Raw genomic sequence first — 57,671 nt, forward strand, 5'->3', positions numbered from 1 at the left:
AGGAGTCTCGTGTTCTCGGATATGTTTATAAGATACAGATATGATAGTTTTAAAAATTATAATTAACAAAATAACTTTCAGAGTTTGCGGAAATCTTTATGAATATACGATTATGTTATGCCAGCAAACGCAATGAAAATAGCGATGATTTGCTACAAGATTTACGCGATATCCTCACCGAAGCTCGAGATTTCAATACTCAACATTGTATCTATGGCGTCCTCTACTATGCAGATAATGCCTTTTTTCAATGCTTGGAAGGAGAGCAACAGATTGTTGAAAGCTTATTTGAAAAAATAAAAAACGATTCACGACATCTCGATGTCAAGCATCTCAATACACACTCCATTGACCAATCGAGCTTTAACCGCTGGTCAATGAAATATGTACAACGAAATACCAATATTGAATCTTTCTTTCTGACTTTGGGAGAAAATAGCTTTAATCCGAGCTGTCTCGACCAGACAAGTTTAGATGCTTTTCTCAGTGAATTGCTACTTGCAGAACAGACAACGCTTCCCATTGGCAAAAAAGTTGGCATGGTCAATCGTGGCGTTAATCCATTCTAAACTGTTTGGTTCGCAACTTGATATTCACGGTTTTGAGTTTCGGTAACACTTTAGCCATGAGTAAATAGACAGCAATGGAAGTCATAAACATCAAGATTACTTCCATACTCTGGCTAATAATCAGCATGGCACAGTAGAAGAAACTAAATAAGGCCAGACATAATTCTGTGCCTTTGAAATACCAAGTAATAAACATACCAAAGAGAGTCGCGGAGAGTATTAGATTAACTGTTTCGTTAAAGCCTAAATAATTAAAGAAGATGATGAGTAGGCACAACGCTAACATTGATAGTAAAAAGACAAAGATATTTTTTGCAATAAACATATTCTATTTCCTATCCTGAAGTTAATTTAAAAATCTTTCCTCTGGAACCAGAGGAAAGATGGTACATATTCAGACATTATTTGAGATTCTTTTCTATTATTCAGATTTGTTATATTAATAAAGATGCCTTTTTTATTTTACGGGATCTCTTCATTAATATTCAGCTTTCTATTGAATAGTAAAGAGCGCTTAAATGTACCGAATTAATTATTAAAGAAATCAAACAGTTGAAGAATAGGTTTTTGGCTTACACGCTCGTAAGAGATTGCCTACAAATGAGTGTTTTTTGATCAAATTTTACATTTTAATTTAAAATAAATTAATTTAAAAACAATTACTTATTTGCAAATCACAATTTCTCTAAATTTACATTTTTAACAAAACGCAACATGATATTTCATTAGAGAAAAAATAATGATGAGCAATATTTAAATGAAGTAAGAACATTGATTATCTAGAATTGGTATGCGCTGTTATCGATGCGATTTTCTATAAAAAGAAAAATGAGAAAAGAATTAAGTTTTACGATAAGAAATTCATTCATGGATAGAAATGATCAACTTGGGATTTCGGTGCAGCAGTAAAATCATCTGGAGAAAATTCAAGGATCATTTCGGCTGCCTGTACATGGTCTGCATTGAGCCAGTCCAGACGGTGTCCTTCAGAGATGATAGCGACTGATCTTTTTTCATGTTCAGGCGCATGAAACTGATTCATTAAAGGGTGGGAATCTGCATTGATGGTCAGCATACTCATGGAGAGAATTTCCTGACCTGCAACACTTGCATATTCATATATAGCAGCGACTGTAAACGGCTTTTTGTCCTGACGATAGATGCCATACCACTGTGCTTGCCCATCAATATACTTAGGTTCAAAAATTACTTCGACAGGCACCAAAGCAAATTGATTTTTATTCCAAGCATGTTTGAAACTGTTTTTTTCAGCCACCGTTTCAGTACGTGCGTTATAAGTATTCTGAACTGCCTTTAACTCCTTGGCCCAAAAAGGCACCAGACCAAAACGGGCAGCACGCCATTCTACTTTTTGATCGGGAGAGATCAGGATCGGGCTAAGATCTTCAGGATAAATATCCGTTTTGTAGTCAAATGTCGGTTCAAACAAATCTAATAAATGAGCCCGACTTTTCTGAATAGGTCGATAGTTTGCACACATACACCATCCTCGTATCGTTCAATAAACACTCTCTTAGTGTTGATCAAAATCACGTTATTGATGAGCGCATTTTTGTATTTGGATTGCATCAATACTTACTGATCTGAGGATTCTTATAGAGAGAATGAAATCTAATGATACGATCTGAAGGAGCAGATGATTTAAGATATTTTAGAGGATAGAGGAGATAAAAAATATCTCATCATGATAATCAAATAGAAGAAATTATCCCAAACTCATAAATTTTATACTTCAATTTAAAAGATTCTGACCAAAGGAAATTGAGCCGACATTAACCGATTGTATTTATATCAGTTTTTACATGTTTAGACCTGCAAAAAATTACTAAGCTTAACAAACAAATCCTTCTAATTGCTTTACTATCGCCCGCTTTATCTTCAAAAGAAGGTCTCCCTTAACCAACGACTTTCGTCAGTGTTTTTTGATTTGGTAAACAATGAATTTTGATATCGACATTTTTGGTACGATTGTAGTTGCAGTCTTTGTACTTTTTATTGGTTATTTTCTGGTTAATAAAGTTAGTTTATTAAAACGCTACAATATGCCTGAACCTGTAATTGGTGGACTTGTCGCTGCGATTGTCACTTATTTTCTATTCACTAAGTTTGATATTACGGTGAATTTTAATGCAGACATTCAACGCAGTTTCATGCTGGTCTTTTTTACTTCGGTCGGCTTGAGTGCCAGCCTGTCAAAGTTAAAAGAGGGCGGAAAAACACTGATTGTTTTCATGTTCTGTGTAATAGTCTTTGTACTACTACAAAATGCTTTAGGCATAAGTCTGGCAACCGCTTTAGGTCTTGATCCATTGATTGGCCTGATTACCGGATCAGTCACCTTAACAGGGGGGCACGGTACTGCAAGTGCATGGGGAAGTATATTCGAAGAAGAATATGGCATTCAAAGTGCAGTGGTGTTAGGCATGGCCAGCGCAACCTTCGGTCTGGTTGTCGGCGGCATGATGGGTGGCCCAGTAGCAAAGTTTTTGATTCGTCGTTATCAATTGGCTGAAGAAATTGCACCGACACAGCAACGTACTGAAGCACCACCTGCAAATGAAACAGCGCCATTTGAATATCCAGAAAAAACCCGACTGATTACGGCGGACGATGCTGTAAAGACACTGGGGATGTTTGCACTGTGTATTTTCTTTGCCAATTTTATGACTGACTTTGCCAAAGGCCACTGGTTTGAGTTACCTACCTTTGTGTGGGCGTTAGGCTGTGGTGTGTTCTTACGTAATACGCTGGAATATGTCTTTAATATCAAGCTATTTGACCGCTGTATTGACGTCTTTGGTAACGCATCTTTGGCTTTGTTCCTTTCGATGGCATTGATGTCTTTACAGCTCTGGCAGCTTGCTGGGCTGGCAGGGCCACTTGTCATTATTCTTATTGCACAGACCTTATTTCTGGCGCTTTACCTGTTTTTCGTCACCTTTAAAATTATGGGCAAAAACTACGATGCAGCGGTACTTTGTGCAGGACAATGTGGCGTCAACTTAGGTGCAACGCCAACAGCAATTGCCAATATTCAAGCGGTTACCAACACTTATGGACCTTCGCATAAAGCCTTTTTGATTATTCCACTGACTGGGGCATTTTTTGTCGATATTATTAATGCGCTTGTGATCCAAACCATTATTAATTTCTTTTAGCATGCAGAGCTTTGTTCCACTAAAGAACTGAGATGCTTTATCTTTTTGAAAATGCCAGTTTTTATCAACTGGCATTTTTATTGCTATTCACTGCAATTTCTTAAACATATTCTTTTTCAGCTTTTTCTTAATTTTTTCATGATTGGTTACAAAGCGTTAGTTCCTTTTGCATATTCACAATATGACTTACCTGAGCGCAAACAAACGTTGCAAACGGTAAAGAAACACCGCCCATAATCAAATCAACCATTAAAAATTAAAGGAATAACCATGCGTGCGCTTACTTACCACGGTGCTGAAGATGTTCGTGTTGAAACGGTAGCTGATCCTGTTATTCAAGAAGCTGACGATATCATTTTACGGGTCACTGCAACTGCAATTTGCGGTTCAGATCTGCATCTGTATCGAGGAAAAATTCCTCAGACCGAGCAGGGTGATATTTTTGGACATGAATTTATGGGGATTGTTGAAGATGTCGGTTCTGCCGTCACACAGGTTAAAAAAGGTGATCGGGTCATTGTGCCTTTTGTCATCGCTTGTGGACAGTGTTTCTTTTGCCAGTTAAATCTGACCGCTGCATGTGAAACCACCAATACAGGCCGAGGATCGATTATTAATAAAAAACAAATTCCTTCAGGCGCTGCCTTGTTTGGATATAGTCATCTCTATGGTGGCATTCCGGGTGGGCAGGCAGAATATGTACGTGTACCCAAGGCCAATAAAGGGCCGTTTAAAGTGCCTACGTCACTGTCAGATGAAAAAGTGCTTTTTCTCACCGATATTTTGCCCACCGCATGGCAGGCCGTAAGCAATGCAAAAGTTACTAAAGGTTCGACTTTGGCGATCTATGGTGCAGGTCCTGTTGGCTTGCTAAGTGCAGCGTGCGCCAAAATGCTCGGTGCAGAAAAGATATTTATTGTCGATCATAATCAATACCGATTGAGATATGCAGCGGAAGCGTATGGTGCGATTCCTGTTGATTTTGAAGCAGTAGATGCTGCCGAATACATTATCCAGAACACAGGCAATTATCGTGGTGTGGATGCGGTCATTGATGCCATTGGCTTTGAGGCAAAAGGCAGTGTTATAGAAACATTGCTGACGAATCTAAAACTTGAAGGCTCAAGTGGTGTAGTTTTACGTCAATGTATCGCGGCGGTACGTCGAGGTGGAGTGGTCAGTGTACCCGGTGTATATGCAGGGCCTATTCATGGTTTCCTATTTGGCGATGCTTTTGATAAAGGGCTTACTTTTAAAATGGGACAAACCCATGTGCATCAGTTTTTACCTCAATTATTAGAATTGATTGAGGACGGTAAGTTGTCGCCTGAAGCCATCATTACCCATCGAATGAAATTAGAAGATGCTGCCGAAGGTTATCGTATTTTTGATAATAGGGAAGAAGAATGTCGTAAGGTCATTCTTACCCCTTAAAAACCGATTAAGCGTAGAAAACCTCTAAGTCATATTAGAGGTTTTTTTATTCTCCAACCAACTTTTAAATAAAAAAATAGAGAATTCGAAATCGCCGAAACATGGCTAAAAAGCGTACAATAAATGAAAAATAAAAATACAGGTTCGGGCATATCTCATGTTAGTTAAAAATAAAATTGCCGTAATTTTTGGTGGAAGTGGTGCAGTAGGTCATGCAATTGCAGATGTTTTGGCCCGAGAAGGCGCACACCTCTATTTAGGTGCCCGTCATCAGGACAAACTGGAGCAGGTTGTAGCAAATATTCACAACGTAGAAGGTCGAGTAAAAACCTTTATTGTAGACGTCCTAGATGAACAAGCCACCCAAACAGCGATAAAACAGTTGGTTGAGCAAACGGATGTAATCGATGTGGTCATCAATGCCACCAGTTTTATGCATAACCAAGGCAAAGAACTTTCAGAACTCACCCAACATGAATTTATGCAAGGCATCAAACCTTTTCTTACTGCACAATTTAATATTTCAAAAGCAGTGGCACCTTATATGGGAGCAAAGTCTACAGGTGTAATGATTAGTGTAATTGCACCTTCAGGAGGAATGGCGATAGCGGGTCATTTGGGACATATCGTCGGTTGTGCAGGAACTGAAGCATTTATCAAAGCGCTCGCCTGTGAACTTGGACCGAAAAATATTTGGGTGCTTGGTATACGCTCCCATGCAATTGCGGATGCCGCCCAAGCAGGGTCTTATACTCGTGAGTTATTTAGCTTAAAAGCACAAGCCATTGGTCTGAGCTTGGATGAATGGTTAAATGGAGCTGCGCAAAGTACCATGTTAAAAAGATTACCGACATTGGCTCAAATTGCCGAAACGGTGACATTTCTGGCATCTGATCATGCCAGTGCAATAACCGCCACCATCGTTAATATCACTGCTGGTTCAACAATAAACTCATAGCAATATACCGATAGAATTTTTAAATAATTCAATATGATTCCTGTGCAAAGCAGACGAGTCATGGTAAAAAGTAGATCCTTATAAACTCTAATATTCAAGTGAAGAATCAATCGTTCATTCTTCATGATCAGAATATGAAACTTGATAAGTGATTAAGTGGATGATAACCAAAAGAAATGCAACCTTAGTAGGACTCATTGCTGTGCTCTTATGGAGCTCAATTGTCGGGTTGATTCGAAGCGTCAGTGAAAATCTTGGGGCGACGGGCGGAGCTGCCATGATCTACAGTGTCGCGTCATTGTTCTTATTGATGAGCATTGGATTTCCCAAGCTAAGTGAATTCCCCCGACAATATCTGATTTGGGGAAGCTTACTTTTTGTTTCTTACGAGCTTTGCCTTGCATTATCGATTGGCTATGCCAATACCAGTCAGCAAGCGATTGAAGTAGGTATGGTGAACTATCTATGGCCAGCGCTGACCATGGTATGTGCAATTCTGTTTAATCATCAAAAATCAAGTTGGCTCGTAATTCCCGGTTTTATAATTTCTATTTTAGGAATTTGCTGGGTACTTGGAGGGGATCAAGGGCTTGACCTCGCTAGCATGTGGGCGAATGTTCAAAATAATCCTCTAAGTTATGGACTAGCCTTCATCGGTGCATTGATTTGGGCGGCTTATTGCACAGTAACGGCTAGAATTGCCAATGGTAAAAATGGTGTCACGTTATTCTTTATCCTGACGGCGGTGGCGTTATGGCTTAAATATCTATTCATGGGTGCTGAACCGATGCATTTTGATTTGCATGCACTGGTTTATCTTACACTTGCTGCCGCCGCTATGGGCTTTGGCTATGCCGCATGGAATGTCGGGATCTTGCATGGCAATGTTACACTGTTAGCGGGAGCTTCTTACTTTATCCCTATTTTTTCGGCAGCGCTGGCAGCTATCGTTTTACAAACAACTCTTTCGATTGCCTTTTGGCAAGGCGCAGCAATGGTTTGTATTGGTTCAGTTCTTTGCTGGGTGGCTACGCGACAGAAATAATATTTCTGTAAAAATCACATTTTTTAAAAATCAGTTTGGCAAATAATAATCATTCTCTTAATTATGTATAATGTTCAGGCAATAATACCTGTAACACTTGATGAATTATTTTTTAGAAATTCCACCAACGCTAGCATCAGCTTGCCTGCAACATGCAACACTGATATCACTTACAGCAAACACTATTTGTTATCGTGCAGACATTTCGATAATCAACCAGATTCGACAGTCTTATAGACTTGAACGACCGAATTACGTGGAAAATGCCAGCACAAAACGCCTCAATGAGTTTTTTGCGGGACGTATTCTGGCACAAGCCATATTGCAACAACATTTTAATTGCTCAATGTGCATTAGTTCGACGCAGCTAAAATTACCACAATGGCCTAAAGGCTTTATTGGCAGTATCAGTCATTCAAATGAGCAGGTGATTGTCGCGATTTCATCGCAATCTGAATATTTAGGTATAGATATAGAACGAATCGTTGAGACCAGTTTTGCCGAGGAAAGCGCAGTACTGATTTTGACTCCATGCGAACAAAAATTATGGCAAGCCGAAATCTCGCACTATTTAAATTTTCGTGAATACATGACACTTATTTTTTCTTTAAAGGAAAGTCTCTATAAAGCTGTTTATCCAATTGCTCAAAACTATATTGATTTCTTGGAAGCCACAACGGTTGAAATGAACATAGAAAATCAATCAGCTATTTTGAAATTTGATCAAAACACTAGACAGCGTTATGGATTAAAGCCTGAATATGAGGGGTATTGGCAATTTAATAATGATGATGTCATTACATACATAGTACAAGGCAATTAATTTCTTAGATATGGATAAAACAGATAGATGGCAAAGTCGCCATCTATCTGCATGAGAAAATTCTAACTTTGTTGCAGGTCAGGATCATTAAAACTTGCGTCTCTGATCTTTTCAGCACTCATCAGAAAACCCAGCCCAAGTGCAAAGCTCAAGCCACTGAAGATAAAAATACTGCTTGAGATTGGCAGAAAGCGTGTCAGTGCGCCCAGAATTGTAGTAGCAATCGAGTCAGAAGATGCATCCTGAGCCAACCAGATGGCATTGATACGACCTAAATATTCATCAGGCGTATGACCTTGCACGATGCTGTATTGCAACAGGTTGGCGATTGCTGAAAGATAGCCGAACACACTTAGGATCACCAAGGTCAACAGCAACCACGGCGACAAGCCAATCAAAAACATACAGGCAAAAACAGCAAGACTGGCATAAATCATGACTGTACCCGGTCGAGTTAAACTTGCAGTCCAGCCACTTAACAGTGCACCCAAAGTTGCGCCTAGTGGCACTGCGGAGTACATCAAGCCCAATTCAAATGCGCCTCCCGCAAATTGTTGGTCAACGATCTGTGGGAAAAGGATACGAATGGCGCTGGTGAAGCCCAGAATCGTACCAATCAGAATGGTGCTACCCACCACCTTATTCTGAAATACGAATTTGAAGCCTTGTAATAATTGCTGAACTGGATGCTCATCTTCACTTTCAGTTTGTGGTTTTAATACAGGTAGGCCAAGTAATAGCAACACCGTAAACAAGGTACCAATCGTCGCAATCCAGTAAGCCCAAGCAACACTGCTCGCGGCAATCACAATTCCACCAATCGCAGGTGAAATTACTGTCGCCAGGCGTACCGAAACCATACTGATGGCACGCGCTTGCACAATGTTTTCACGCCCAACAATGATCGGCATAATCGCCATCATTGCCGTGACACCTAAAGCGCCGAAAAAGCCATCCCACGCACTTAAAAAATAAAGTGCATAAAGCGAAGGTGTATCGAGCATGGCATTCACCGCCAAGCCCATAAATCCTAAACCACAAACCAAACGGGCAAATAGAATCAGTTTTTTACGATCATAGCGATCCGAAAGTACGCCACCCAGCAACAAACCAATAAACATGGCAATGCCTTCAAAAGCAGTCACAATTGCAACCTGAAAAACATCCTGCGTCATTTGATAGACTTGTTGTGGAATCGCAACAATTAACATCCCAATCGTCAGCAGCGAAACGGTTCGGGCAATAAAAACATTTCGGAAATGTGTATTGACTTTAAGCAGACTAAAGTCAGTCAAGATATTTTTAAGCTTCATGCTTTGAATCCTTTAATTGATAGACTTGACTGAGATAGTCATTTAACAATGGCCCTAAGGTGGTCAATTGTTCAGGCGATAATAAAGTTTCGTGACTGGCTTCTGGCAAATGGATAATCTCCAGCTCATTCACAAGAGGTTGCCAGTTTTGTTGGGGCTGGATATAGGCAGGGCATGATTGTTCCGCCACAAAAACATGGATCTTGCCCGCGTAAGCAGTCGTTGTATGTTGGCTTAACAGACGCACAGCATCTCGATAATTCGCAAAAATGTATTCCTGCAAACTGTCTTTTTCTTCATTCAGCGCTTCATCAGCACCATCCAAGACCTGATTAAAGAACTGGATTTGTTCCTGTTCTGCTTCTTCGGTTACCACAGCGGCATTTTGCATGTCCCATTCATGAATTTCCGCAGGATAGGTATCTAACAAGCCCACAAAAGCAACCTCATGACCTAAACGTTGCAAACGATCTGCAAGGCCATAGGCAATCGTTCCGCCCAGAGAATATCCCAAGAAGGTAAATGGACCTTCTGACTGTATGTCCAGTACCTGTTTTAATTGATGATCAATCAGCTCATCCATGCTCTGGCTATAAACCAGCGCGCCATTTGGACGAGGGGATTGCAAACCTATCAGGCTAATATCGGGATGTATATAACGGTTGAGCACGCTATATTGCCAAGCCAGACCAGAACCAGGATAAATACAGAATACAGGTTTGGTTTTTGCCTCACGGATCATGAAAGTCGTGTCAAAACCAGCTTCATCATTGGCCTGATTCATTAGATTTTGTAGTTGCACTTGCTCAGCCAGTTTTTCAATATTGGCACCCGTCATGATTTGATTCACCGCCAGACTTCGATCAAAAGTCTTTTTAATTTCAATCGCCAGTTTCATGGCAAGAATCGAATGACCTCCAAGCGCAAAGAAATCTTCTTCGACATGGATACGACGCGTTAATCCCAAAATATTCTGGAAAATCTGTTCCAGTTTTAATTCGGTTTCACTCGAAGCAAATCGCTGCTGTGAAGAGTGATTCAATTGCGGACGTGGCAATGCTTTACGGTCTAATTTACCGTTATGGCTTAAAGGCAAAGTCTCAAGCGCAAGGAAATGGCTTGGAATCATATAAGTCGGCAAGTGTTTCGCTAAACGTTTCTTCAAACTGCCAGCATCAAAGCTTTGTGTGGTTTTTAGATAAGCAACCAGTTGCAGATCAGTCGCATTTTTATCTGCTGAAACAGAGATTGGCTGAACCACAACTTCATCAATTTGACTGACCAGACGTAATTGTTGTTCGATTTCACCTAATTCAATACGTTGTCCACGGATTTTAAGCTGATCATCTGCACGGCCTACATATTGAATACTGCCATCTATATTCCAGCGGGCAATATCACCTGTACGGTACATCCGTTGTCCAGTCTGAAATGGATTCGCCACAAAACGTGTTGCCGTCAGATCCGCACGTTGCAAGTATCCCAGCGCCAGCTGATCACCAGCCAAATACAGTTCACCTTCAGCACCAATCGGGAGCGGGCGTAAATATTGATCGAGAATATAGAGTTGGGTATTCCAGACTGGATAGCCAATTGCAATACTATTTTCAGATGTGAACTGGGCCTGTTGCGCATCCATATAAGTCACATCAACGGCTGCTTCTGTTGGGCCATATAAATTATGTAATTCAGCACTGAAATGTTGATTAAAGGCCTGCGCCATTGCAGTCGGCAATGCTTCACCACTACAGAACACACGTTTTAATGGGAGTGCCTTACGTTGCTCATCCGTTAAAAATGCAGTGACCGCTTCATCAAATACAGACAGCATGGAAGGGACAAAATGCAAAGTCGTGATATTGTTCTGCTGAATAATATCCAGCAAAGCCATTGGATCACGATGCGCATCTACAGGCGCCATCACTAGACGTGCACCCACCAGATAAGACCAGAAAAACTCCCACACGGAAACATCAAAACTGCATGGTGTTTTTTGGAGGATGCTGTCATTGATATCCAGTGGATACTGGTGTTGCATCCATAAAATACGATTCACAATCGCCTGATGAGACACCATCACACCTTTGGGCTGACCTGTGGTACCCGAGGTATAAATAATATAGGCAGGCTGCTGTGGACTCACCAATGTAATTCTATAATTGGTCAGTGCGGTATCAGCTACATCAAATAAGCTTTCAAAATTCAGTTTCGGTGTATCGATATCTGTTAACAGGTCTGCTGCGGTAATGGTTAGTCGCGGCTTGGCATCTTGCAACATATACTTGATACGTTCTGTCGGATGCTGAATATCGATCGGCAAATAGGCTGCACCCGCTTCAATCACAGCCAGAATCGCAATACTCAGCTTGACTGAACGAGGTAAAGCGATTGCGACAATATCACCAGCCTGAACACCGGATTGCTGTAATCGTTTCGCCAGTGTACAAACTTGCAGACGTACTTGCGCAAAGCTGAGCTGATGTTCTTCATCCACCAGTGCAATGGCATCTAGATGGCGCAATGCCTGTGTACGCAACAATTGCTGCAAGGTTGTGTACGGAATATCATGTGCAGTTTGATTAATCTGCTCAATCAATTGCTGTTCAACAGGTAATTGCAATGGATAATGCTGCAATGCCGTTTCAGGTTGCTCCAACGCGGTCTGAATCAATTGTTCAATACGTTGCAAGAATTGCGCTGGCTGGGCAATCACACCACGTTGTTCCAGTAATAATTCAATTTCCTGATCAGGAATCACCAACAAGGCCAGAGGATAATGGCTATAGCCACGATTGGTCAGCTTTTCAATTTTTGCTGAACCTAAGTGTTGTTGCGAATATTGATGGTCAGGATAATTCTCTACCACTAAAAGACTGTCAAATAGACTGCCTTGACCCAACTGCTGCTGTATTTCATTGAGTCCTAAACCATCATGTTCCAAATGACGAATATGCAAGTGTTGCAGATGATGCAATTGCTGCCATAAATTCTGTTGCATCTGTAGTTGGACACGTACAGGAATAGTATTCAGAAATAGACCAATTTGCTGCTCGATACCGTTCACGGGTGCAGAACGTCCTGCAACAGGTGTACCAAACAGGATATCTTCACGATGCGCATAGCTCTGTAAGCACATTGCCCAGATCATTTGCATAAACACGTTTAAGGTAATGCCCGTTTGACGCAGCTTATGTTGAAGCGCTGCACTCAATTTTGCATTTAAACGATGTTGGGTTTCCTGTACGTTTTGTTTCTTGGCATGTTCAAATAAAACTAAAGCTTGAGCATCGGCCAAATCCTGCTTCCAGATCTGTTTAGAAGGAGTATGGTCTTGCTGTACCAGTTGCAGAATGACATCAGCATAGGCATGTTTGGCAACTGTCAGACTTTGCTCTGGGTTTTGATAGGCTTGAATGAAATCTTGCATAAACAGCGGGGTAGACCAACCGTCTGTCAACAAATGATGCACCATCAAAATCAATTCAGATTGTTGAGATGAAGTCTGGATCAGCACAGCACGAATCAGTCCATACGCCTGATGCAACTGCATCGGTTGCTTAAGCACATCTGCAATGCATTTTTCCAGGGTCTCAGGGGTACTGCTATATACATCTACAGGCCAGATTCGGGTTGGATTCGGCATATAGACAAAGATTGGTTCATCATACAATGTACTATCAAAACAGCCTGCCAGTTGCGGGTGTTTTCTTAATACATTGGTTAATGCCTGTTGTAACTGGATCAGATCAATTTCACCAGTGAGACTCAGGCGAGTAAAGGCATTATAGCTAGCCTGTTGCTGTTCAAGTTGCGCATGGAACAACATGCCTTTATGTAACGGCAATAGCGGTAAAACAATCGAATCCTGTCCATATTCTGCTTGCACCTTGTCAATGATTTGATCATCAAAAACCGACTGCATGGTGTAATCAATATCTCTAGGATCCAGTACCTCCAGCTGAGTAGCCATAGTTGCAATGGTTTTGAGCTGGAAGACATCACTCGGTTTTAAACCATAGCCATGTTGACGCAATTGGGTACATAACATGATGGCAGAAATACTGTCGCCACCCGTCATAAAGAAATCATCGTCAATGCCGATCTGCTCAAGTTTTAAAACAGTAGCCGCAATCTGACACAGCAAATGTTGTTCTGGTGTTTGGGCGGCACGACTTTTAGTACGGATTTGCGGTCTTGGCAGCGCCTTTTTATCGACTTTACCACTGACATTACGTGGAAACTCCTGCATTACAGTCAAGGCCGAGGGCACCATATAATCAGGCAGGTTTTGACGTAATAAACTGAGGTAATGCTGGCTGAGCTTCTCGCTTTTTGCTTCATCGAGTTGAATCTCTTTCACCACACAATAGCCCAAAAGACGGTGGCTATTATTAATCGGTTCTGCAATCACCACCACGCTTTCAATATTTGGCAGTACTGAAAGGGCATTTTCGACTTCACCAATTTCAACACGATAACCACGAATCTTGATCTGATCGTCGCAACGTCCCATAAATTCTAGTTTTCCTGCCATATTCCAGCGCACCAGATCACCCGTACGATACATACGCTGTCCGTGTTCAAATGGATTGGCAATAAAACGGGTTGAACTTAAATCCGCTCGTCCCAGATAACCATTGGCAATACCAAAACCTGAAATATATAACTCACCAATAACGCCAATTGGGCAGCGTTGCAGATTCTGATCCAGCACATAAGCTTGGGTATTGCCAATCGGATTGGCTATCACAGGGCGTTCCGTCAATTTTAACTCTGCACGGAAAGTATCAACCGTATATTCAGTTGGCCCATACAAGTTATGCGCAAATAAATCAGGCTGTGCATTCAATTGTTGCCATAAGGCCAATGGCGCAGCTTCACCACCAATCAAAATCAGGCTTGGATGATGCTGGCCTTGCTCAAATAATCCATTGCTGATCATCTGGGCACAAAAGGATGGCGGTAAATCAAGCGTATCAATTTGACGTTGCTGAATTTCCTGTACCAGTCCATACGCATCACGGCGCATATTCTCATCAAAAATATGTAGCTCTTGGCCCCAAATTAACCAGAATACCTGTAACCATGAAGAGTCAAATGAGAACGAATGCGTATGAGCCGCTCTAAGTGGTCGATCAGGGAAACGTTGTTGTACCGCTTCCAGCACAGGGAAATAAATCGTATGTTGATGTACAAGAATCAGATTGAGCAAAGAACCGTGGGTGTTCATTACACCTTTAGGTCGTCCTGTGCTTCCTGACGTAAAAATGACATAGGCCACATCCTGAAAATCAAAACGTCGCTGCTCTGCCGGAATATCTGCTGCATCCTGCGCACGAATTTGCGCTCGAACAGCTTCATCATCCAGATGAATTTGCTGCAAAGCTTGTGGCAACTGATTTGAGAGTGCCTGTGTGGTTAAAACGAAGAGGGGATTCGCATCTTCACACATCATTTGCATACGATCAACGGGATAGTCCAGATCCAGTGGTAAGAAACTTGCACCCGAATTCAGTACGGATAACATCATCACCACAGATTCTGCTGAGCGCGGAATCGCACCCGCAATCACGGTATTTTTCTTGGCGCCGTGAGCTTGTAAGAAACGGGTAAACTGGTTGATCTGTGCTTTTAATTCAGCAAAAGTGAGCTGATACAATGATTCGCGTTCACCGCTCAGAATCGCAATTCGGTCTGGATATTTGCTGGCCTGTTCATAAAAAATATCCAGTACATTGTTATAACTTTCAGGATGCGCAACCCGTGGCCCTGTACCGGCTTGAGCAAGAAGATGCTGTTCTGGAGTGGTCGTGATTCTAAATGGCGCACAGCTTTGCTCAGGTTGTACAAGACATTGTTCAAGCAATAAAGTCAAACGCTGACTATGCATTAACAATTCATCTTGCGTATAGCGGGCTGCATCGGCTCGTAGCTCAATCATCAATTCCTGATTTTGAACGATAAACGAAAATTCAAAATCATCGATTGGCCCCGTGGAAATATGATGGGTTTTCACGGCCTGATTATCAATCACCAGATCCTGATCGAACGCTTTATAATTCAGGATAGGGCCATAAATACGTTCATGGACATCAATCGAATTTAAATCACGTAAAATCTGTTCTGCATCATATTTTTGATGCGGGCGAATTTGTGCCAACTGCGCCTGAACATGCTGTGCCAGACTGATCCAGCTATGCTGCGGATTTACCTGAAATTGAACAGGCAGAACATTCACTGTAGGTAGTAAGGCACGAATGGCTTTGGAACCCAGACGGCGCATGAATGGAACGCCCATAACCAATTCAGACTTGTCTGTCATTTTATAAAGATAATGTAACGACAGCGCCATCATCATGTCAGGCAAAGCCAGTTTGGCAGCTGAAGCCAAAGCCTGAATTTGTGCAAGAATTCCTTGAGAGAAATGCAACTGATGTTTAATAAATCGGGCGGTTGTTTTTGCCGCAAGATGATGAGTACTTAAGGTGACTGGTGAAGCAAGGTCTTGGCAATAATTTTTCCAGAAAGCCTGATCTTCCTGAAACTTTGGACTGGCCTCATAGGCTTGTCTTTCTGCAATCACATCTTTCACAGTAATAAAAGGTGAGGCCTTCAATTCATCCTTTTGAAGCTGCTGGTAAATCTCAACAATGCGCTTGGTCAGATTAATGATACTAAAACCATCTAGCATGATGTGATGATAGCGTTGATACCAATAGACTTTATCGTGGCAAACAAACAGCACCTGACGATAAAGATTGCTGTCGTTGTTTTTTAATGACTTGGCATATTGACGATCGGTCGGCATCCAGTCCCACAAGCGTTTTTGTGCCTGCTCTGGTGGAAGATGACAAAAATCAAACTCTTCAATTGGAATTTCGACCTGATTTTTGAGCTGTAAAAATGGTTCCGCAGGATTGCAGGAATACTGCGCCGTGACCGTATCTGCTTCACTCAAACCCAGCTGGATGGCTTGCTTGAACGTTGCCAGATCCAGTGTTTTTGGTAATTCCAGACAATGCGCAATGGTATATAAGTCTTCAATCGCACTTAAATGATCTGCAAGGAAAATCCCTTGTTGAGTTGAAAGCAGATTTAAGCGTACAGGCTGTGTCGGTTCCTGAATAAATTCATTATGTAATGCTTGGTTCATATCGATAACTCCATTAAGCCACTTGGAATGGATTAATTGCTTTCCAATGCTGCTCGACATAGCCAATACACTCAGAACGCGTGGTTGGTCCTAATTGCACCTCCCAACCAGCAGGTAAGCTATGAAACTCAGGCCATAAGCTGAATTCACCTTTTATATTTTTAAGCACGAAGAAGGATAGGTTTTCGTTATCAAATGGATTGATATAATTTTCTTGTAAAGTACTCATCATGTTTTTCCTTTGAAAATTCAAGGTTTTTTTAAGAAATTAGGGTTTGCAGCGTGTCGACCAGATCATATTTCCAATTGATTGCGTCATGGCCACCTGCAAAGGTGTGAATCTGGGTAGGTCGTACTGAACTTAAGGTCGCGTAAAGCAATTGGCTGTCTTCACGCATATCTGTTTCATAAGCGCCAGTACGGATGAAGATTTGAGTCTCGTTGGGAATCGGTTGCAGATAGTGTTCGATCACCTCTAAAAAGCGTTGTGTATGACCATTTAAAAAATCACTGTTTGAATAATCGGACCACCAGTACGAGCCTGAATGCAAAATCAGACCCTGAAAAGCGGTGGGATAAAGTAAAAGTGAATGCAGAGCGCATAAACCACCTAGACTTTGACCGCATAAAAATACGGGGCAGGATGGAGATAAAGAGAAGTTTTGCTGAATATACGGAATCAGCTCTTCAACAATGGCCTGTGAAAACAGGTCACGACAGCCATAGTCGAGACAACGTTGTTCACTATTGATACTGTGTAAAAATACATAACTTGCCGCACGCATCTGGCCCTGATCGGTACGAGACTGGATGTCTTGTAAAATCGGTAGATGCTGACTCCAGACTTGTCCATCCAGAAGAATTACCAATGGGCTGTTCTCTGTCAGCGGCGCGGTCTGGGAGAAGTCAACGGGATAGGTTGTTGCCAGATGCTGGCTGTGCCATTCAATCGACTCATAAACGGGAGACACGTTTGCTTGCCGACAATCTTGTGGCTGCCCCAGATGCAATTGATTGACCCAACGCGAGACTTGCGCTGGATAGGGTGGGTAAGGATTGAAGCGATCCACCTGTGCATAATGCTGGAGCTGGTTGATCCACCATTGGCGACGAAGCTGTGTCTCTGGCGTTTCAGGTGCACTATCAGGGGTCGTCACCAATACATAACTACCAGACCAATTTAGAGGCAGCGTTATTTCAAAAAAGGAAATATCTGTATTTTCAATCTGCTGGAATGCATTCCATTGTTGATAAATGGAAGGGCTTTGTGAATACACATCAATATAGGTCGATTCAGTTTCTGACTGACGACGCCATAAAAAAGTACAGTGCAACTGCTGGTTATCTTCAATAACAAGAGGGGTACCGATGTGTTCGACTGAATTCCACCAGATGTCAGAACCTAAGTTTTTTTGTTGGAATATTGGATGAATTGGAAAGTAATTTGGCTTCATCTTAAGTCCATATATCGACTAGAAAGCGGCCCAACAATAATAGAATGATTCTCATTTGTAAATGCAAATAATTATCATTATATTCAATAAAAAAACACACTAATTTCGCTTAATGATAAAAAACAACAGTTTAAGAAAGGAAATAGCTTTAAAAACAACCATTTTTTTCTTATTTGATAAAAAAGTGAAAATTGCCAGCTTGATTGTAATGATAATTATTTGCAATTATGTTCGGCGATCAAAAAATTGGTCGCAAATTTGGAGTATTCATATGAGCTCTACCGTCATTGTAACGGGAGCAGCCAGAGGCATTGGTGCAGCAATTTCATCTCGATTGTTGCAGCAAGGGTTTACCGTCATTGGCCTTGATCAGCAAGCACAGCCCGAACACTGGGAAATTACCCAAAACCTAACAACCGAACTCGCTTCACGATGGAAAGGTATTCAACTGGATATCACCGACGAAGCCGAGACAAAAAAAGTGATTGAAGAAATTCTGGTGCAGTACAACGTTGTTGGACTGGTAAATGCCGCAGGAATTTTAATCATGACCTCGTTGCTCGATGCAAAAAATGAGGACTGGCAACGCACATTCGCCGTGAATCTGCTCGCACCGATTGCGATCAGTCAGCAAGTGGCCCAATATTTATGTGCCAAAAAACAGGGGAGTATTGTTACGGTCAGTTCCAATAGTGCCCGTATGCCACGTATACAACTGGGGATGTATGCCACGAGCAAAGCGGCTTTAAGTCATTATTGTCGTAATCTGGCATTAGAAACAGCACAACATCATGTCCGCGTGAATATCGTGTCACCTGGTTCAACCTTGACCCACATGCAAAAACAATTATGGACAACGGATCAGCCTCCCGCGGCGGTGGTCAATGGTGATCTGTCCCAATACCGGACGGGGATTCCACTTCAGAAACTTGCAGAACCTGAAGATATTGCCAATGTGGTGGTCTTTCTACTTTCAGATCAAGCTGCGCAAATTACCATGCAGGAAATTGTCGTTGACGGCGGCGCCACGCTAGGCGTGTAAAAACATAAATTCTTAACACTTTAAAACTTAAAAATAAGATGTCGTAAAAGGAGTATAGTCAATGTCTATACAACATCCCTATTTTATTCAAAAAGAAAACTATACCGAAAGTCGGGTGGCATTCGCCCATGAAATCTTGCAATGTGATCGCGATGCGGGTTTCTACTTTACAACGCCAGACTATGTCCTAAAAAGCCAGCATAAATTGCAGGATATCCATATTGCGCCAGATAGTCATTTATCTGACTGGTTAAAACAGGCACGATCTCAACTGAATCAGGTGATTCAACAAGGCCATCCACAGGCGAAGATTCTCGGTGGCATTCCATTTTCCAACGCGCAAGATGTCAATCTCATGCTGATGGATGAGGTGAAGTTTTATCAAAAGCTTCTTTACACCTCATCTCATCGAGAAATAACAGGAAGTACGATAAAACAAGCCCGCTTTATTCCTTCTGATGAGCAATATCAAACTCAAGTCGCTGAACTGGTGCATAAAATGCAGCAAGGGGAATTGAATAAAGCCGTACTTGCCAGAATTTTAGAATTAGAACTGTCTGATGAAATTGATATCTCCCAGCTCTTTTATCATTTAAGTCAAGATAATCCCGAAGGCTATAACTATGCAGTTGCCCGCGATGCGGCACATGAAGGCTGGTTTGTTGGCGCAAGTCCTGAACTTTTGGTCGCTAAACAGGGAACTCAGGTCTGGAGTAAACCCGTCGCTGGCACTTTGGCACGAGATACAGATCCAATTCAGGATCAGCACAATGCACAACAATTATTGGCTTCCGCAAAAGATCAGCATGAACATGCGGTTGTGATCGAAATGATCGCGGATCAATTAAGTCCTTTCTGTAAAAAACTACATATTCCAAAACAGCCTTCACTCATTAGAACCCAACGTTTATGGCATCTGGCCAGCCGTATTGAAGGTGAATTGAAAAACAAAGACATTCACGTTTTCGATTTGGTTGAAAAACTGCATCCAACACCGGCGATCTGTGGTCAGCCTACAACAGTAGCGAAAAGTTTGATTGAGCAACTTGAACCCTTTAATCGCGAACTTTTTGCTGGAACGATGGGTTGGGCAGATGCCCAAGGTAATGGCGAATGGTCTGTCACTGTTCGTTGTGCGCGCGTCCAGCACAATATCGCCCGCCTATTTGCAGGAGCAGGCATTGTTGCTGCATCTGATCCAAGTGCAGAGCATGCAGAAACTGCGGCCAAATTTAGGACTGTATTAGATGGTTTTGGGTTTTCATCTGAACACATCATGGGGAAGGTAAAATAATATGCAAAATTATCTAGAAGGCGCAGTGCCTTATCCTGAGGCATTTGCGACACGCTATCGCGAAAAGGGCTACTGGATCGGACAGAATCTCAGTGATTTTTTACAGCAATCTGCACAACAATTCCCTGAGAATATTGCCATCTTCGATGCAGATACAGCGCTTAATTACCAACAATTCAACCAGCTTGTCAGTTTTTGTGCCAATAACCTCTATCAACAGGGTTTACGTGCAGGTGATAAAGCTGTGGTACAAATGCCTAACTGTTACCAGTTCTATGTGGTGTTTTTTGCCCTGATCCGTTTAGGTGCATTACCTATCATGTCATTACCTGCACATAGACATGCTGAGCTGAATAGCTTTTTCCAGCAAACTCAGGCAAGCGCTTATTTCTGTGCTGATTTCGGGGCACAAAAGTTCGACTACCGTGAATTGGCACGTAAATGCCAGCAAGCCAATCCAGCGTTACAGCATATCTTTGTTTTAGGAGATGCAGCCGAGTTTTCAGATCTTGCAGCACTATTACACAAAACTGATATTTTGGAACAGGCAATACGCCCAAGCAGTGCAGATCAAGTGGCCTTTTTGCAACTCTCAGGCGGCAGTACAGGCATTCCTAAATTGATTCCCCGCACGCATGATGACTATTTATATAGTGTGCGAGAAAGTGCCAAAATCTGTCGCCTTGAGCAAAGCTCCCGTCTGTTAATGGTGTTACCCGCAGCTCATAACTTTTCTATGAGTTCAGCAGGTGCATTAGGTATTTTCTATGCAGGAGGTGCAGTCGTTCTTGGTAGCGATCCAAGCCCTGAAACCGCTTTTGCCTTGATACGTAAACATGGCGTAACTGATGCCTGTCTGGTGCCTGCTTTAGTTCGTCCGTGGATGGATAAAGCTGACAAAGATCAGGATGATATCCTATCCACCTTACGCTGTTTACAAGTTGGTGGTGCGCGCTTACCCGATACGGTTGCCAGCAGGTTGATTGATGATTTTCAGGTGAGATTGCAACAAGTCTTTGGTATGGCAGAAGGGTTAGTGAATTACACCCATTTTGATATGTCCGCCGAGCAGATTATTCATACCCAAGGCCTAAAGATCTCAGCCGATGATGAAATTTTAGTGCTTGATGAGTATGATCAACCTGTTGCAGCCGGCGAAATTGGGCATTTGCTCACACGAGGCCCATATACCATTCGTGGTTATTACAAGGCGCCCGAACATAATGCACGTTCGTTTACCCCAGATGGTTTCTACCGCACAGGTGATCTGGTTCGTATTCGGGCTGACGGCTGTATCGTTGTAGAAGGCCGTTCTAAAGAACAAATTAATCGTGGCGGCGAAAAAATCGCAACTGAAGAAGTGGAACAAGCGTTGGTCACCCATCCTCAAGTTCGTCTAGCTGCGCTGGTGGCGATGCCTGATGAGATGTTGGGAGAAAAAAGTTGCGCTTTTATTGCATGGCAAACACAGGACAACGATCCAAGTGCGATCCGCCGTGGCATACAGCTACGTCAATATTTAAAAGACTACGGTTTAGCGACCTATAAGATCCCTGACCGAATCGAATTTATCGAGCAGTTTCCTTATACCGCCTTTGGCAAAATTGATAAAAAAGTGCTTCGTCAGCATCTCCAAACCGAAACCGTTTAATTCTTTCACCCCAAGTCATTTATAAAAGACGAGAAATAAGTAATGAGTATTCCTAAAATTGCCAGTTATGCCATGCCTCAAGCCCATGAGTTCACTGAAAATAAAACTCATTGGCAGTTAGATGCCAAACAGTCGGTTCTACTAGTTCATGATATGCAGCAATATTTCTTAGATTTCTATGACCAGCAACAAGCACCCATTCCTGAATTATTAAAAAATACACAAGCCTTGATTGAACAGGCGCGTCAACTCAATATTCCTGTGGTCTATACCGCACAACTTGGAGACCAGACTCCAGAGCATCGTCAGTTATTGACTGACTTTTGGGGGACTGGCTTAAAGGCAGATCCGCAAATTACCCGCATTCATCCCGATGTCGCCGCCACAGATGCAGATACGGTTTTAACCAAATGGCGATATAGCGCCTTTAAATTTTCTGAATTTGAACAGTTGATGCAACAATGGGGCCGAGATCAATTGGTGATTTGCGGTGTTTATGCGCATATCGGTTGTCTCATGAGTGCAGCAGAAGCCTTTATGCTCAATATCAAACCCTTTGTCTGTGGCGATGCGATGGCGGATTTTAGTCGTGCTGAGCATGATATGGCACTGAAATATATCAGCACTCGCTGCGGTCAGGTCATGACCACCAATCAGGTACTGCGCTTGTGGGATCTCAAGCACATGGCTACGGCTTTATCGAAGGAAGGCATTATTGCTGCGGTCAGCGAGCAGCTACAAATCCCTGTGCATGAAATCGAACTACATGACGACTTACTTATGCTTGGTTTAGACTCTGTCCGTCTAATGACGCTGGTTGGAAAATGGCAGGCACACGGCGCAAAAGTGAGTTTTGAAGATCTTGCCGAACAACCAACATTAGATGTATGGATTGAAAAACTCGTCGCTTAAGCTCAAATAAGTCAATAAAAAATGGCAGATTAAAACTGCCATTTTTTATTGTTTAGAATTTTTCTAGTGAGTTGATCATTTTGCTGGATTGAAATAGAAAAGAATGCTTCCTTTTCAATCCAGCATTTTTATAGATCAAGATTCATCCTGCTTGATACGCATATTTCGGATACGGGATAAAATATCCAGATTTCGCCATTCCAGTTTAGGCAAACCAACCCAGCTATTTACCATGACAAACAGGAAGGCGGTAAATAAAGGAATCAGGATCGTCCCAAAAATCACACTGCCTAATACACTAATGCCAATCTCATAACGACTGGCGGCACCAGCGCCTGTGGCAAAGACCAAGGGAATAATCCCCGCACCAAATGCTAGTGATGTCATGATAATGGGACGTAAGCGCAAAGCTAATGCTTCATACGCTGCGGTATATTTATCTCGTCCTTGTGCAAGTGCTGTCGATGCAAACTCCACAATCAGAATGGCATTTTTACAGGACAATCCAATCGCCGTGAGCAACGCGATCTGGAAATACACATCATTGGGCAATTCAAATAACCACGCAAAAACCACCGTCCCCGTAATCCCGAGCGGTAAACCCAATAAGATAATGAAAGGAATTTTCCAGCTTTCATATAAAGCAGCCAGACATAGAAAAATAAATAGGATTGAAATCACATACAGATAAATTGCCTGATGACTGGATTGTTGTTCCTGTAAAGACAGTCCACTCCAAGCCAGATCTACACCTGATTGCTGGTTAATTAAGTCAGAGAGTTGATGCATGGCCTGACCTGAACTAAATCCATCACTAACATTGGCCTCCAGTTGGATCGCTGCCAGTCCCATAAAGCGGTTTAAGACCTCAGGCCCACCTGTCCAGTGTGTCTGGGCAAAGTGGGATAAGGGAAGCATTTCTCCAGATTGATTACGCACATGCCAGTAGCGTAAATCTTCAGGTTTAGAGCGGTATTCGGTATCACCTTGCATAATGATGCGTTTAATCCGACCGCGTTCAACAAAATCATTAACATAACTGCCACCCCAAGCCGTAGAAAGGGTAGAACGGATTTCACTTTGTTCCAGTCCTAGCATTTTTGCCTTGTTTTGATCCAGTTGCACATATACGGCGGCTTTGTTGTCGCTGACCAAAGGACTGAGCTGACTAAAAGCAGGATAATTGGCTGACTGACCTTCAATCTCTGCAAATTGTTGTTGTAAATATTCACGCCCTTTGCCAGTTAAATCACGCAACCATAATTCAATGGCATCCGATTGTCCTAAACCTGCGACACTGGCTGGCATACCCACCATCACACGTGCTGGGAGTAGATCTGACAGATCCTTTTGCATGCGTGCACGAATAGCAGGTGCGGTATTTTCATCACCTTGACGTTCATCCCAGTGCTTCAATGAAACAAAGGCCATCCCCAGATTTGGCCCTTGTCCAGAGAAATTCTGACCATTGACCACTAGTACGGTTTTAATATTTTTGCCTTCTTGCTTGAGCAGATAATCATTAACCTGTTTGCCCACGGCTTGGGTCTGGCCTAAAGAAGCACTATCTTGCAAGGCAAATTGCACTGCCAGTAGGCCCTGATCTTCATTGGGAATAAAACTGGTCGGTAAAGCCCGATAAATTAAAGCCAGTAGCACAATCAGTGTAGCAACACCCAGATAAGCAAAGTACCTGAATTGAAGTAAGTATTGGGTTGACTGAATAAAGAAATTTTTGATTCGGTGCACGCCACGCTCTAAATATTGCCCCCAGACAGGTTTAGGTTGTTGCTTTTTGAGTAATACGGCACAGAGCGCTGGCGTAATCATCATCGCGGCAATTAACGACAGGAGCATTGCAGCCACCAGCGTGATTGAAAATTGACGGTAAATCATGCCCGTTGAGCCGCTAAAGAAGGCCATTGGAATAAATACCGCCGTAAGAACAAGGGTAATCCCGATTAAGGCACCACTAATTTCTTGCATGGATGCTAAACAGGCTTCTCTTACATCGAGCTGTTTTTCATGGATGAGACGCTCAACATTCTCGACCACGACAATGGTATCGTCCACCAACAAGCCGATCGCAAGTACCAAAGCAAACAGGGTTAGGGTATTAATACTCATCCCTGCCAGATACAGAATGATAAATGTGCCACAAATGACAATTGGTACGGTAATCGTCGGAATCAGGGTCGCACGCCAGTTCTGTAGAAATAGATACATCACCAGCACCACCAGAATCACTGCTTCCAGTAAAGTAAAGATGACCTGCTTGATCGATTCCTGAATAAAAGGCGTATTGTCACGAGGGTAAACGATCTTATAACCCGCAGGTAAATGGTGGCTCAACTGCGCAATTTTATCCTTGATCAACTTTGAAGTCTGAATGGCATTGGCATCAGGACTTAAAAAAATCCCTAAACCCGCGGAAGGGAAGCCATTTAAGGTATTAATACTTTCATAATTTTCTGCGCCCAGTTCAACACGGGCAACATCTTTAAGATAGACCAGACTGCCATCAATATTGGCCTTGACCACAACCGACTTAAAATCATCAATGGTTTTCAAACGCGAGCCAGCGGTCACTTTGGCATAGATATTTTGATCCTCCGCGGCAGGCATGGAACCAATTGAACCCGCGGCAATTTGAGTATTGTAATCCTCTAAAGCCTTCTCGATATCACTTGGCATTAACTTATAGTTTTTAAGTTGATTCGGATTGAGCCAGATCCGCATGGCATAGGCCGATCCAAAGATATCAACTTCTCCAACGCCCTGAATCTGGGCCAGCGGCTGTTCAAAGTGATTCACCAGATAATCGGATAGGTCGATATTGTTGGCTTTACCCGTTTCATCATAAACCCCGACGATAAGTAGCATATCACCTGTGGTTTTCCAGATATTTACACCTTGACGCTGTACCTGTTCGGGGAGGCGACTCAGGGCACTATTCATCTGGTTTTGTACTTGAAGTTGCGCCTTATCAATATCCGTACCAATTTTAAAATGGATATCAATCGTACTGCGGCCTGAAGATTCGCTATTAGAGGTGTAATAGAGCAGGTGATCAATGCCTTTAATCTGCTGTTCCAGAATCTGTGTGACACTGTCCTCGACCGTTTCAGCCGATGCACCCCGATAAACCGTCGCAACGGTTACACTGGGTGGGGCAAGATTGGGATAACGCTCCACAGGTAAAGCCAGAATCGAAAAGAAGCCTAAAATCAAAATGATAATGGCAATGACTGATGCAAAAATCGGATGAAAAATAAAGAAACGGGATAGCATTATTTTATCTACTTATGCATAAAGTTTAAGGAATAGGGGAATACAACAATATTCAAATTGCCGATTATAACTAAATTTTACATAAATAAGAATGATTATCAATTTCAAATAAAAATAATTTCAACTATTGAATGATTATCAATAAATAGCTATGATTCGCAAACTTTACAAATGATAACAATTAACAAATGAAAATTGTTATTAACACCGAGGATGCAATAAAAATGGTCTTGGCTAAGAAGAAATTAGTGATTGCAATTGCAGCATTTACGCCGTTTGCAGTATTTGCAAATGAAGATCAACAAACCCAGAAAGCGGGGACGACCTTACCTACGATCGTCGTCACTGCCAGTCTGGCAGAAGAAAGCCCAGATACGGCACCTGCTTCTATCACTGTTGTCAGCAAAGAGCAGATCGAACAATCAGCAGCAAACAGTCTGGCTGAAGTCTTGGGTAAAACCGTCGGGGTGCAAAATTATAATGGCGGTGGTCGTGAAAAGTTGACTATTCGTGGGGTGCGTGAATCAAACGGGGTATATACCTTGATTCTGGTCAATGGCAAACGTATTTCTTCTACAGGTGCCTTATGGCGTGATGCCGATCTGGATATTAGCTCGATTCCATTATCCAGTATTGAGCGGGTAGAAGTCATTCGAGGCCCGATGTCGGCACTATATGGTTCAGATGCGATTGGCGGTGTAATTAACATTATTACCAAAAAGCCAACAGATGAATGGCAGGGTGCAATTAATGCGGAATATCATATAGTTGATCGCGGTACAGGAAAACAGCAATATCGTCTGGGCGCCTCTGCATCTGGTGCATTGACCGATAAATTAGGTCTTTCGATATCGGCTGAGCAATATGACCGTGATGCGTGGTTCTCACAAGGCAAACAAGCCACGCCAGCTTATTATATCGAAGGCAAGAAAACCCAAAATTTACGTTCAACCCTTAGTTATGAACTCAATGATCAGCAAAATATTGATCTTGACTTAGGATATAACAAGGATGAACGTCCTTATGGCCAAACGGATTATCAATATTATCCAGCTTGGGACTATTTAAGTGAAGGTTTTGCCAGTCAAGAGATTGAACGTTATTCAGTTGGCCTAACACATCGCGGTGACTGGAGTTGGGGTAAAACTACCGTTTCAGCGCAACAGGAAAATAGTGAAATTAAAGACTATGATTCAGATTTTGATGAACCCAAACATCGTACTTTAAAAGAAAATAATACCAATTTACGTGCTTATAGCAATTTAGATGTCAGTATTCACGGCGTTGTTGCTGGTGTTGAATACAATAATCAGGAAGTCAAAGACGGTGTAACTTATCAAAATTCAGGTAAGGCTTCAGTTAGTACAACTTCGATCTTTGTACAGGATGACATTCATATTACAGATCCGCTGACTTTATCCTTGTCTGGTCGTTATGATGATCATGAAGTGTTTGGTCACCATTTCAGTCCAAAAGCTTATCTGGTTTATCAATTACCGCATGATATTGTGGTTAAGGGCGGTTATGGACAAGCCTTTAAAGCGCCGTCTCTGGCACAAATGACTAAAGATTATGGCATAGTCAGTTGTGGAGGAGGGTGTACCTTATGGGGGAATCCAAACCTTGAGCCTGAAACCAGTGATAACTATGAAATTAGTGCGTCAATCCGTAAATCGAGCTGGAACGGGAGTGTGACTTTATTCCAGAATGAAATTAAGGATATGATCAGCCGTGATATTACCTATACCATAGATCCAAACGGTGAATCCAAGCCGACTGGCGCTGCTTGGGTAAATTTAGGGCGAGTTAAAATCAAAGGTGTAGAGCTTGCAGCACAGGCTGATTTATTGCCTATGCTTTCTGTCGATGCCAATGCCACTTATCTTGATGCTAAAAATAGTGAAACACATAAACGTCTGGATGAGCGTCCACGCCTGCAAGCCAATACCAATCTTAATTTAAAACCGCTTGAATGGTTAACTCTAACGGCGGGTGCAAGTTATATCGGTGATCAGGTCATTAATCAGAAAAAACTACCTGATTATACCTTGGTCAATATTGGTCTCTCTGCCAAAGTAGATCCAGCAGTGACTGTACGTGCAGGTATCCGAAACCTGACCGATGTTGATCTTGAAGAAAAAGGCAAAGATGCGGGAATTACATTTAATGAAAAAGAGCTGGGCCGTAATTATTACGTCGGTTTGACCTATACCTTCTAATTTTGAATATTGACCGCAACAAGATGCCTTGAGAAATCGTTTTCAAGGCATTGTTTACTTCGATTTTTCGACTTTTATTTATACCAAGTTATTTATTTTTATAAAAAATAGAGTTGCTATTATTTTAATTTACAGGTTTTTTATGTACTCAAAGTTATTAATAAATAAAGGCTTAACGCCAACTGTTGCCAGAGTTTCCGTTTTAGAAGTACTTGCTCAACATAACGGTCTTACCGCAGATGATATCTATATGATTGCCAATAAACAAAGTGGCCTCAAAATAGGCACCATTTACAGAGTCCTGTCCGATCTGGAAAAACATCATCTTATTCAAAGAATCCTGTTTGGTCGAAACAAAAGTGTGTATAAGCTACTTAAGCAAAGAATCAATTGTAATGTGAGAGAAACCATTAACGGAAACATGCATGCTTATAACAATCCTGAAATCACCACATTACTCGAAGAAATCATGGACAAACTTGGAGATGAGTTTTCAACAGCAGAACTGATTTTGTATAAATAAAGCTTTTGGATCACAAGTTAAATTCAATTTATCGGCTAAATGTGAAAAAGTCTTAGATAGATGGAAAATATGCTTGTCCAATCTAAAGAAATTGTGAATACTCGTGCCGCAAATTCGGACTGTAAAATTATTTTTTAGGACTTGGCAAATACTGTGAAAACCTTTCCACTTTCTCGTTTACAAACAGCATTACTGGCAGTTGGCTCATTTTCATGTTTAGGGTTACTCTCCACAGTGGCACAGGCCGAAACTGAAGGCGAAACCACTCGGCTTGCCACCATTACAGTCAATGCTCAGGCTGCGGAAAGTGCGTATTATCAACCTAAAGTCAATTTAACTGGTTTTAATCAACACAGTCTGGCCGAAATACCAGCCTCAATCAGTACTATCACAGCTGAACGTATTGCAGATCAACATGCAAAAACACTCACGGATGTGGTAAAGAATGATGCAGCAGTAGGGGATGGCTATGCACCGATTGGCTATTATCCGAACTTTGTAATGCGTGGTTTTGCCCTGAATCTAGGTTCAAGTTATTTGCTGAATGGCAATGTGATTCGCGGTGAGCAAAATGTAGCGCTTGAAAATAAAGAACAGGTTGAAATTCTAAAAGGAATCAGTGCGATTCAAAGTAGCATGTCAACACCCAGTGGTGTGGTCAATTACGTGACTAAACGACCTAAAGACATACAGTCGGTTACCGTAGGTACTGATAGTGAAGGTGGCTACCGTGTTGCAACAGATCTAGGTGGATTGTTGGGCGAGCAGCAACAATTTGGTTACCGCATTAATCTGGCCAATGAAGAAATTCATCCTTATGTTGAACATGCCAATGGACGTCGTTTATTTGGCTCAGTCGCTTTAGACTGGAAAATCTCAGATCATTCCAAGCTCGAATTTGATCTTGAATCACAACATCAACGTCAGCGTTCTGTACCAGGTTATCAATTATTGGGTGGAAACGCCGTACCAAGTGGTGTGAAATGGGATCGTTTACTGGGTTATCAAAGCTGGAGCAAACCTGTAAGCAGTGATAGCTTAAATACAGGATTAAAATATACTTATCAGATCAATGACAACTGGACGTCGCATTTAAGTGCTTCACGAAGCCGTGTTGTGGTAGATGACTATTCATCATTTGCTTGGGGTTGTTATAGTGAAAGTTGTCAGACGCAAAGTAATACTTTTGACCCGAATGGTAATTACGATATTTATGACTTCCGCAATCCAGATGACAGCTATCTCACCAATCAATTTAAGGCTGGCATAAACGGTAAATTTAATACTGGTACATGGCAACACAATCTCAGTGCAGAATTGTCACACACAGCTAAACGCCATTCACAATATGATGCAATAAATGAAATGGTTGGTTCAGGCAATATTTATCAGGATAGCATCGCGTATCAACCAACTGATAAGCGTTTGGCGAATCACTACAAGTCTTTAGAAAGCCAGCAAACCGCATTAACATTGATTGACCAGATTGATTTCAATGCGGCTTGGTCAGTTTTAGCGGGTGGAAAACTCCTACATTTAGATGAAAATGCTTATCAGGCAGATGGTCAGCGCATTCGAAAGACCGATTTTAATCGTTTCTTGCCGCAATTTGCCGTGATGTATCAACCTTGGGAACGCACGCACTTATATGCATCTTATGCCAAAGGTTTAAGCGATGGTGGTCAGGCACCTTGGTTTACCAATAATGCGCCTATAACGCTAGCCCCAATACATTCAACTCAATATGAATTGGGTGTCAAACAGCAATGGCAAGATTTTCTCTTTACGGCAGCATTATTTGATTTAAAACAAGACAATCAGTACACCAATGCAGCCAATAATTATATTGCTGAAGGTGAACAGCATAACCTTGGAATGGAGTTCGGTTTACAAGGTCGTTTAGGTGAAAATCTGGATATTACATCAAGTCTGGCATTGACACGTTCACGACTTAAAGATGTACAAGTAACTGAATATAAAGGACATCAGACTCAAAATGTGCCAAATGTACGTTTTGCTGGTCATTTATCTTATCAAGTCCCACAAATTGATGGATTACGTTTATTGGCAGGTATGCAGTACAGCAGCAGTAAATATGCCAATAAAACAGGCACAGTGAAGGTGTCAGGCTATAGCGTATTTGATGCTGGCGCTGCGTATAACTTTCATGCGTATGGTTATGACAATACATTGAGATTGAATGTCGATAATTTATTGAATAAAAAATACTGGCGCGATGTAGGCAATTTTGTTGGGGATGATTATTTATTCTTGGGTGCGCCACGTACAGCACAGTTGTCGTGGACTGTGAATTTTTAATTTGCCATAGAATTTAAAAAACAGAGAAAGCATCACGGCGTAAACTTTAAATCATCAAATAAGTTTACGCCGTTTTTATTTAGATTCGTATAGAGCATTAGAAGACTTAAAACTAGAGTTTGGTGAGGAACAAGTCGTGATCTTAATAAATTATAATTATTTCGCATAATGTATATTATGTTAAATAAAATATCCGAGACTGTGGCCTGAGTAGCACTGCTAAGCAAGTCATTGTTTGTTGCCACAGCTAAGCAACGTGAATTATGATCATAGAAATTCACGTTGCTGACTTAGAGTTCTCATTCCATAAAAAGAAAGGTCTAGATTATATTTAAGACACTAAATCAAATGGCTGAAGACTTTTACAAGCCGGCTGCCCAGAATCTCCTAAGTGAATGTCTCCTGCTATCTCAGCACACATCAATAGAAAGATAAGCTGTAATCTTCTATGTTAATTACGTTTAAATTCCAACCCTCTCATTTTTCAACTAGCTCAGGTTATAATGATGTTCTCCTAAAATATGGTTAATCTATTATGAACGCCTCCAATGACCCTCTACACGGCAAAAAACTTGCTGACATTTTGGATGAGTTATTGGATTACTACGGTGGCTTTGAGGGCTTAAGTCGTAAAATTGAAATTAGATGTTTTTGTATAGATCCAAGTGTTAAATCATCATTGCGATTCTTACGTACCACACCATGGGCACGTGAAAAAGTAGAAAACTTATATTTGTATGTCTTACGCCAAAAAGCTAAACAGAAATCGTAACTATCAGAACCCTAGTCTCAGCATTTTAATTAGTGGCGGACTGCCGCCACTCTCCTAGAAAAAATTTAGTCAATTCTTAAGACCTTTATTAGCAAAATTTGCATTTATAGTTAGGTTTTTAATTACGCTCAAAACTCTCAATTGATGTCTTAAAATAAATTTGTTGACTAATTTTCATAGCTTTATATGAAAAAATTATTGGTGGCATTCGTAAATTTTTCTAATAATTTTTAAATTATTTACAGCCCCTAATATTGCTTTAAAATTACTTAAATTCAGTTATATAGCACCTATTCCTCCCACCTAAATCACTTTCACATAAAACTAAGACTAACTTTGTCTTAGTTTTATTATTGACTTAAAACACAGACTGCATTAGTCTGTGTTTGTAATTGATCAATTATGAAATTAAATGGCTTATATCACTAGTAGCGTCGAGTATGCAATTCACTGTCTTCTTTTTCTTGTGAATAATGAAGATAAACCTTTGAGTAGTAAGGATCTTGCCGAATTACAAGGAGTCTCTCCAAGTTTTATGGCCAAGATTTTTCCTAAACTTGAAAAGGCTGGACTTGTTGTAGCACAAGAAGGTGTTCGCGGCGGATATTTACTGGCCCAATCTGCTCACGAAATCAGTTTTTTAGATATTGTGAATGCAATTGAAGGTGAAAAACCACTTTTTGAGTGTCAAGAAGTTCGTGGTAAATGTGCGGTCTTTAACAATGCTCCACCCGATTGGGCAACCAGTGGTGTATGTGCAGTTCATGCAGTTATGCTACAGGCTGAAAAAGCCATGCGAGATGCTTTAGGTGCACATACACTTGGTGATATTGCAGATCGTTTTGGCCGTTATGCACCCGATGTATTTTTTAGTGATGTAAATGGCTGGATCAATGAACGCATTGAAGGAAGAACAGCAAAAATGCGGAAAAGTAAGATATCACGGGATATACCGCCAGACTAATGAGCTGAAAGGGTCTCAAATCCTAGAGCAATAACACCCCGTAATCGTTTTAAACGCTTTCTCAGATTTTTCGGACAGTCAGAGAAAGGATTCGCTCACCCAAAATTTGGAGATGAGCTAGAACTTATATGTCCGAAAAAATCGATCAAAAGGATAATCAAATGAGTAAGCGTATTATTATTGCAGGTTCTGGTTTTGCTGGTTTATGGGCTGCACTTGCCGCACAACGAGCAATTCACTTAGCTTCCCAGCAACAAAACATTGAAGTGGTGATGGTTTCCCCTAGTCCAAATGTGGATATTCGTCCTCGTCTTTATGAAGCTGTACTTGAAAATATGTACCCTGATATTTCAGAAGTATTAAGCGTAGTTGACGTTAAATATGTGGCTGGCTGGGTAAATGAAATTGATGCTGCTGCCCAAAATCTTGTAATTACCACAACTCAAGGCGATAAACAGACTTTAAGCTATGACCGTTTTATTCTGGCAACTGGTAGCACCACATTTATGCCGCCTATACCGGGTCTTACCGAGTATGGATTTAGCGTAAGCACATTAGAAGATGCGGAAAAATTAGATCAACATCTTAAAAACTTAGCCCATAAACCTGCAAATGCAGCACGTAATACTGTAGTTGTTGCTGGTGGCGGCCTGACTGGGCTTGAAACCGTGACTGAAATGCCTGAACGTCTGCGTAGCATTTTAGGTGAAACTGATATCCGTGTGGTTTTAGTCGATTCATCAGCAGAAATTGGTGCAGCATTGGGTGATGAAGCTGCGGCTGTCATTCGTGAAGCTCTCGACGAACTCGGTGTAGAAGGTAAAGCTGGGCTACGCGTTACTGCACTTGATGCTTCTGGCGTAACACTTTCTAACGGCGAAAGAATTGAAGCAGAAACTGTTATTTGGACTGCAGGCATGCGAGCGAATTCGCTTACCTCTCAAATTGCAGGTGAAAAAGATAATTTAGGTCGTATTTTAGGTGATGCTTATTTACATGCACCTGAAGCAAAAAATATTTTTGTGACTGGTGATACGGTAAAAGTTCCAACTGACGATATGGGTAATTTTAACGTAATGTCGTGTCAGCATGCGATGAGCCTAGGCCGTGTAGCGGGTTACAATGCTGCCGCAGAACTGGTTGATTTACCATTACACGCTTATAGTCAGCCGAAGTATGTGACTTGTGTTGACTTAGGTCCATGGGGAGCACTTTATACTGAAGGATGGAATCGAAAAGTTCAATTTGTGCGTCACGAGGCGAAAAAAATTAAACAAGAAATTAATACTGTATGGATTTATCCGCCAGTTGCAGATCGCAAAGCAATTTTTGCAATAGCAAACCCTGATTTTGTGATTGTTCCTTAATATTAGGTTTTCTAGAACAAACTACTTGATTTAAACACCTTAAAAGCAAAGCCGTCGCTGGTTTTGCTTCTAGGGTTTATTCTTTAGTCATTAGGTATGACTTCTAACTCTTCTATTATCGTCAAAGCCATTTTTTAGCAGAAAACGAGATTTGTCCTGTAATTTCTGAATATGAGGGAATCATAATTCTGGTATGTAATACCACACTGATCTTATGAAACTTTTCTCTATTCTAAATTAGAAGCCTTGGTTCATAAACTTAATTTACGATTAGTGCTTTGCTTACTTCCCGATAAAATTTGGGCGTCACATTCGTCCAACGTTTAAATGCACGTGAAAAATGAGAAATATCAGCATAGCCCAAACGATCCGCCACCTCTTGAATAGACAACTTTGGCTGTTTTAATAAATGCTCGGCATGTTGTCTACGCACCTCTGCCAATAATGTCTGAAACGTTGTTTGTTGCTGTCCTAGCTGCCTTTGTAATGATCTTTCTGAAATATGCAGTTTTCCTGCAATTTGTTTTATTGATAAAAAACCATTCTGTTCGTCATAAATCATGGCTTTAATCACAGCATCCAGACGATCCTTCCCCATTCTTTTTTGTGCCAGTTTCTGAGCATCTTGCTGGCATTGTTGTCTGCTTAAACGTGCAAGCAAAGCATCTGAGGTTTTTAATGGTATATCCAAACATTCTTTCTTAAAAATCAGACAATCTGCTTCTGCAGCAAAATCCACGCTTAAATACTTGTTCGGATGGATATTTCTATAAAAATCAGGTTTATCTTGCTGAAACTTATAGCGAATCTCCAGATTAACTTGAGCCAGACTCTCCAGAATCTGTGCGAATCCAAATATCAAAAAGCAAATCGCGTGTAGATTCAATCGTTCTGGTCGTAATGGCTGAGAAAAATATAAATACGCCATTTCGCCGTCAATCTTAAGTCTAGGCTTAAAAACGGCGCAATGTAGACCAATAAATTGCTCTAAAATCTCTATCGCTTCCGATAATGTCTGTGCTGCGGTTGCAGCGACTCCCACATTACCATAGCAAGATGCTCTCATGTCCTGAGCAAGATATAAACTCATTGCAGGTTCCTTGGTTAAGGTCACTGCTTTTTCGAGTAAATAATTGAAAATATTCATATCAACATACCAGAACGGAGCTTCAAGTTTTTGCACCTGAATACCTGTACCTGCCAGCATTTGCTCAGGAGAAATATTCCATTTTTTCACCACATCGATCAATAAGTTGACATAGCTTCCTGGTAATTCTGGGCTCATTTTTATGTTCTCATCACATGAATTTGGCGTGAAATGGTAAATATTGGCAGCTAATGAACTATGCCAGTTTTAAGCATTTCGGCATAGTTCATTTATCTAAAATATATTGATTAATGTGATACCCCAATGAATATACTGATTGTGCATGCTCATCCAGAAAACTTGTCGTTTACCAGCGCACTCAAGGACAGGGCACAGGAAACTTTTGAAAAGCTCGGCCACAACGTTGAAATCTCCGATCTGTATGCAATGAATTTTAATCCCGTTGCATCTCAAGACGATTTTCAAAGCTTAAACCAGCCTGATTACCTGAATTATGCTTTGGAACAACGCCATGCATTTAAACAGCATCAATTTTCACAGGATATTCAGACTGAAATTGAAAAAGTACAACGTGCAGATCTACTCATTTTGAGTTTTCCCTTATACTGGACTTCGGTACCTGCCATTTTAAAGGGCTGGATTGATCGTGTATTCGTCTCTGGACTGTTTTATGGTGGCAAACGCTTTTACAACCACGGCGGCATGCGTGGCAAAAAAGCCATGCTTTGTTTAACGTTGGGTGGCCGTGATCACATGTTTGGTGAAAACACTATTCATGGGCCAATTGAGCATTATCTCTCATCCATTCAGCGTGGCACATTGGCCTATGCGGGATTTGAGGTTCTACCGCCCTTCATTGCCTATCACGCACCTTATATCAGTCACGAAGCCCGACAAAAACTGTTAACTGATTTTGAAAGCCACATCACTCACCTTGACCAGCTAGAAGCACTCGAATTTCCATTACTCGAAAATTTTGATGACAAGATGCATCCATTAAAATAAATAAACCATAAAAAAACTGCTATGCGCACCCCAACGTCATAGCAGTTTTTATCTATAGAATGACTTTAATTTTTATGCTGTAATTTATAACACTCATCTAAAGCCAATTCATAATAGGCCAGACCTTCCTGAGCAGCCAGAAAAGCCTTTTGTTGTAGTACAGGATCTTTATCACATAAGCGCTTAATCAGTTCCATCGCTTCATACGGATGCAAATCATCATAATGTGCATGCGCTCTTAACCACGCTAAAGAACGTTTATTGATATTGACCTCAGGATGCTGGGTATAGACCTGAATTCCTTTATACACCTGAATAGTCCAGTCGCCTGTTGCCCATTCAATTGCGAGATTGGTCGCAGCAATACTTTCAGCCAGCGTGCCTCGGAAGTTGACATCCCATAAAAAGTGATTCACGGCATTCATGGCCACAGGTGGTTTGACATTGTTGAGCATCTCAACCGTCAGACCAAATCCCCCTGCCCAGTCCTGATACCAATTCAAATGCCGTTCTTCCACCTTGATATTCTGGATCAGCCAGTCTCGGGTTTCAGTCACGCCATCCAGTTCAAACGAGGTTGCTTTGGCTAATGATCCGGCCATATAAGACGGAAAATGAGCTACCAAAGGATAGAAATTCAATAAGGCTGAACGAAAACATTCCAGACTTAATGAACCATTTGCCATATCCATAAATAACGGATGTTTACTCACTCTTTCTTTTGAAGGTAACAGGTCATCCCAGAACTGTTGCGCCCATTCGGAGTGAGGTGTGATTTCTAGTTTTGTTCCATATTGATTCATAGCAGTCATTGCGATGCATCCTATTTCGTATGACTTAATTCAACCATTGACCATGATTGATGCTTTTTTATAAATTGTATCTCAATGCCATCAAGATACAATCGATTGCCGTTTAATTTGTAACAGCTTTTTATTTCTTGAATCTAATTTAAGCTTGAATCATTATATTAGGCAATGCTTATTATTTAAAAATTAATATTTTTTTATAATCTAATACACATTCTATTTAAATCAGTGTAACGTAGTAAAAAAATAATCCCTATTTTGACATTTATAAGAACATTTTTGGGAGTGGTGAGAGATAAGATGAAGTTGAAAGCTTCCAATATATTGGGACAAGAACAAATCGACTTGTTAATTTCTCGCGGGCTAAATTTAGTTTGGTTTCCTAAAGAATTAGAAGTGATCTATCGTGATCAGTACAGAAATGAAGCTGCGCATGAGTTCCGTTATCGCGCCCCTATTATTTTAGGTTTATATCTATTTCTAAGCTTCGGTATCTATCAGGTTCTACCTACAGACCTTCGTATCACCTGGATGGCAACCTACGGATGGGTTGGGATCATTATTACCTTGGCATGGATGCTGTCTTTCCTGCCGATGATGAATAAATGGTTTGACCACTATGTCTGTATTGGCTCCATGGGCGCTGTCGCTATTTCGTTTACGATCATTAACGTACTGGAACAAGGACAAAATAACGTTCTCTTCCATGCCGCCATGATGTATGCCGTTGTGATCATCTACGGTTTCGTCGGAATGCGTTTCTATACGGCCATTATTGCGGGCTGGGTTGGCGGTTTAATCGGGATTATTGCCAGTACATGGCTCAGTGGTGCCATCGACTGGACCTTCCTGAACCGTACCTATACCTTTAGCAGTTTTCTGGGGATGGCGCTTGCCTATGCAACCGATCGGCAACACCGTGAAAACTATCTGCAAAACTGCATGATCGAACTCAACCGTTTAGAACTGATGCGACAAGCCCAACAATTGTCAATTCTCTCTCAACAGGATGCCTTAACAGGTCTGGCAAATCGCCGTTATCTGGATGAGGTGCTTGAGAATGAATGGAAACGTGCGACACGGCATGGACTGCCAATCACCATCATGATGATCGATATCGATTTCTTTAAGCTCTATAACGATACCTTGGGGCATATTCAGGGGGATCAGTGCTTACGGCGCATCGCGATTATGCTCGGCTCTATCGCCTCACGCAGTGGCGATCTTGCTGCACGTTATGGTGGCGAAGAGTTTCTGTTACTGTTTGCCATGACGGATCGTGAACAAGCTCTGGTGCAAGTACGCAGACTAATGGAACTCATCAGTAATATCGGGATTGCTCATCCAAGAAGCCATGTATCCAAGCAAGTCACTATTAGTGTGGGTGTTGCCACCATGACGCCAAGTCTAAATGACAGTCTATCCGAGTTTATTGCGCAGGCCGATCATGCGTTATATATTGCGAAAAGTAATGGTCGAAATCAGTATCATATTGCGACATCAGATAATATGATTTCTGAAACTTTATAATTGATTAACTATTATTGAATGAATGTTAAATTAATTTAATTTTATTCTATTTAAAATGTGATCTAAGCCACACATATAATAAATTATCTGTGTGGCTTAATCTTTTTTATATTAGGGTTCGATTGGCTTAAATGGCGCAACCACATCGGCATTTTGAGCACGATGTCTTAAAAAGTGATCCATTAACACAATCGCCAACATCGCTTCAGCAATCGGCGTTGCACGTACACCCACACATGGATCATGACGACCTTTGGTTAATACATCAGTATTTTCACGTTCAATCGTAATGGTTTTACCTGATGTGGTAATACTTGCAGTCGGTTTCAATGCAATCGCAACACGGATAGTTTGACCACTCGAAATCCCACCCAAGATACCGCCGGCATGATTGGCAAGGAAACCGTCTGTGGTCAGCTCATCACGAGTTTCATGACCAAACTGTCCAGCAACAGCGAAACCATCACCAATCTCAACGCCTTTAACCGCATTGATGCTCATCATCGCATGGGCAATATCTGCATCTAAACGATCAAATACAGGTTCACCCCAGCCGACAGGTACTTTCTCAGCCACGATTTCAAGTTTTGCGCCACAACTGGTGCCTTGCTCACGTAAAGCAGTGACCAACTGTTCAAAACGCGGAACAGCATCAACATCGCCACAGAAAAATGGATTATTCGGTACTTCCGCCCAATCCAGTTTTTCTGCAACTTCATTACCAATTTGAGTAACATGTCCACGAATATCAATGCCAAATTTTTCAGCGAGATATTTCTTGGCAATCGCCCCCGCAGCAACACGCATTGCAGTTTCACGCGCACTTGAACGGCCACCACCACGATAGTCACGGAAGCCGTATTTTTGCGTATAGGTATAATCAGCATGGCCTGGACGGAATGTTTGAGCAATATTGCCGTAATCTTTTGATTTCTGATCTGTATTACGAATCAACAAACCAATCGATGTTCCTGTCGTTTTACCTTCAAAAACACCTGAAATGATTTCGACTTGATCTGGCTCTTTACGTTGCGTTGCAAACTTTGATGTCCCCGGTTTACGGCGATCAAGATCTTTTTGCAAATCAGCTTCACAAAGCTCAAGACCAGGTGGCACCCCATCGACAATTGCCATCAAGCCAACACCATGTGACTCACCACATGTTGTCACTCGAAACAGTTGCCCAATACTATTCCCTGCCATGTTTCATCGCCTCTTAATTTTGAACGGATTGCTGAAATAATTCTTTATAACGACGGCATTGTTCAGCAGTTAAGGCAAAAATACCAGAACCACCTCTCTGGAAAGTCAACCAATGGAAATCAACCGTGTTGAAGTTCTGGCGCATTGCCCACTCAGAATTACCTACTTCAATCACGATTAGACCATCTTCAGTCAAATAATCAGCCGCTTGAGCTAACATTTTACGAACCAGATCCAGACCATCCTGACCCGCAGCCAAAGCGAGCTCAGGCTCATGCAAGAATTCTTCTGGTAAATCCGCCATATCTTCAGCATCCACATACGGCGGATTGCTCACGATCAGGTCATATTGATTCTCAGCAGGAATTTTTGAGAATAAATCAGATTCAAGTAAAGCCACCTGATATTGCTTGTCATGATGCTCGGTATTAATTGAAGCGACTTCTAATGCTTCTTTTGAGATATCTGTTGCATCCACTTCCGCATCTGGATAAGCATAAGCCAATGCAATTGCGATACAGCCTGAACCTGTACACATATCGAGGATGCGTTGCGGTGTTTTTGGATTATTATTTTCTGGTAAGTTGTTTAACGCTTCCAGCATACGACCATTCTCATCTAGGCAGTATGGTGCAAAACGCTGTTCAATCAACTCGGCAATGGGTGAACGAGGAATCAGTACACGCTCATCGACATAGAATGGCTTATTGAAGAAATACGCCAAGTTCAATAAATACGAGGTTGGAATACGGTCATTGATACGACGTTCTAATAAACTTAAGAATTCCGCTTTTTCACTTGGCAGTAACTTCGCATCCAAAATCTCAGCGTCGGCTTTCCACTCAAGTGAAAGTGTTTGAAGTACCAATGCAGAGCTTTCTGCAAAATAATCTTGAGTCCCTTGACCTAAGTGTGCGTCATATTGACGAAGTGCGGTTACCCCAAAACGAACGAAATCTCGAATGGTTACTAAATTTTCAGCCGCTTCTTGTAAATGTTCAGGGCTGATTGTAGGTCGCTCCACTTAGGCGTCTCCAAAAGTGCTAATTGCAAAACGCTTTATTCTAACGGGATTAAGCAAGATTTAACAATAAAAAAACCGCCTCTCTACAAGAAGCGGTCTTTTAAAGCCTTAACTTGGGTAAAAAGCTTATAGTCCTAATTTTTCAGCGACATAGTCTGAGTCTTTATCACCACGACCCGAAAGGTTGACCACGATCCTGATGTTCTTATCCATTTTGGGTGCTTCACGTAACGCCCAAGCCACCGCATGTGAACTTTCCAACGCAGGTACAATGCCTTCCACACGTGAAAGGGTCATAAATGCATCTAAACATTCTTGATCGGTCGCCGTTTCATATTGCACACGTCCAAGTTCTTTCAGGAAACTATGTTGTGGCCCTACACCTGGATAATCCAGTCCTGATGCAATCGAATGCACAGGTAAGGGTTCGCCTTGCTCATCCTCTAGCACATAACAGGCCATGCCATGAATCTGTCCCGGTTTACCCAAGGTCAGCGTTGCAGAGTGCTTATCGGTATCCAAGCCAAGACCTGCTGGCTCTACGCCCACCAGTTTGACATCAGTTTCATTTAAAAATGCGGTAAATGCACCAATCGCATTTGATCCACCACCGACGCAAGCAACCACATAATCAGGATTCTGACCAAAATACTCATTAGATTGGGTTTTAATTTCCTTGCCAATAATTGACTGGAAATCACGTACCATTTTTGGAAATGGATGCGGCCCGACCACTGAACCAATTGCATAAATATAGTTTTTCGGATCTTTTAAATATTCTTCAAAGGCACTATCGACTGCATCTTTTAAGGTTGCTGTGCCTTGAGTCACCGAAACCAATTTTGCACCCAGAATTTTCATTTTAACGACATTGGGATGCTCTTTTTCGATATCCACTTGTCCCATATGAATTTCACACGGAATACCCACCAATGCACAAGCAGTTGCTAAAGCGACACCATGCTGTCCTGCACCAGTCTCAGCAATAACCTTTGTTTTACCCATGTATTTGGCAAGTAGCGCTTCGCCTAAGCAGTGATTGATCTTATGCGCACCGGTATGGTTCAGGTCTTCACGTTTTAAATAAATCTGCGCGCCACCCAGTTGCTCAGATAAACGCTTGGCATGAAATAATGGACTTGGACGACCCACATAATTTTTGAATAAATCGTTCAGCTCATCTTGAAACTCGGCGGTATGGCGAATCTCTTCATAAGCCGCATTAATCTCATCCATCGCCTCTTTTAAGTGAGGAGGAATGAACTGACCGCCAAAATTTCCAAAGAAACCTGCTTCATTGGGTAAAGCTACCCCATTGATTTGATGTTCCATCATTATTCCTGTTTTTATAAAGTTGTTGTCTTCATATAAATATTAACGCGATAAATAGCGCGTCATGTCTTCGATACCTTTTAGCGTCATCGGAAACATATGATTTTCAAAAATATCTTTAATCCAGTTAATGGTCTGGGTGTAATGCCAATAACCTTCCATTTCAGGATTCAGCCAAGCGGTTTTATCAAAATGCTGACGTAAACGTCTCAGCCACACTTCACCCGCCTCATCATTCATATACTCCACCGATCCACCGACTGACTTTAACTCATACGGTGCCATACTGGCATCACCCACCACGATGACGCGATAATCACGTCCATAGGTATGGAACAGATCCCACGTATTCATACGAGTTGCGCTACGGCGATGGTTGTCTTTCCAGACATAATCATACAGGCAATTATGGAAATAGAAGTATTCGAGGGTTTTAAACTCTGATTTGGTCGCACTGAATAGCTTTTCGCATTCGGCAATATAGGCATCCATCGAACCGCCAACATCAAACAGCATCAACACTTTAATGCGGTTACGACGCTCAGGTACCAGTTGTACATCCAAAATACCCTGTTTGGCTGTTTCACGGATGGTGCCATCCACATCCAGCTCTTCAGCAGCTCCTTGACGGGCAAACTTACGTAAACGGCGTAAAGCGATTTGCATTTGGCGAGTTCCCAGAACCTGATCATCATCCAGATTTTGGTATTTACGCTGTTCCCATACTTTCACCGCAGAACGTTTACGCCCTGGGCCACCAATACGAACACCTTCAGGATGATCACCAAACGCACCAAAAGGCGAAGTACCGCCTGTGCCAACCATACGATTGCCACCCTGATGTTTCTTATGCTGTTCACGTAAACGTTCTTCCAGCATTTTCATCAGTTCTTCGAGCGAACCCGCTTTTTGCAATTCCGCACGTTGTTCAGGCGTTAAATGCTTTTCCAACAGTTCAAGATCAAACCAGTCTTTGGGTAATTTGTGAACCTGTTTCAGCAATTCATCTAAATCAAAGGTTTCAATGCCATCAAAGTAATCTTTCATAGCACGATCAAACTTATCAAAGAAGCGTTCATCTTTAACTAAAACTGTTTTAGCCAATTGATAGAACTCTTCCTGATCTGCAAACACAAGACCTGAAGCTACTGCCTGATTAAGATCAATGAGCTCACGTGTTGTTACAGGTACGCCATATTTGCGTAAGGTGTAAAACAGTCGCACAAACATTGCTAAGTACTCTTAACGGCGTGACATAAAGGCTAAACGTTCAAGCAATTGCACATCTTGTTCATTTTTAATCAAGGCACCGTACAACGGTGGAATGGCTTTAGATTTATCATGATTACGCAATACATCTTCAGGCATATCATCTGCCATCAACAAGCTTAACCAGTCAATCAGTTCAGAGGTTGATGGTGGCTTCTTCAAATTCGGGATTTCACGTAATTTAAAGAACACCTGCAATGCTTCACTCACCAATGTATTGGAAATACTTGGAAAATGTACAGCAATGATATCGCGCATGGTTGCTTCATCAGGGAATTCGATATAATGGAAGAAACAACGGCGCAAGAATGCGTCTGGAAGCTCTTTCTCATTATTTGAGGTAATAATCACGATTGGACGTTGTGTCGCAGTAATGGTCTCGCCTGTCTCATACACATAGAACGACATTTTGTCGAGCTCATGCAACAAGTCATTTGGGAACTCAATGTCTGCTTTGTCAATTTCATCAATCAACAGAACACAACGCTCCTCACTGGTAAATGCTTCCCACAATTTACCAGGCTTAATATAGTTTTTAATGTCGTAGACACGATCATCACCTAACTGACTATCACGCAAACGCGAAACCGCATCATATTCATACAAACCTTGCTGGGCTTTGGTTGTCGATTTGATATGCCATGTAATCAGCTTTAAACCCAGACTTGCAGCCACTTGTTCTGCAAGCAAAGTTTTACCTGTACCCGGCTCACCTTTGACCAGTAATGGTTTTTGTAGAGCACGTGCAGCTTTCACTGCAAGTTTTAAGCTATCGGTCGCGATATATTGATCTGTACCAGCGAAGTGTTGTGTATCAGCAGACATTTAAAAACCTTATTTTTCTATATTTAACTTAGTATCTAAACTGAACGTGCAGTTTTATTTGCAGTGTATTTTGACCAGCAGAAGCCAATCAGTAGCCCTGTACCAATGACAAATAAAATCAATGATAGATTTGACCAGATCAAGACATGTTCTTTAGTGAGCACACCAAAAAGCAAGCCAAAGATTGCAGGTGCAAGGGCTGAATTTGGACCTTCTGAAATGGTTGGCGTTGCAAGAACTGCAAAAGCCACGATCCACAGGATTCCACCAATTGGATTTGGCAGGCGTGACATCAAACGATACCAGCACCACAATGCAATTAGCGTCCCCGTAACATAAACAATGATCGCTACATTTTCTTCAGGAAACTGATCCAGTACCGAAAGAATGTTCGACCAAATTGCTGTTAAAGTTTCAAGCACCGCGTAAGCCCTCTGGTTCTACCGCATTTGGATTGATCAACCCTTCTGGCGGCATTTGAATGAAGAAGCCTTTGGTATTTAATGAGTCTATAACATGTAAAACGTTTGCACGTGCAAGTTTTCGCTCATTATGAAGTTCTAAATGCATCACAAACGTGGCTTTGCCAAACGCCTGTAAAACGCTTTCTGGAACACCTTCAAATGGGTTCTCTTGTTCCTTGTCATCAGGATAATTTGGACGAGCAATATACATATACATTTCATCTTTCTTGCTCGATCTATAAATATCGCAGTGCATGTTTACTCACATCTATTAACAATCAAAGACAGCATACATGAAAATAAAAATGGATACATTAAGGATTGTTAACGCCAGAGTCGTCTTTTCAATCCCTTGTACGCCAAGCAACTTCTAGTCATAAAATCAACGTGCCATAATTACAGCCTAAAGCTGATGTGAAATGTGATATGCAAAAAAACAAATATGATGACCCGCACTTCTTCAACGAATATTCAAAAATGCCCCGCTCTCGCGATGGACTCAGTGCGGCTGGAGAATGGTCAGCCTTTAAAGCTCACCTTCCAGAACTCAAGAACAAGAGAGTTCTGGATTTAGGCTGTGGTTACGGCTGGCATTGTCAATATGCCTCGGAGCAAGGTGCATCCACAGTAGTTGGAATTGATCTCTCCGCCAAAATGCTAGAACAGGCGCAACATTTATGTGCAGCAGAAAATATTCGCTATCAACAAAGTGCTATTGAAACATTTGATGCCGAAGCTGCTTCATTTGACCTGATCATGAGTTCACTGGCATTGCACTATATACAAGATCTTGATGCTGTATTTGAAAAAGCAGCACACTTACTCGCGCCACAAGGTGAGCTGTATTATTCCGTCGAGCATCCCAGTATTTACTGCTCGTGCTCAACAAGACTGGATATATGATGAGGAAAAACAGCCGCTCTACTGGCCCGTTGACCATTATTTTGAAGAAGGTCAAAGAGAAACACAGTTTCTAGGTGCCCATGTGGTGAAATATCACCGTACCATCGAGACCCATGTCATGGCTTTGCTTAAAGCAGGTTTTGAAATCACTGCCCTGATCGAGCCCGCACCAACCGCTGAAATGATTGAAAAAATGGGCTGGCAGGATGAACTAAGACGTCCCATGATGCTGATTATTAAAGCCAAAAAAAAGAGCTAATCACTTAGCTCTTTCTTAAAATACTAACGGGCAATTTTCATTTGTGTTGCCAGATAATCAATATCTTCCCGCAACAATGTAATCAATGGTTGAGTCAGAATGTCATAGCGCCAACCCATTAAATAACTCGGCAAGCTCTGCTCATCCAGATGGAAGACCACCTGCTCATAGATGGCATTCATCCATTTCTTGCGCAGCAACACTTCTTTCGGGATTCCAGTCTGAAGCACAACATTAGCAATTAAAGCATCTATCTTCGGTGCAACTTCTTTTGAATTATTCTTGATTGGCCGTGCCATACGTAAAGGCCATTCATTTTCAGGCGGCAAAAATTTCAGCAAGTCCAGAATGGTTTTACCATGCTCACGAACTACATTCGGACGTATGTCTTTAATCTTGGCAAGCTGGAACGTATTACGCGGATTCTTTTCGACCAGATCAATCATGGTACCATTACGGAGAATAAAGCTACGCGGCTGATTCAATGCCTTGGTAATCTGTTCTCGCCAGATACTTAACTGCTGGAGCTGCATCAACTCACGGCGTGAATGACGGTAATTACCAATATCTGTATAGAGTTCTGCCAATGGTGTTTCCATTGCAATCTCTTTGGTGAGATTCTGACAATCTTCCAATACGTATTGATAAAGCCCCTTCACTTTCAGATCATTTTTCAAGGTATCCGCCAGCTTGGTGAGATACAAAACATCGTTTGCCGCATAACTCATTTGCTCTTGCGACAATGGTCTTGCCAACCAGTCAGAACGGGTCTGATCTTTTTCAATATCGATATTGAGACAGGTTTTTAATGCATTTTGATAACTGACTTGTAAGCCATGTCCAAGAAATGCCATGGCAATCTGGGTATCAAACACATTATTTAACGGTTTTTGATCTGCATAATGGTAGATCAGATCAATATCTTCACCGCAGGCATGAAAAATATTCTGTTGTGCAGCAAAAATCTTTGGCCAAAAACTTGTCAGATCCAAAGCAGCGCCGTCGAGTAACAGGATCTGGCCATTTAAATTGATTTGGCAAACACCAAGTTTAGGATATAAGGTATCGACCTTGATAAATTCGGTATCAAGTGCATAGACAGAACACTGTTCCATCTGGCTTAGGAGAACAGCTAAATCTTGTTGCTGCTGGATAAACTGAAACATGTGTGCTCAAGTAAAATAATATAGAACCATACGCAATAGAACTGTCTAAGATCAGCTATTGCTTAACTAAAAACAAAATACAAAAAATAAATCTAATTGGTATTCCACATATAAAACATGAAATTACTCCTCTCTCCATTTCATCAAAAAACGAAAATCCTTTTCGCCAGCTCATAGTGCCACAAATCACCGCAAATAGATCTACGATAATGTTAGACAAAATGTAAAATTTAATTATTTGTTTAAATTAACAGCATGAATTTAAAATAAATATAAGAAAATGCCTAAGGAGGCTGTTATTTCATGCGCATACGGTTATGGACAGCCTGACTTAAAGTATGACTATCGACATATTCCAGCTCACCGCCTTGTGGTACACCTTGTGCAATTCGGGTCATATTAATCGGTAAATGTTTGGTCGCTTCGACTAGATAGTGTGCTGTAGCTTGCCCTTCTACCGTCGCATTGGTTGCCAGAATCACTTCCTGAATCTGTCCTTCGCTCAAACGCTGAATCAGGTAAGGAATCCCGATTTCTTCTGGGCCAATTCCATCTAAAGGTGACAAATGCCCACCCAAAACGTGATATTTACCACGGAAGCTGCCACTTTGCTCAATCGCCATAACATCTGCTGGTGATTCAACCACACATAACAGTTGCTCATCCCGTTCCACAGAGGCACAAATATCACAGACATCATGTTCTGTTAAAGAGTGACAAATACGACATTCATGAATATGGCTGGATGCTTCATGTAAAGCATAAGACAGTGCAAAGGCACCTTCGCGATTTTTCATTAATAAATGCAATGCCATACGCTGTGCGGATTTTGGGCCAACACTCGGCAGAATACGTAATGCTTGAACCAGTTGTTCAAATCGTTCACTAAACACAAATTAACTCGATTATTTGTAGAAAACAAGATTCCCCAAGCACCCAGATTGAGTGCTTGAGGAATACTCAATTAGAATAAACCAGATAAACCTGGTGGTAAGCCCATACCTGAGTTTGCACCTTGAAGTTTTTCTTCTGAAATTGCTTCCGCCTGACGTGCAGCATCATTCATTGCCGCAGCAATCAAATCTTCAATCATGTCTGCTTCGTCTTGTAACAAGTCAGGGCTAATTTCGATACGCTTAACGACATTACGGCAAGTCATCGTTACTTTAACTAAACCACCGCCTGCTTCCGCATGAACTTCAGTATTTGCAAGCTCTTCTTTGGCTTTTTTAAGATTAGTTTCCATATCTTTTTGCATGCGCTGAGCTTGCTGCATGAGCATATTAATGTTCATAAGTTTCTCTCGTTAAATTAAATCTAAACCGCGTGATAAGTCGCGAATAATATCATCAATGTCTTCTAAACCAACAGACACACGAATTAAACCTTCTTCAATTCCTGCAGCTTGTTTAGCTTCTGCCGACATTCTACCATGTGAGGTGGTTGCTGGATGGGTAATTGTTGACTTAACGTCACCCAGATTACTGGTAATCGATAAGAAGCGCGTGTTATCGATTACTGTCCATGCGCCTTCACGTTCGCCTTTCACCACAAAGGATACGACACCGCCAAAACCTTTTTGTTGTTTTTTCGCGAGTTCATGTCCAGGATGATCAGGTAAACCTGCGTAATATACTTTTTCCACTTTTTCGTGCTGATGTAACCATTCAGCAAGTTTCTGTGCACTCTCACAATGGGCTTTCATACGAATGCTAAGCGTTTCAAGGCCTTTCAAGAAAATCCATGCATTAAACGGACTCATTGAATTACCCAAAGTACGAATTACACCATTTACTTCTTCAAGCAAGTCATGCTTACCAACGACCGCACCACCAAGCGCACGGCCCTGACCATCGATATATTTGGTTGCTGAATACAATACTAAATCGGCACCAAACTTGATTGGCTGCTGTAATACAGGCGTACAGAAACAGTTATCAACGGCAAATAAAGCCCCATTGGCATGCGCAATATCGGCAATCGCCTGCATATCACCGACTTGTGCCAATGGATTCGACGGCGTTTCGATGAATAAGATACGGGTATTTGGACGAATTGCCTGTTTCCAGCCCTCAAGATCACCAAGATCAACGAAGGTCACTTCAACCGCAAATTTCGCCACATATTTTTCAAATAAGGCAATGATTGAACCAAATACTGCACGCGAACAAATGACATGATCGCCCGCTTTTAAGTAGGCCATACACATTGCATGAACTGCTGCCATACCAGAACTGGTCGCGACTGCACGTTCTGCACCATCCAAAACTGCTAAACGCTTTTCAAATGCCTGCACTGTTGGATTGGTATAACGTGAATAAGTATTGCCTGCGATCTGTCCTGAAAATTTTGCAGCGGCATCCGCGGCACTTTCACATACAAATGATGAGGTTAAAAAGATCGGCTCACTATGTTCACCTTCCGAGGTACGATCATGCCCTGTGCGAATTGCCAGTGTTTCTAGTTGATATTCTAAATCATCGCTTGGATTCATCGTTTTGTATGCCTTATGATCATAATGAGGAAATATGCCAATATTTTGAGCGCCTAAGGTATTTAAGGTCAAGGCGTAAGATGAAATTATCGCTTAGACTTCGTGCAATCTTGACTCATGATGAGACTTTCTAAGATGAAATCGCTTGTGGAACAGCAAAAAATAAATTTTAAACATCTGGCTATGCGTGTATTCGATGCAGACAAACTGGTTTTGTCTCAATCAACGCCGTATCAAGTGATTGCGCAATTCAAACAAACTCGTGTCCGTTTCTATGCTTCAGAGAATAAGCGCTATAAAGAGCCACTGGTTTTTGTTGCACCCCTAGCGATTAATATGGATATCTATGACCTCTATCCTTACCGTTCATTGGTCAAACATTTTCAGGAAAGCGGTTTTGATGTCTACCTGATTGACTGGGGCAAGCTTACTTATAAAAACTATCAGATTAACTTTCTATCTTTTATTGATAAGTTTATTCCAAAATGTATTGAAGCCATTCAACAACATGCACAATCTGAAAAAATTTCACTGCATGGCTGGAGTATGGCAGGCATTTTTGTCACGCTTTATACCGCACGCCATCAGCCAAGCGTTGTCAAAAACCTTGTGGTCTTAGGCAGCCCAATCGACAGTTATGCTTCGGGTTATATCGGCAAACTTTATAAAACCTTGGCTTATCTCACCAACCGCAACCCAACCATTAAAGATTATATCTATAACCGTTTGCCCAAACTGATGATCCATTCACCTGGCTTTCTCAATTCGTTGGGCTTTAAGCTGCTTGATCCTAAAGGCTGGATTGATGGCAATATTCAATTATTAAAAAATCTGGATAATTTGAAACTGGTACAAGAAGATGCCACCTTAAGCCACTTCTTAAATAATATGATTGATTACCCAGGCGGCGTAAACCAAGACATGTTATTTAACGTCTGGCTGCAAAATCCTTTAAAACACGGTGCAATTCGCCTCAAGAACAAAACCATTGAACTTAAAAATATTAATTGTTCACTTCTTGTCGGTGCAGGTAAAGGCGATCAACTGGTAACTTCCGAGTCTGCATTTCCGCTGACCCAGTTGACAAGCAGTCAGGATGTCACGTTTACTCTTATCCCTGGTGGGCACTTAGGTTTAATGTCCAGTCAAAACAGTTCAATTGAGTTCTGGCCAACTTTAACCACATGGTTAGCCGAACGATCGACGCAAATAAAAAGGTAAAGTATGACTCAATCTGTTGCATTCATCGGTTTAGGCGCTATGGGCTATCGCATGGCGGCGCATCTTCCTAAATATTTTGAGAAAGTTCTGGTCTGGAACCGAAATTTTAGCAAAGCAGAACAACATGCAGCAGAATATGACACCACGGCGGTTGAACTCTCTCAGGCAGTACAAGCCGATATTATTTTCTCATGTTTACCCACCAGCGATGATGTGGAAAAACTGATTGAAGGTATTGAAATTAAGTCAGGTTCAATCTGGATTGACTGTACCAGTGGTGTACCAGATGCAGCCCGCCGTCTCGTCGAAAAGCTGAAAGCACAAAATGTCGATTTTCTGGACGCCCCTGTAAGTGGTCAAACTGTCGGTGCTGAAAATGCAACCTTGACCTTTATGGTTGGTGGTGATGTGGATGCATTTGAACGCGCTTATCCCGCTATGGCTGCATTAGGTAAATTGATTCAGCATGTGGGTGAACCCGGTGCTGGCTTTGCTGTAAAAGCCATTAACAATATGTTGCTTGCAGTAAACTTATGGTCAGTGACCGAAGGTTTCAGTACCTTAAAAGCACATGGCGTGAACTTGGATGCAGCCCTCAACTGTGTGAATGCATCTAGCGGCAAAAGCTTTGTTACGGAAAATATTTTCCCGCAACGTGTGCTGAGCCGTGAATTTCCAGTGACGTTTGGTCTGCCATTACTTGCAAAAGATACAGGTATTGCACTAGATCTCGTCAAGGATGCCAAATTACCAGCACCTCTACTCGCTCTAACACAGAGCCTGATTCAAACAGCAAATTTAACTGCGGAGCCAAATAGCGACTTCTCCGCAGCAGCAAAACTGTATGAATCATGGAGTAAAATTACGCTGAAGTAAGGGAATATTTAGAACCGCTCGAAAGAGCGGTTTTTTTTAATAAACGTGTTGCTTAATATCAAAGCAGGCCTATTAAAAAATATTGATTTATTAATGGCTGCTTTTGATAAAACCGACCTCATCCACTGATGCACAAATCACAATCTCATCACCCAGCGACCATTCTGCTGCTCTAGCCGCCATAGCGGCTGGTACAGCTTCCGATCCTGGACCTGCGGGAACATCATATGTGGCATGGGCCTCGTGTGGTAATAACACCGCATAACCTCGTGTTAAAGCTGCGCGTGCTGTTGCAGCCACACACATTTCTGATAAAACACCACAGATGACTAAAGACTGAACTCTAAGGTCATCTAAAATGTGCTGGAGTGATGTTCCTTCAAAACCATTGTCCTCACTTTTCCGTACCACGAACTCATGAGGTTGAGGAGCAAAAAATAACTCCCAACCCACTTGATAAGGCTCATCTACCGTCCCAACTTCTCCGTCATTTTGCAGAAAAATTATTGGTGCGTGCACAGCCCTCGCCTTAGTAATTAAAGTACCAATTGAAGCAATCAATTGCTCGGATGCTGGTACAGCTTCTGCCCCTGATACAAAAGCTTTTTGCATATCAACGATAATTAAAGCGTCTATAGAGCTCTGTGGATTTGAAATAGCAATCACCTGTGAATGGAACTTGGTTTAAGCTTTAAGTTTATCTTATTTATTATTCACATCAATTTTAAAAATCTTCCCGTTACAGACCAGAACTGTATAAATTTGCATATCAATTTCATATACATACTCTGTTGCCTCACATGAGCGACGTCCTTCTCTGTGAATAAAATATCTCGGGTAAGATTTTCCCATTTTTCTCAGCAAGTCGCTTTCTCGATCCCCCACATAAACCAGCTCACCAGAGGATCGCATTGAGTTCGTTTCTCTAGCAGAAACCGATGTTGATATTAGAATTGAAAGCACTGCAAGTATGATGTATTTCATTGTTATAAGCCTTTCTTATTAATCGATATAATTTACCAAATGGTTAAAATAAAGTCATTAACAAACTATTTAACGGTTGCTTAGAGCAGCGGACTCATAATCCGTTAATCTAAACGACACCTCAGCCTCTCCTCAAACCCGATAATTTAAGGAGATGGTAGATTTTGATTTTGGGATTATCTTGATTTAGAAACTAATGCTGTACTTGCTCTTATATTCCGCATGCTCTGGTACATTGGATACGTCCTGATCTGTCATTATTCCATGCTCAGGCATTTTGAAAGTGTTGTGTGCCTCATTTTTAGGCACAATCGGTGGTTTGGTATTAGCTTCATAATTTATTGAGGAACAACCAGCCAGTCCTAGTCCCAATACTCCTGCAAGCAATAATTTTGTCATGAATCTCACCAATTACTATAAAAATCACATAATTTAGCAAATCGTTTAAATCATGTCTCATGACTAATATTTATGAAGTGCTTTACTTAAAAGACTGAAATATTGAAAGCCAAGCAATTTTCTTGTGATTTTTTATTATCATTCTATTCCTCAAAAAGACTACTCACTCTTACATATCGAAGTATACAAACCCTTGTTTTTTCTATATAAGAGGTATTCATCCCTTAAAAAATGAGCATATCAATCATGGAGTCTGTCAGACTTTTATACGTGAGTAAAATTAAGAACATTGACTCGAACTTAAAAACAAATTTGATTGAAATCCTTGATGAGGCTGTAGATTTTAATTATCGTCATGATATTACTGGTGTTTTATATTATGGTCATGGCTATTTTGTACAATGTCTAGAAGGCCCAAAGAGTCTCATTGATGATCTATTTTACAATAAAATTGTGAAAGATGAGCGCCATATCAATTGCGAAATCCTCTATTACATTGAATGTAAAGATAAATTCTTCTCGCAATGGTCTATGAAATTTTCACCAATCAATCAAAATATTACTGATTTTTTCATGAAATATCATTTAGAAGAGTTTAACCCGTACTTGTTAACAGCAGAAACTGTCGAGAAGTTTGTTGCTGTTCTAGCGGGTGAACCTGAGTATGATGTTCAGGCTTATGTTTCTTAAAAAAACTTAATTTCCCCTCTATGGCATTCCTCCTCAAGAATGCCATTTAACTTATAAAAACAATTTTTTATTCAAAATAGATTGAAGCATTCGGTGAGAAGTGCTTATATATACAGCAGAGAGGACGACCTCTTTTTTATTTTTTCAAGCTTTAGGACGACCTAAAAATATTATTAAAGAGGTGTCCGCAATGGCTTGGGCTTATCTAATTTTAGCTGGTATTTTTGAAATCATCTGGGCATATTCCATGAAAATGTCCGAAGGTTTTACCAAATTAACCCCTAGCATCATTACCATTATTTTTATGATCCTGAGTTTTGGCTTACTCGCCGTGGCAATGAAAACACTCCCTTTAGGCACAGCCTATACCGTATGGGTTGGAATTGGTGCAGTAGGTGCATTTCTGATTGGAATATTCTTTTTAAATGAACCGATGGGTTTATTACGTCTTTTGGCAGCAGCCTCAATCGTTTTTGGTGTTGTATTGATGAAACTGACCACCGAGTAACGTTTATTTCATAAAGCCCTTTTCAGGGCTTTTTTTGATGTTATTAAATTGCATCTTTTCAAGCTATGCTAGGCTAAGAAGTCTTTAAGCCTTTGATAAGGAGCGATACGTTGTACGAAATAAGAAAAGCAACATCAAATGATTTTAATGAATTAACAAAAATATGGCTGCAAGCCTCAATCAAAGCGCATCATTTTATTCCTGTAAGCTATTGGGAAAGCAATACAACCAAGATGCAAGAGATCTATTTACCCATGTCTGAAGTTTATATTGCGGAAGATGCAATCAATATTTATGGGTTTATTGCCTTGGTAGAAGACACTGTTGCAGCTATTTTTGTATCTCCTGAACACCAAGCAAAAGGCATAGGCAAACAACTGATCTCATACGCACAGGATATGAGAAGCCGTCTAGAGTTAAACGTCTATCAAGAAAATAAAAACAGTGTAAAGTTTTATCTGGCCAGTGGCTTTAGGATTATAAATGAAGGCCTCGATACAGCCACCAATGCAAAAGAATATGTCATGCTTTGGGAGAAATCGTAGAATCTGCATCAACGCTTCGTTTCGTTGCTATAAACATTGATTTTATCGTTTTAAGAAAAGTGTTCTTTCTACTTCACGACGGCGCACCAGACCCTTTAGAATTTGCCCGCCACCTTTATTCCATACTAGAAACTGATCTGCCGCGGCTCGATAGTCTCCAGCATTTAAATACTTGAGCAGTGTTGAATTCTTAAATGCATTCTGGCCAATGTTATAGCTGAGGGAAACCAGTGCATCAAATTGATTTTGAGATAGTGTTACTAACACTGCTTTATTAACGGCCTTCTGAAAATGCCTTAAGTCATGCTGAAAAAAGGATTTTGCCTGCTCTACGGTGCAGTGATCACCTTGTTGCACCCGAATACCATCAGGGTAAACCGTAGTACCAAAACCAATCGTCCATGTACCTGTACCATCATCGTAGGCATCTAACTTCAAATCTTCGAAGCTCGTAATCAGATTAATCCCAGCCTTATTTATAGACCTTTCATAATCATCTGAATCAACTGCAACACCAATGGCGTCATCTACATCAACAGCAGTTGCGATATTTGAATCTTTATTTGCGCTACGATCCTGATATGAAAATGACTTAGAACCAATAATCCTGTGTAAAAAATCAAAAAACGTCTTCATGATGCATTTTCGCTCTCTGTACTGATCCATCAACCCATTTCAATGATCTACTAAAAACTCACCCTATCATTCATTCAATAAAAAACCTGCTTTATTTATGTTATTTGCTCAATGAAAAACCCGCCGAAGCGGGCTTATTTATTCTTCAATTTCAATCGGGTCACCATCTTCAGGTCGAATATGTCTTTCCCCATCATCAGCAGGATCTACACTCGAACCATCTTTGGTAATACTGTTGTATAACTCATCCTCTTTTTTATCATCAATGAATTCCTCATCGTCGAAATCCATCGCTTCATTATCATCATCAAAATTTAAAGGCTTATTTTCATCGATCATGATCTGCATCCTTTATTTAAATATACCATTTCATGCTTGAATAATTGATAGAGATATTCAACAGTGAACAAACACCTTTTGTGTAACCAATGCTTCAAAATGTATGGATGAGTAATAAAAAAGGCGCCTAAGCACCTAATTTGATTAATCGAAAGCTATTGTGACTGGTTACATTGAATCGTTTTATTGAAAGTTTTATATGACCCTGTTGTGACCATACCAGGCATATAAATCTGCTCACTATGAGCCTGAGCTTTGCTTTCAAGTTCAGTAAAATCTTTGCCCTGACAAATACCTTCGGCTTTTTTATCTACCTTTTTCTTCATCGACTCATCTGATGCAAAGATATTGGCTGTGGTCTGAATCCTATAAGCACCAGAATCAAGTTTCGTCGCTTGCGCTGGAAACATCTGTGCGCAGCCTTGTAGGAGGAGTAATGGAATAATAATCCAAAAAAATTTCATAGATATTCTCTTTCACAAGATTAAACTTTGCTCGCCGCATAAGAATATCATAAATAGCACAAGTTCCCTTTGAGTTAAGAAACTTGCAATTATTCAATCCTGATTATCACATATTGCAAACCGACATATTGATCAAGTTTGGCATGGTTCAAAGTATCATGAAACTCTACTGGCACTTCACGCTCTGTTTCTTCAAATATCCATTTGATATTTTTAATAATTTCAAATTTACCATCAGCATCAAATTTTACACTTGGATCGACAATAGCCTTAACCCTGATGTTTTTATTCGCTTCGATATCTCTTAATGTGATAATTGCCATATCAATCCCCTGATAAAGACCTTTTATATCACATTAGCCTAAAAATTACTGATAAATTAAATATTTATTTCACATTCGATTCATCTGCCTTTGTCTCCGAACCAGTCCAAGCACAGTTTTACGTGCCCGAATCTCTTCTTCCGAAAAAGGCAAATTTAAAATTAACAGTTCAATAGGCAAAGCGCTGTTCTCAATCAAAAAACAATCTTGTTCTGTACTCCAGTCTGGAGCAGGAAATTCAGGCTTAAGGCGGGATCTTTTCATGCCTATATTCTAATCTATTTTGATCAATAAAAAAGCCCACTCCATAGAGTGGGCTTACCCTTATATTCTTTTGCGCTGAATGAGGGTTATTGTTGTTTAGTTATAATGAAACAACAAAGCAAATATAGAGCAAAGTGTGACATACATCAACAAAAATATGTAATTTACAGAGTGACTTTAAAGTTCAACTACACAATATAACATTTGACCAATGAGTCAGATGTTAACCCGTTTTATTTCTTTCTTCCTATCTTAGCCATCCATGCAAGTACCAAAAATATCAATAAAATAATAAATACAATATACATATAAGAAGTCTAATTAAAATAAATACTTAGCTTATGACAAAGCATCAAGGAAAAAAGTTCATCTCTTAACAGAGCGATTAAATTACTTGCTTATTTGTTTGGTGCAGTAGTGATACTTTTCCGCTTTATTTTCAATCCCAACCGTATGAATACATGAACAAAAATGAAGTACCCTCGCGTGAGGTATAGCTTCAGGAACATCTACACCATAACATTGAAGATCCACCTCACCCAATCTTGGTGCCATAATCCATTGACCTGTGTAAAAAGGATAAGCAAATCCAATAATTACAATACTAATGAGTATAAAAATAGGAAAGTTATTTCTAATATATTTCAGCATTTTTTAAATTCTTGATAAAAGTAAATGTGTTGTTAAGCGTTAATTTTAATGATCGCCCGATAATTGTAACGGATAAACAGTCACAACAAATCCTTCTT

The 57,671-nt window shown here is 41.0% G+C and carries 51 protein-coding genes and 2 pseudogenes; 25 read left to right on the forward strand and 28 right to left on the reverse strand.

Translation table 11 applies throughout. The annotated features are described in order from the left end of the window. Positions 1–98: 98 nt before the first annotated feature. Positions 99–569 (forward strand): BLUF domain-containing protein, encoded by a 471-nt coding sequence (locus A9Z07_RS01680; RefSeq protein ID WP_069576398.1) that lies wholly within the window; start codon positions 99–101, stop codon positions 567–569. Here the strand turns inward: A9Z07_RS01680 and A9Z07_RS01685 are convergent. Beyond that, positions 556–894: a hypothetical protein gene (locus A9Z07_RS01685; RefSeq protein ID WP_069576400.1), complete on the reverse strand. Its 339-nt coding sequence runs from the start codon at positions 892–894 to the stop codon at positions 556–558. The two genes, A9Z07_RS01680 and A9Z07_RS01685, sit on opposite strands and share 14 nt — an antisense overlap. Before the next feature lie 540 nt (positions 895–1,434). Further along, positions 1,435–2,070, reverse strand: a complete 636-nt coding sequence (locus tag A9Z07_RS01690) for an SOS response-associated peptidase (RefSeq protein ID WP_069576402.1) — start codon at positions 2,068–2,070, stop codon at positions 1,435–1,437. A 457-nt stretch (positions 2,071–2,527) separates the two neighbouring features. On the opposite strand from A9Z07_RS01690, the gene gltS reads away from it, so the two are divergent. The 5 genes from gltS to A9Z07_RS01720 all read left to right on the forward strand — a co-directional run bounded on the left by gltS (position 2,528) and on the right by A9Z07_RS01720 (position 8,008). Next, complete coding sequence (gltS, locus tag A9Z07_RS01695; protein ID WP_069576404.1) at positions 2,528–3,748, forward strand: sodium/glutamate symporter; 1,221 nt, start codon at positions 2,528–2,530, stop codon at positions 3,746–3,748. A 270-nt stretch (positions 3,749–4,018) separates the two neighbouring features. Continuing rightward, positions 4,019–5,182 (forward strand): zinc-dependent alcohol dehydrogenase, encoded by a 1,164-nt coding sequence (locus tag A9Z07_RS01705; protein WP_004772193.1) that lies wholly within the window; start codon positions 4,019–4,021, stop codon positions 5,180–5,182. Positions 5,183–5,339: 157 nt separating this feature from the next. Next, a complete protein-coding gene (locus A9Z07_RS01710; protein WP_069576409.1) occupies positions 5,340–6,140 on the forward strand; it encodes an SDR family NAD(P)-dependent oxidoreductase in 801 nt (266 codons plus the stop codon). 160 nt (positions 6,141–6,300) lie between these two features. Continuing rightward, complete coding sequence (yddG, locus tag A9Z07_RS01715; RefSeq protein ID WP_047427517.1) at positions 6,301–7,185, forward strand: aromatic amino acid DMT transporter YddG; 885 nt, start codon at positions 6,301–6,303, stop codon at positions 7,183–7,185. Positions 7,186–7,441: 256 nt separating this feature from the next. Beyond that, entirely contained in the window at positions 7,442–8,008 is a 567-nt protein-coding gene (locus tag A9Z07_RS01720) for a 4'-phosphopantetheinyl transferase family protein (protein WP_264754268.1), read from the forward strand. 62 nt (positions 8,009–8,070) lie between these two features. Here A9Z07_RS01720 and entS read toward each other — a convergent pair whose 3' ends face one another. The 4 genes from entS to fes are packed head-to-tail and all read right to left on the reverse strand — an operon-like array spanning position 8,071 to position 17,928. Continuing rightward, entirely contained in the window at positions 8,071–9,321 is a 1,251-nt protein-coding gene (gene entS / locus A9Z07_RS01725; protein WP_069576413.1) for an enterobactin transporter EntS, read from the reverse strand. Next, complete coding sequence (locus A9Z07_RS01730) at positions 9,311–16,474, reverse strand: non-ribosomal peptide synthetase (RefSeq protein WP_069576415.1); 7,164 nt, start codon at positions 16,472–16,474, stop codon at positions 9,311–9,313. Before A9Z07_RS01730 ends, entS begins: the two co-directional genes overlap by 11 nt. A gap of 13 nt (positions 16,475–16,487) precedes the next feature. Next, positions 16,488–16,703 carry an MbtH family protein gene (locus tag A9Z07_RS01735; RefSeq protein ID WP_032810603.1) on the reverse strand — a complete coding sequence of 72 codons (216 nt, stop codon included), beginning with the start codon at positions 16,701–16,703 and terminating at the stop codon, positions 16,488–16,490. Between the two features lie 31 nt (positions 16,704–16,734). Beyond that, positions 16,735–17,928 (reverse strand): enterochelin esterase, encoded by a 1,194-nt coding sequence (gene fes, locus A9Z07_RS01740; RefSeq protein WP_069576417.1) that lies wholly within the window; start codon positions 17,926–17,928, stop codon positions 16,735–16,737. A gap of 271 nt (positions 17,929–18,199) precedes the next feature. Here fes and A9Z07_RS01745 point away from each other — a divergent pair, with 271 nt between their 5' ends. From A9Z07_RS01745 to A9Z07_RS17995, 5 genes and pseudogenes are all read left to right on the forward strand, one after another. Continuing rightward, complete coding sequence (locus A9Z07_RS01745; protein ID WP_069576424.1) at positions 18,200–18,970, forward strand: SDR family oxidoreductase; 771 nt, start codon at positions 18,200–18,202, stop codon at positions 18,968–18,970. Between the two features lie 61 nt (positions 18,971–19,031). After that, positions 19,032–20,264 (forward strand): isochorismate synthase MenF, encoded by a 1,233-nt coding sequence (locus A9Z07_RS01750; RefSeq protein ID WP_069576426.1) that lies wholly within the window; start codon positions 19,032–19,034, stop codon positions 20,262–20,264. A gap of 1 nt (position 20,265) precedes the next feature. Continuing rightward, positions 20,266–21,915: a (2,3-dihydroxybenzoyl)adenylate synthase gene (locus A9Z07_RS01755; RefSeq protein WP_069576428.1), complete on the forward strand. Its 1,650-nt coding sequence runs from the start codon at positions 20,266–20,268 to the stop codon at positions 21,913–21,915. 42 nt (positions 21,916–21,957) lie between these two features. After that, positions 21,958–22,587: pseudogene (locus tag A9Z07_RS01760) on the forward strand (isochorismatase family protein); the annotation flags it as partial. A 12-nt stretch (positions 22,588–22,599) separates the two neighbouring features. Next, on the forward strand, positions 22,600–22,827 hold the full coding sequence (locus A9Z07_RS17995; RefSeq protein ID WP_227504686.1) for a phosphopantetheine-binding protein: 228 nt from the start codon (positions 22,600–22,602) through the stop codon (positions 22,825–22,827). A gap of 135 nt (positions 22,828–22,962) precedes the next feature. Here A9Z07_RS17995 and A9Z07_RS01765 read toward each other — a convergent pair whose 3' ends face one another. Beyond that, entirely contained in the window at positions 22,963–26,118 is a 3,156-nt protein-coding gene (locus A9Z07_RS01765; RefSeq protein ID WP_069576432.1) for a multidrug efflux RND transporter permease subunit, read from the reverse strand. 224 nt (positions 26,119–26,342) lie between these two features. Between A9Z07_RS01765 and A9Z07_RS01770 the strand changes: the two genes are divergently transcribed. The 6 genes from A9Z07_RS01770 to A9Z07_RS01795 all read left to right on the forward strand — a co-directional run bounded on the left by A9Z07_RS01770 (position 26,343) and on the right by A9Z07_RS01795 (position 34,282). Further along, positions 26,343–28,337, forward strand: a complete 1,995-nt coding sequence (locus A9Z07_RS01770; RefSeq protein WP_069576433.1) for a TonB-dependent receptor plug domain-containing protein — start codon at positions 26,343–26,345, stop codon at positions 28,335–28,337. Positions 28,338–28,479: 142 nt separating this feature from the next. Then, on the forward strand, positions 28,480–28,860 hold the full coding sequence (locus A9Z07_RS01775; protein ID WP_047427491.1) for a Fur family transcriptional regulator: 381 nt from the start codon (positions 28,480–28,482) through the stop codon (positions 28,858–28,860). Positions 28,861–29,013: 153 nt separating this feature from the next. Beyond that, positions 29,014–31,179: a TonB-dependent siderophore receptor gene (locus A9Z07_RS01780; RefSeq protein ID WP_069576435.1), complete on the forward strand. Its 2,166-nt coding sequence runs from the start codon at positions 29,014–29,016 to the stop codon at positions 31,177–31,179. Positions 31,180–31,714: 535 nt separating this feature from the next. Further along, complete coding sequence (locus A9Z07_RS01785; protein WP_004961824.1) at positions 31,715–31,951, forward strand: VF530 family DNA-binding protein; 237 nt, start codon at positions 31,715–31,717, stop codon at positions 31,949–31,951. A gap of 412 nt (positions 31,952–32,363) precedes the next feature. After that, entirely contained in the window at positions 32,364–32,915 is a 552-nt protein-coding gene (locus A9Z07_RS01790) for an RrF2 family transcriptional regulator (protein WP_069576437.1), read from the forward strand. Between the two features lie 161 nt (positions 32,916–33,076). After that, positions 33,077–34,282, forward strand: a complete 1,206-nt coding sequence (locus A9Z07_RS01795; RefSeq protein ID WP_069576555.1) for an NAD(P)/FAD-dependent oxidoreductase — start codon at positions 33,077–33,079, stop codon at positions 34,280–34,282. Positions 34,283–34,541: 259 nt separating this feature from the next. Here A9Z07_RS01795 and A9Z07_RS01800 read toward each other — a convergent pair whose 3' ends face one another. Beyond that, positions 34,542–35,567, reverse strand: a complete 1,026-nt coding sequence (locus A9Z07_RS01800) for an AraC family transcriptional regulator (protein ID WP_069576439.1) — start codon at positions 35,565–35,567, stop codon at positions 34,542–34,544. A gap of 126 nt (positions 35,568–35,693) precedes the next feature. Between A9Z07_RS01800 and A9Z07_RS01805 the strand changes: the two genes are divergently transcribed. Next, a complete protein-coding gene (locus A9Z07_RS01805) occupies positions 35,694–36,395 on the forward strand; it encodes an NAD(P)H-dependent oxidoreductase (RefSeq protein ID WP_069576441.1) in 702 nt (233 codons plus the stop codon). Positions 36,396–36,460: 65 nt separating this feature from the next. Here A9Z07_RS01805 and A9Z07_RS01810 read toward each other — a convergent pair whose 3' ends face one another. Then, positions 36,461–37,207 carry a TenA family transcriptional regulator gene (locus A9Z07_RS01810; RefSeq protein WP_004772138.1) on the reverse strand — a complete coding sequence of 249 codons (747 nt, stop codon included), beginning with the start codon at positions 37,205–37,207 and terminating at the stop codon, positions 36,461–36,463. 297 nt (positions 37,208–37,504) lie between these two features. On the opposite strand from A9Z07_RS01810, the gene A9Z07_RS01815 reads away from it, so the two are divergent. Next, positions 37,505–38,734, forward strand: coding sequence for a GGDEF domain-containing protein (locus A9Z07_RS01815; RefSeq protein WP_004772135.1), 1,230 nt, complete (start codon positions 37,505–37,507; stop codon positions 38,732–38,734). Positions 38,735–38,845: 111 nt separating this feature from the next. Here A9Z07_RS01815 and aroC read toward each other — a convergent pair whose 3' ends face one another. The 7 genes from aroC to A9Z07_RS01850 all read right to left on the reverse strand — a co-directional run bounded on the left by aroC (position 38,846) and on the right by A9Z07_RS01850 (position 45,107). Beyond that, positions 38,846–39,937, reverse strand: coding sequence for a chorismate synthase (gene aroC / locus A9Z07_RS01820; protein ID WP_004772133.1), 1,092 nt, complete (start codon positions 39,935–39,937; stop codon positions 38,846–38,848). A gap of 13 nt (positions 39,938–39,950) precedes the next feature. Then, positions 39,951–40,961, reverse strand: a complete 1,011-nt coding sequence (prmB, locus tag A9Z07_RS01825; RefSeq protein ID WP_004772132.1) for a 50S ribosomal protein L3 N(5)-glutamine methyltransferase — start codon at positions 40,959–40,961, stop codon at positions 39,951–39,953. 126 nt (positions 40,962–41,087) lie between these two features. Beyond that, positions 41,088–42,293 carry a tryptophan synthase subunit beta gene (trpB, locus tag A9Z07_RS01830; RefSeq protein WP_069576445.1) on the reverse strand — a complete coding sequence of 402 codons (1,206 nt, stop codon included), beginning with the start codon at positions 42,291–42,293 and terminating at the stop codon, positions 41,088–41,090. 42 nt (positions 42,294–42,335) lie between these two features. After that, the gene (locus tag A9Z07_RS01835) at positions 42,336–43,523 is read right to left on the reverse strand and encodes a vWA domain-containing protein (protein WP_069576447.1); all 1,188 of its coding nucleotides are present in this window, start codon (positions 43,521–43,523) and stop codon (positions 42,336–42,338) included. A 12-nt stretch (positions 43,524–43,535) separates the two neighbouring features. Next, the gene (locus A9Z07_RS01840; protein ID WP_004772128.1) at positions 43,536–44,387 is read right to left on the reverse strand and encodes an AAA family ATPase; all 852 of its coding nucleotides are present in this window, start codon (positions 44,385–44,387) and stop codon (positions 43,536–43,538) included. A 35-nt stretch (positions 44,388–44,422) separates the two neighbouring features. Further along, positions 44,423–44,809 (reverse strand): hypothetical protein, encoded by a 387-nt coding sequence (locus tag A9Z07_RS01845; protein ID WP_004772126.1) that lies wholly within the window; start codon positions 44,807–44,809, stop codon positions 44,423–44,425. Then, the gene (locus A9Z07_RS01850; protein ID WP_004772125.1) at positions 44,802–45,107 is read right to left on the reverse strand and encodes a YcgL domain-containing protein; all 306 of its coding nucleotides are present in this window, start codon (positions 45,105–45,107) and stop codon (positions 44,802–44,804) included. Before A9Z07_RS01850 ends, A9Z07_RS01845 begins: the two co-directional genes overlap by 8 nt. Positions 45,108–45,277: 170 nt before the next feature. On the opposite strand from A9Z07_RS01850, the pseudogene A9Z07_RS01855 reads away from it, so the two are divergent. Further along, positions 45,278–46,013, forward strand: a pseudogene (locus tag A9Z07_RS01855) (class I SAM-dependent methyltransferase). Positions 46,014–46,036: 23 nt separating this feature from the next. On the opposite strand, the gene A9Z07_RS01860 reads toward A9Z07_RS01855, so the two are convergent. The 4 genes from A9Z07_RS01860 to A9Z07_RS01875 form a co-directional block, all read right to left on the reverse strand. Then, on the reverse strand, positions 46,037–47,179 hold the full coding sequence (locus A9Z07_RS01860) for a ribonuclease D (RefSeq protein WP_069576449.1): 1,143 nt from the start codon (positions 47,177–47,179) through the stop codon (positions 46,037–46,039). 296 nt (positions 47,180–47,475) lie between these two features. After that, positions 47,476–48,072, reverse strand: a complete 597-nt coding sequence (recR, locus tag A9Z07_RS01865; RefSeq protein WP_004772120.1) for a recombination mediator RecR — start codon at positions 48,070–48,072, stop codon at positions 47,476–47,478. A 71-nt stretch (positions 48,073–48,143) separates the two neighbouring features. Then, positions 48,144–48,473 carry a YbaB/EbfC family nucleoid-associated protein gene (locus A9Z07_RS01870; RefSeq protein WP_004772118.1) on the reverse strand — a complete coding sequence of 110 codons (330 nt, stop codon included), beginning with the start codon at positions 48,471–48,473 and terminating at the stop codon, positions 48,144–48,146. A 12-nt stretch (positions 48,474–48,485) separates the two neighbouring features. After that, positions 48,486–49,673, reverse strand: a complete 1,188-nt coding sequence (locus A9Z07_RS01875) for an O-succinylhomoserine sulfhydrylase (RefSeq protein ID WP_004772116.1) — start codon at positions 49,671–49,673, stop codon at positions 48,486–48,488. Positions 49,674–49,808: 135 nt separating this feature from the next. Between A9Z07_RS01875 and A9Z07_RS01880 the strand changes: the two genes are divergently transcribed. After that, complete coding sequence (locus A9Z07_RS01880; RefSeq protein WP_005257560.1) at positions 49,809–50,894, forward strand: alpha/beta fold hydrolase; 1,086 nt, start codon at positions 49,809–49,811, stop codon at positions 50,892–50,894. Positions 50,895–50,897: 3 nt separating this feature from the next. Beyond that, positions 50,898–51,770, forward strand: a complete 873-nt coding sequence (locus tag A9Z07_RS01885) for an NAD(P)-dependent oxidoreductase (protein WP_004772112.1) — start codon at positions 50,898–50,900, stop codon at positions 51,768–51,770. A gap of 90 nt (positions 51,771–51,860) precedes the next feature. Here A9Z07_RS01885 and A9Z07_RS01890 read toward each other — a convergent pair whose 3' ends face one another. The 3 genes from A9Z07_RS01890 to A9Z07_RS01900 form a co-directional block, all read right to left on the reverse strand. After that, positions 51,861–52,436 (reverse strand): isochorismatase family protein, encoded by a 576-nt coding sequence (locus A9Z07_RS01890; protein ID WP_069576454.1) that lies wholly within the window; start codon positions 52,434–52,436, stop codon positions 51,861–51,863. A gap of 36 nt (positions 52,437–52,472) precedes the next feature. After that, entirely contained in the window at positions 52,473–52,754 is a 282-nt protein-coding gene (locus A9Z07_RS01895; protein ID WP_069576460.1) for a hypothetical protein, read from the reverse strand. Positions 52,755–52,940: 186 nt separating this feature from the next. After that, complete coding sequence (locus tag A9Z07_RS01900; RefSeq protein ID WP_069576462.1) at positions 52,941–53,153, reverse strand: hypothetical protein; 213 nt, start codon at positions 53,151–53,153, stop codon at positions 52,941–52,943. Positions 53,154–53,399: 246 nt separating this feature from the next. On the opposite strand from A9Z07_RS01900, the gene A9Z07_RS01905 reads away from it, so the two are divergent. The 3 genes from A9Z07_RS01905 (at position 53,400) to A9Z07_RS01915 (ending at position 54,896) form a co-directional block, all read left to right on the forward strand. Beyond that, on the forward strand, positions 53,400–53,843 hold the full coding sequence (locus tag A9Z07_RS01905) for a BLUF domain-containing protein (protein ID WP_005257454.1): 444 nt from the start codon (positions 53,400–53,402) through the stop codon (positions 53,841–53,843). A 190-nt stretch (positions 53,844–54,033) separates the two neighbouring features. Further along, complete coding sequence (locus A9Z07_RS01910) at positions 54,034–54,351, forward strand: DMT family transporter (protein WP_004772104.1); 318 nt, start codon at positions 54,034–54,036, stop codon at positions 54,349–54,351. Positions 54,352–54,461: 110 nt separating this feature from the next. Next, positions 54,462–54,896 carry an N-acetyltransferase gene (locus tag A9Z07_RS01915; protein WP_069576464.1) on the forward strand — a complete coding sequence of 145 codons (435 nt, stop codon included), beginning with the start codon at positions 54,462–54,464 and terminating at the stop codon, positions 54,894–54,896. Positions 54,897–54,938: 42 nt separating this feature from the next. Here the strand turns inward: A9Z07_RS01915 and A9Z07_RS01920 are convergent, their stop codons facing one another. The 5 genes from A9Z07_RS01920 to A9Z07_RS01940 all read right to left on the reverse strand — a co-directional run bounded on the left by A9Z07_RS01920 (position 54,939) and on the right by A9Z07_RS01940 (position 56,922). Beyond that, a complete protein-coding gene (locus A9Z07_RS01920; RefSeq protein WP_069576557.1) occupies positions 54,939–55,532 on the reverse strand; it encodes a lysozyme in 594 nt (197 codons plus the stop codon). Positions 55,533–55,670: 138 nt separating this feature from the next. Beyond that, positions 55,671–55,871 carry a hypothetical protein gene (locus tag A9Z07_RS01925; RefSeq protein WP_047427331.1) on the reverse strand — a complete coding sequence of 67 codons (201 nt, stop codon included), beginning with the start codon at positions 55,869–55,871 and terminating at the stop codon, positions 55,671–55,673. A 155-nt stretch (positions 55,872–56,026) separates the two neighbouring features. Next, positions 56,027–56,281 carry a hypothetical protein gene (locus A9Z07_RS01930; RefSeq protein WP_081406395.1) on the reverse strand — a complete coding sequence of 85 codons (255 nt, stop codon included), beginning with the start codon at positions 56,279–56,281 and terminating at the stop codon, positions 56,027–56,029. A 143-nt stretch (positions 56,282–56,424) separates the two neighbouring features. Then, positions 56,425–56,658, reverse strand: coding sequence for a hypothetical protein (locus A9Z07_RS01935; RefSeq protein ID WP_004772094.1), 234 nt, complete (start codon positions 56,656–56,658; stop codon positions 56,425–56,427). 69 nt (positions 56,659–56,727) lie between these two features. Continuing rightward, positions 56,728–56,922, reverse strand: coding sequence for a hypothetical protein (locus A9Z07_RS01940; protein ID WP_069576468.1), 195 nt, complete (start codon positions 56,920–56,922; stop codon positions 56,728–56,730). Between the last annotated feature and the right edge of the window lie 749 nt (positions 56,923–57,671).

Origin of the sequence: Acinetobacter sp. YK3 (genome assembly GCF_001729365.1) — a bacterium.
GTDB lineage: Bacteria > Pseudomonadota > Gammaproteobacteria > Pseudomonadales > Moraxellaceae > Acinetobacter > Acinetobacter vivianii.

What these genes read in the sequence shown, in the direction of transcription:
- A9Z07_RS01755 (WP_069576428.1), top strand. Translation starts at nt 20,266, where the DNA reads ATGCAAAATTATCTAGAAGGCGCAGTGCCTTATCCTGAGGCATTTGCG.
- A9Z07_RS01835 (WP_069576447.1), bottom strand. Translation starts at nt 43,523, where the DNA reads ATGTTTGTGCGACTGTTTTACACCTTACGCAAATATGGCGTACCTGTA.
- gltS (WP_069576404.1), top strand. Translation starts at nt 2,528, where the DNA reads ATGAATTTTGATATCGACATTTTTGGTACGATTGTAGTTGCAGTCTTT.
- A9Z07_RS01840 (WP_004772128.1), bottom strand. Translation starts at nt 44,387, where the DNA reads ATGTCTGCTGATACACAACACTTCGCTGGTACAGATCAATATATCGCG.
- A9Z07_RS01765 (WP_069576432.1), bottom strand. Translation starts at nt 26,118, where the DNA reads ATGCTATCCCGTTTCTTTATTTTTCATCCGATTTTTGCATCAGTCATT.
- A9Z07_RS01815 (WP_004772135.1), top strand. Translation starts at nt 37,505, where the DNA reads ATGAAGTTGAAAGCTTCCAATATATTGGGACAAGAACAAATCGACTTG.
- A9Z07_RS01770 (WP_069576433.1), top strand. Translation starts at nt 26,343, where the DNA reads ATGGTCTTGGCTAAGAAGAAATTAGTGATTGCAATTGCAGCATTTACG.
- A9Z07_RS01680 (WP_069576398.1), top strand. Translation starts at nt 99, where the DNA reads ATGAATATACGATTATGTTATGCCAGCAAACGCAATGAAAATAGCGAT.
- A9Z07_RS01940 (WP_069576468.1), bottom strand. Translation starts at nt 56,922, where the DNA reads ATGAAAAGATCCCGCCTTAAGCCTGAATTTCCTGCTCCAGACTGGAGT.
- A9Z07_RS01860 (WP_069576449.1), bottom strand. Translation starts at nt 47,179, where the DNA reads ATGTTTCAGTTTATCCAGCAGCAACAAGATTTAGCTGTTCTCCTAAGC.
- A9Z07_RS01745 (WP_069576424.1), top strand. Translation starts at nt 18,200, where the DNA reads ATGAGCTCTACCGTCATTGTAACGGGAGCAGCCAGAGGCATTGGTGCA.
- A9Z07_RS01910 (WP_004772104.1), top strand. Translation starts at nt 54,034, where the DNA reads ATGGCTTGGGCTTATCTAATTTTAGCTGGTATTTTTGAAATCATCTGG.
- yddG (WP_047427517.1), top strand. Translation starts at nt 6,301, where the DNA reads ATGATAACCAAAAGAAATGCAACCTTAGTAGGACTCATTGCTGTGCTC.
- A9Z07_RS01710 (WP_069576409.1), top strand. Translation starts at nt 5,340, where the DNA reads ATGTTAGTTAAAAATAAAATTGCCGTAATTTTTGGTGGAAGTGGTGCA.
- A9Z07_RS01930 (WP_081406395.1), bottom strand. Translation starts at nt 56,281, where the DNA reads ATGTTTCCAGCGCAAGCGACGAAACTTGATTCTGGTGCTTATAGGATT.
- A9Z07_RS01735 (WP_032810603.1), bottom strand. Translation starts at nt 16,703, where the DNA reads ATGAGTACTTTACAAGAAAATTATATCAATCCATTTGATAACGAAAAC.
- A9Z07_RS01800 (WP_069576439.1), bottom strand. Translation starts at nt 35,567, where the DNA reads ATGAGCCCAGAATTACCAGGAAGCTATGTCAACTTATTGATCGATGTG.
- A9Z07_RS01785 (WP_004961824.1), top strand. Translation starts at nt 31,715, where the DNA reads ATGAACGCCTCCAATGACCCTCTACACGGCAAAAAACTTGCTGACATT.
- A9Z07_RS01925 (WP_047427331.1), bottom strand. Translation starts at nt 55,871, where the DNA reads ATGATCGATGAAAATAAGCCTTTAAATTTTGATGATGATAATGAAGCG.
- A9Z07_RS01775 (WP_047427491.1), top strand. Translation starts at nt 28,480, where the DNA reads ATGTACTCAAAGTTATTAATAAATAAAGGCTTAACGCCAACTGTTGCC.
- A9Z07_RS01850 (WP_004772125.1), bottom strand. Translation starts at nt 45,107, where the DNA reads ATGCACTGCGATATTTATAGATCGAGCAAGAAAGATGAAATGTATATG.
- A9Z07_RS01750 (WP_069576426.1), top strand. Translation starts at nt 19,032, where the DNA reads ATGTCTATACAACATCCCTATTTTATTCAAAAAGAAAACTATACCGAA.
- A9Z07_RS01790 (WP_069576437.1), top strand. Translation starts at nt 32,364, where the DNA reads ATGGCTTATATCACTAGTAGCGTCGAGTATGCAATTCACTGTCTTCTT.
- A9Z07_RS01895 (WP_069576460.1), bottom strand. Translation starts at nt 52,754, where the DNA reads ATGAAATACATCATACTTGCAGTGCTTTCAATTCTAATATCAACATCG.
- A9Z07_RS01705 (WP_004772193.1), top strand. Translation starts at nt 4,019, where the DNA reads ATGCGTGCGCTTACTTACCACGGTGCTGAAGATGTTCGTGTTGAAACG.
- A9Z07_RS01870 (WP_004772118.1), bottom strand. Translation starts at nt 48,473, where the DNA reads ATGAACATTAATATGCTCATGCAGCAAGCTCAGCGCATGCAAAAAGAT.
- aroC (WP_004772133.1), bottom strand. Translation starts at nt 39,937, where the DNA reads ATGGCAGGGAATAGTATTGGGCAACTGTTTCGAGTGACAACATGTGGT.
- A9Z07_RS01875 (WP_004772116.1), bottom strand. Translation starts at nt 49,673, where the DNA reads ATGAATCCAAGCGATGATTTAGAATATCAACTAGAAACACTGGCAATT.
- A9Z07_RS01690 (WP_069576402.1), bottom strand. Translation starts at nt 2,070, where the DNA reads ATGTGTGCAAACTATCGACCTATTCAGAAAAGTCGGGCTCATTTATTA.
- A9Z07_RS01885 (WP_004772112.1), top strand. Translation starts at nt 50,898, where the DNA reads ATGACTCAATCTGTTGCATTCATCGGTTTAGGCGCTATGGGCTATCGC.
- A9Z07_RS01685 (WP_069576400.1), bottom strand. Translation starts at nt 894, where the DNA reads ATGTTTATTGCAAAAAATATCTTTGTCTTTTTACTATCAATGTTAGCG.
- trpB (WP_069576445.1), bottom strand. Translation starts at nt 42,293, where the DNA reads ATGGAACATCAAATCAATGGGGTAGCTTTACCCAATGAAGCAGGTTTC.
- A9Z07_RS01900 (WP_069576462.1), bottom strand. Translation starts at nt 53,153, where the DNA reads ATGACAAAATTATTGCTTGCAGGAGTATTGGGACTAGGACTGGCTGGT.
- A9Z07_RS01935 (WP_004772094.1), bottom strand. Translation starts at nt 56,658, where the DNA reads ATGGCAATTATCACATTAAGAGATATCGAAGCGAATAAAAACATCAGG.
- A9Z07_RS01805 (WP_069576441.1), top strand. Translation starts at nt 35,694, where the DNA reads ATGAATATACTGATTGTGCATGCTCATCCAGAAAACTTGTCGTTTACC.
- A9Z07_RS01810 (WP_004772138.1), bottom strand. Translation starts at nt 37,207, where the DNA reads ATGACTGCTATGAATCAATATGGAACAAAACTAGAAATCACACCTCAC.
- fes (WP_069576417.1), bottom strand. Translation starts at nt 17,928, where the DNA reads ATGAAGCCAAATTACTTTCCAATTCATCCAATATTCCAACAAAAAAAC.
- A9Z07_RS01730 (WP_069576415.1), bottom strand. Translation starts at nt 16,474, where the DNA reads ATGAACCAAGCATTACATAATGAATTTATTCAGGAACCGACACAGCCT.
- A9Z07_RS17995 (WP_227504686.1), top strand. Translation starts at nt 22,600, where the DNA reads ATGGCTACGGCTTTATCGAAGGAAGGCATTATTGCTGCGGTCAGCGAG.
- A9Z07_RS01880 (WP_005257560.1), top strand. Translation starts at nt 49,809, where the DNA reads ATGAAATCGCTTGTGGAACAGCAAAAAATAAATTTTAAACATCTGGCT.
- A9Z07_RS01795 (WP_069576555.1), top strand. Translation starts at nt 33,077, where the DNA reads ATGAGTAAGCGTATTATTATTGCAGGTTCTGGTTTTGCTGGTTTATGG.
- A9Z07_RS01905 (WP_005257454.1), top strand. Translation starts at nt 53,400, where the DNA reads ATGGAGTCTGTCAGACTTTTATACGTGAGTAAAATTAAGAACATTGAC.
- A9Z07_RS01920 (WP_069576557.1), bottom strand. Translation starts at nt 55,532, where the DNA reads ATGAAGACGTTTTTTGATTTTTTACACAGGATTATTGGTTCTAAGTCA.
- entS (WP_069576413.1), bottom strand. Translation starts at nt 9,321, where the DNA reads ATGAAGCTTAAAAATATCTTGACTGACTTTAGTCTGCTTAAAGTCAAT.